The organism is Hymenobacter sp. 5317J-9 (assembly GCF_022921075.1).
Lineage (GTDB): Bacteria > Bacteroidota > Bacteroidia > Cytophagales > Hymenobacteraceae > Hymenobacter.
Map to the genome: position 1 here is coordinate 57,672 of NZ_CP095050.1, position 57,671 is coordinate 115,342.

The window sequence follows — 57,671 nt, forward strand, 5'->3', positions numbered from 1 at the left end:
CAACACCTTCCTGAACCTGGCCGTGGGCATTGCCCAGGTGCTGCCCGGCGGCCAGCAGACGGAGGTGCGGGGCAACTTCTTCGGCGCCTGCGAAAAGGGCTACGCCCTGCTCAGCGGCGCCGGCAACAGCTACGCCAGCTGCAACACCTTCGCGCGGGGCGTGCCGGCCAGCACGCGGGGCGGCGTGAGCTACGGGATTTACAACGAAAGCGCCTCGACGGTAACGCTGAGCAATCCCTCACCAACGCCTGGCAACTCCACCAGCCCACTTCTCAAGAATTTATTTGATGATGCCGGTTCTGGCAGCACTGGTTTCTATGCGCTGTACAATGCGAACACCGGCGCTTCTTTGGACTACCTGACTTTTAAGGATTATAGCGCACAAATTTCTTCCTTGGTTAACGCGCCCCAAGTTCAGTTAACCGCTGCAAATGCGACTCCCAATTATCAAGGAACGCAAGGGATGCAGTGCGCTCCATCAGGGCCTAATGGATTGCAGCGTACCGCAAATGGCAATTCCCAGCCGACTGTAGTGCAACCTGCAATGGCGCAAAACGCACCAAACCCTGCGCGCGGCTTTACCACTATTACTTATCAACTCCCCAAGGCACCCCAACGTGCCGAGTTGGTTGTCCGTCATGCACTCGACGGGCGCATAGTTGAGAAAAAACTGCTGGTTCATAACACAGTCCAGCTTTTGCTCGACGTTCGTGCTTACCAGAGCGGCACGTACTTCTATACGTTGGTTGTTGATGGGCGCCCTGTGGCAACCCATCGATTGGTAGTGGAATAGTTGGTTCTTATACCATGAGATTTCATGTGTTAGTCATTCTAGGGGTAGCCCTTAGCATGACCACAAGCGCCCAACCCACGCAAGTTTGGCAACGCGTGTTTGGCGAAGCACCCTCGGTCCAAATTGCGGTGACACAGCTAGCACAGCCGCGTTTAAATAAGGTAGTGGGGGTTGGAAGCAGGTACGTGCGGGCAAACGGCACCGCGCCTTTTTACAATACAGTCAGCGTCTGGATTTTCAACAACCAGGGCGACACCCTGAGCAGTAAGCACTATCCGTTGCTGAGTGGCTCGTACGCCAATTGTTTGTCCCTGGCAGGCGGCGATTTGTTGTTGACGGGCTACGCCGATTCAACCTCGGCAGCGAACGTAAGCAACACGAGCCCATTTTATGTACGGGCGGATTCAACGGGTGCTTGGCGGGGCCTGCCTCATTACCTGCCCGAATATCGCTACGTCAACACGCCTGCCTCTCTACTTCCCTTGCCGGCGGGCGGGGCGCTTTGGGCGCACACTGTAAACTTATTCGGCTTCGTGCCGGGCCAGTTTACGGGCCTGGGCGGGGCACAGGTGGTACGACTCGATTCCATTCAGCGCCCAGTATGGCGCCGCCAGTACCCCGGCAACACCCCTAACGCCAATACCGTGAACGTAGCGGCGATGGCCGCGCTTCGCGACGGGTCTTATGTGCTCATCGGCACAAAGGGCCGGGCCTGGCAGGCGCCGTACCCGCCGGGGCAGATTGTGGTGGTGAGCGGCTGGGTACAACGGCTAAAAGCCAACGGTGACACCGTTCGCCTGGCCAACGAGTACTTCGGCAGCATCACCGAGCAGTACCTGCCCAACGACGTGCAGGCCACGCCCGACGGCGGGTACGTGGTGGCCGGCATCGTGTACGCCAATAAGTACCTGCCCGTGTTCAACAGCGACCCCACGGCCACCGGCTACCTGGCCAAGTTCGACAGCTTGGGCGCCCTGCAGTGGGAGCAGCGCCTGACGGGCCAAAACGCGCGGTACCCCGGCGCCAGCCTTAGCCGGGTGCAGGTGCTGGCCAACGGGCACTACCTGCTCACCGGCTTCCGCAGCCGCCCGGCCCTCAACGACCCCAACCAAAGCTTCGTGGCCGAGTACGCCGCCACCGGCACGGGCGCCACGGCCCTGTGGGAGCTGCCGCTGGCCACTTACGCCGCCCTGCAGCAAACGGCCCTGCAGGCCGACGGTACGCTCACGCTGGCCGGGCAGCGCACCATTGCCCACACCGCGGGCGGCGTCACCACGCAGGACGAGGCCGGCCTGCTCACGCGCCTGCGCGGGCTGGGCACCCCCTACGTGCCCGCCTTCTGCCAGCGCCCGCCCGTGCCCAACGCGGGCTACGCGCTTAGCCCCGCCGGCGACACGTTGCGCCTGGCCGACTTCTCGGCCCCCGGCCCGCGCTTGGCCACGCTCGAGCGCTGGCGCTGGCACTTCCCCGACGGCTCCTTCTACGAGGGGCGCACCCCGCCCCCGCGCCGCTTCGCGCCGGTGCCGGGCCCGGGCGCGGCCGTCCGGCTCACCGTCACCAACAACCTGGGCTGCTCGGCCACCCAGGTGTTGTACCCCTGGGGCCGGCCCACCGCCGCCCAGCAGGCCCGCGCCTTCGCCGCCGGCTGCAGCGTGTGGCCCAACCCGGCCGCGGGCGGGCAGGCCACGCTGGCCCTGGCTGGGCTGCCGCCGCGCGCCGCGGCCAGCGTGCAGGTGCTCGACGCGCTGGGCCGCGCCGTGGGGCCGCCCCGGACGGTGGCCCTCGCGCCCGACGGCACGGCCGCCCTGCGCCTGGACCTGGCCGGCCGCCCCCCGGCCTCTACGCCGTGCATGTGCGCGTGGCCGGCGCCGCCTTCGCCAAAAAACTCGTGCTGGAATAGGCGCGGCGGCCGAAGCCAAGCCCGGCCTTATATTGAGCCACTGCACTGATTTCATTCACCTTCACCCCCTACCACATGCTGTACGCCGACAAATACGAAAACCATTTTCTCAACATCGAAACCAGCCGGGGACGGCTGGCGGAGTTTGCCCGCTACACGGCCACGGCCTTGGATGCGCCCGGCACCCCCGCCGCGCTGGCGGCGCTGGCGCCCGCCTTGGGGGCGGCGCTCACGGCCTTCGACGGGGGCCTGAGCAACCGCACGGCCGGCAGCGGCAGCACCCAAAGCGGCACCCGCACCGAAGACGCGGTGTGGCGGCAGGTGCAGGCCCTGGTGCAGGAGCTGGACGTGACCAAGGTGAAGCCCGCCTATTTCGGGCAGCCGGCCGAGCTGCTGGCCGTGTACCCGGACAAGCTCTCGGGCCTGACCCAAGCCCCCAAAACCAAGCGCCTGGCCCGTTTCCGGGCCTACGTGGAAGCCCTGGAAGCCCGCGCCAAGAAGCTGGGCGCCGACGGCGGCGCCCGGGCCCGGGCCCTGCTCACGCAGTACGGCGCCGCCACGGCCGGCAAGCAGACGGCCCAGAAAGCCGTGCGCGACAGCATTGCTACCCTCGGCCCCGACGCCGAAGCCCTGTGCGCTGCCCTGTGGGAGGTACACACCGGCGCCCTGTGGGCCCACCGGGCGGCCCCCGCGCAGGCCGCGGCCTACTTCGACTACGCCCTGCTGGCCACGCCTGCCCGCAAGGCCAAGGCCGCCCAAGCGGCTAAGGCAGCCCCGGCAGCGTAGCCACCCGCCGCTGCCGGGGCGCTGCCCAAGGCCTTCGGGGCCCTTCCGAACGCAACCAGAGGGCACCCGAAGGCCTGCAGGGCTTTGCCGGTCACGTTCGGAAGGGCCACGAAGGCCTTGGGGGCCTTTCCGAACGTAGCCGGAAAGCCTCTCATGGCCTTCGGGGGCTTTCCGGCTGCGTTCGGAAAGGCCCCCAAGCCCGTGCTCCGCCGGGGGCCAGCCTTCGTGCCGTTCCTTTGCGGCTCAACTCCCGCGCCCATGCCCGCCACGCTATACCTCCTCCCCACGCCCCTGGCCGAAAACACGGCGACCCAGGTGCTGCCCCCGCAGGTGGCCAGCGCCGTCGCGTCCCTCCCCTACTTCCTGGTGGAGAATGCCCGCACGGCCCGCCGCTTTGTGAAAAGCGTGGCCCCGCAGCGCGTGATTGAGGACATCCGCTTCACCGTCATCGACAAGGATAGCACCGACGCTGAGGTGCGCGCCGCCCTGGTGCCGCTGGTGAAAGAGGGAATTGACGGCGGCATCCTGAGCGAAGCCGGCTGCCCCGGCATTGCCGACCCCGGCGCGGCGCTGGTGCGCGAGGCCCACCGGCTGGGCCTGCGGGTGGTGCCGCTGGTGGGGCCGTCATCGCTGCTGCTGGCCCTCATGGCCTCGGGGCTGAACGGGCAGCAGTTTGCCTTTCACGGGTACTTGCCCATTGAGAAGGCGCCGCGTGTGGCTGCCATCAAGGCGCTGGAGAAAGAGGCGCAGCAGCGGCAACAGTCGCAGCTGTTTATTGAGACGCCCTACCGCAACGGGGCGCTATTCGCCGACCTGCTGGCCCACCTGCAGCCCGGCACGCGCCTATGCGTGGCGGCCGATGTGACGGGCGCCGGGGAGTTTGTGAAGACGCTGACGGTGGGCGACTGGCGCCGGCTGCCGGCACCGGAGCTGCACAAGATTCCGACGGTGTTTGTGCTGGGAGTGTAGCGCGTGTATATCAGAACGTCATGCTGAGCGCAGTCGAAGCATCTCGCGTGCAATAGTAATCCAGTTACTTGCGCGGTAGAGATGCTTCGACTCCGCTCAGCATGACGTTCCGTTGTGCTTGCCGACTGCTACGAGGCCCGCACCACGTAGCGCAGCTCGCTCTCGGGCACGGCTTCGGGCACGATGGGCAGGACAGTCTCGCCGTGCTGGCTCATGTCGAGGCCGTCGGCTTCGTGGCGGGCATTTACCCGAATGGGAATGAGCAGGTTGGTGAACTTATAGAGCAGGTAGGAACCGCCGAAGGTGAACACCGAAATGAACGCCAGCGCGCCCAGATGGCGCAGCAGCAGCGTCCACTCGCCGGTGGTGGCCAGACCGCCGTTTTTGGCAAACACGGCCGTGAGAATCATACCCACTATGCCGCCCACGCCGTGGCAGGGAAACACGTCCAGGGTATCGTCCAGGGTGGTTTTGTTCTTCAAGTCAACGGCGCCCGCGCTGATGGCTGCCGCCACCACGCCGATAAACAGCGCCGGCCCGTAGCTCACGTAGCCCGCCGCCGGCGTAATGGCCACCAGGCCTACCACGGCGCCAATGGCCGCGCCTGCCGCCGAGGGCCGCTGCCCGCGCACGGCTTCAATCATCATCCAGGTGAGCATGGCGGCGGCCGAAGCCAGGTGCGTGGTCATGAAGGCCTGCACCGCCGTGGCATCGGCCTTCAGCGCCGAACCGGCATTGAACCCAAACCAGCCGAACCACAGCAGGCCCGTGCCGATGAGGATGAACGGCACGTTGGGCGGCACGTGGGTGTGGCCTTCGAGGTGGGTGCGGCGGCGGCCCAGGGCCAGCGCACCCGCCAGCGCCGCAAAGCCGGCCGAGATGTGCACCACCGTGCCCCCGGCGAAATCAAGCACACCCCATTTGAACAGGAAGCCGTCGGGGTGCCAGGTCCAGTGGGCCAGCGGGCAGTAGATGCACAAGCTGAACAGGCACATAAACAGCAAGTAGCCCCAGAAACGAATGCGCTCAGCAAAAGCCCCGCTGATAAGGGCCGGCGTGATGATGGCAAACTTCAACTGAAACGCTGCAAACAGTACCAACGGCAGGTTGGAGGCCAGACGCGGGTGCGGGGCCGTACCCACGTTGTTGAACATGAAAAAGGTGAGCGGATTGCCAATCACGCCCCCGATGCTGTCTCCAAACGCCAGCGAAAAGCCCACCACGTACCACAGTATCGAAATGACACCCAGCGCAATGAAGCTCTGCAGCATGGTGGAAATGACGTTGCGCTTGCTCACCATGCCCCCGTAGAAAAACGCCAGCCCCGGCGTCATCAGCAGCACGAGGCCGGAGGCGGAAAGCATCCAAGCGAGGTCGGCGGGGTTGAAGGCATCGGGCTTGGCCTCGGGGTGGCTTTGGGGCAGGAAAGCCGCCACCCCCGCCAACAAAAGAATAAAGCCGAGGCAGGCAGTGGCCAGGTATTGCTTGCGAGTCATAAGAGGTTGCAGTTTGAAGGCTACCTCACGAAGTTAAGCAAGCTTTTTGCAAATACTCCTTAGTTTTTTAGGTCGTTTTCTTTTTAAACATCTAAACTGCTCGATTTGTCCCCTCAAATAATATGGGCATTTCGATAATAAATGCAGTGCGCTGGTTTTTCTGCGTAATAAGTTGAAACCGGAATCCATGCGCCAACAGAATGTCGCGTACCAAGGTCAGGCCGATGCCCTGGCCGTCGCGCTTGGTGCTGAAGAAGGGCGTGAACAGGCGCTGGCTGATTTCGGGCGTGAGGCCCGGCCCGTCGTTTTCAATGATGATGCCGGGCGGCTGCGCCGTGGTGCGCACCCAGATGTTGCCGTCGTGACCGATGGCTTCGAGGGCATTTTTGGCAATGTTGAGCAAGGCCTGCTCCAGCTGCTGGGCATCGACGCGCAGCACCAGCGGCGTTTCCGGCATCTCCAGGTGCCAGCGGATGCGGCGCTCTTCGCTTTGCGGCTGCAGCAGCCGGCAAATGCCGCGGAGCAGGGCGTGCACGTCGGCCGGCTGCAGCACGGGGGCCGGCAGCCGCACCAGCCGGGCGAAGTTGGCAATGAAGTTGGCCAGCTGCGTGTTGCGGGCAATGCTGACGTCCAACGCCTGCGCGAAATCGGGCTGGTCGGCGGGGTCGAGTTGCGGGCGGTAGTGCCCGAAGCTGTGCAGAATGGAGTTGATGGCGCCGATGGAGTTGTTGATTTCGTGCGACATCATCCGAATCAGCTTGCCGTACGACTGCTTTTCCTGCTGAATCAACTCCTGGGTCAACTCCTCGAGCAGGATGAAGCGGCGCGTAAAGCCCCGGTCGAAGAAGTGCGCGGCGTGCGCCCGGTAGGTTTGCAGGCCGGAAAGGCGCAGGCTTTGCGGCTGCTCCTCGGTTAGGTCGGCCAGGGCCGGGCCCCAGGCGCCGGGCAACTCGGCAGGCAGCCGGCCCAGCAAGGCGTCGGCCGGCTGGCCCAGAAATCGCTCGGCAGCGGTGTTCGCGCTTTCAATTCGGCGTTCAAAATCCAGAATGAGTACCCCGGCCGGCGAGGCTTCAATGAGCCGCTCGAGCAGGAAGCTTTTCTCGTGCTGGCTCACCCGCTCCTGCCGCAGCTCGTCAATCATGCGGTTGTACACGTCGATGAGCTGGTCCATCTCGCGTTGCCCCACCGGCACAAACTTCATCGAGAAATCCTTGGCCTGAATGGCCGCCGTGCCCGCCGCAATGAGCTGAAACGGCCGCACAAAGCCGCGGTAGAGCTGCACCGTCAGCACAATGCTCACCAGCAGCAGCACCTCGGCGGCCACAAACAGCGTGGGGTTGGTAGTGCGCAGCTGGGCCGCCAGCGCAATGAGCACGGCGTGAATGATGGTGACAAATAGCAGGAATTTGGTGCGAAGCGTCATTTGCGACGGGAAAAAGAATGTCATGCAGCGCGCAAAAAACGTCATGCTGAGCGCAGCCGAAGCACCTCGCGTGTGTCAGTAATCCAATCGTTGAAAAAGGATTAGTGGTGGCACGCGAGATGCTTCGACTGCGCTCAGCATGACGTTCTTTTAAGTTCTTAAGCCAACAAGTAGTAGTTACTCATCAAACGGAATGGCGTGCTTTTCCAGCCTTCTGTACAAGGCGCCCCGGCTCAGGCCCAGGGCCTTGGCCACGCGGCTGATGTTGCCGTCGTAGTGGGCCAGGCTCTGGCGAATCATCTGGGCTTCCAGCTCGTCCAGGGTCATGGTGCCGGGGGTGGGCAGTTCGCCGGGCGCGGGCGCGCGGGCGGGCAGGCGCTGGGCATTGGCCTGGAAGTCTTCGGGGCCCAGCTCGTCTTTGCCGCTCACGAGCACGGCGCGCTCCACCAGGTTTTTCAGCTCGCGAATGTTGCCGGGCAGGGGCTGCTCGCGCAGCCAGTGCATGGCGCGGGCGCCCACTTTTAGGGCCGGGCGGTGGTAGGTGGCGCGCAGCTGGTCCACGAAGTGCTGGGCCAAGAGCGGAATGTCCTGGGCGCGCTCGCGCAAGGCGGGCAGGCGCACGGTAATCAGGTTGATGCGGTAGAACAGGTCTTCGCGGAAGCGGCCTTGCTGCACCATCTCGGCCAGGTTGCGGTTGGTGGCGGCAATGACGCGGATGTCGAGCCGGCGCGGCTTGCTGTCGCCCAGCACCTCGTAGGTGCGGTCCTGCAACACACGCAGGAGCTTCACTTGACTGGCCAGCTCCAGCTCGCCTATCTCGTCCAGGAAAATGGTGCCGCCATTGGCCAGCTCGAAGCGGCCCACCCGGTCGGCCTTGGCGTCGGTGAAGGCGCCGCGGCGGTGGCCAAACATCTCGCTTTCAAACAAGCTGCTCGAAATGCCACCCAGGTTCACCTTCACGAAGGGCTGGTTTTTGCGCTGGCTGTTGCGGTGAATGGCTTCGGCAATGAGCTCTTTTCCGGTGCCGCTTTCGCCCTCAATGAGCACCGAGGCGTCGGTAGGTGCCACTTGGCCCACGTTGCGCAGCACGTGCAGCAGCTGCGCATCCTGCCCGATGATGTCGGCGAAGCGGTACTGGCGGTCGAGCTGGCGGCGGCTGGCGCTGGGGCTGTCCGAGTCGGCCGGATGCGCATCGTGCAGGCTAAGCACCGTCCGAATGGTTTGGAGCAGGGCGTCGTTGTGCCAAGGCTTGGTCACGAACTCCGCCGCGCCGGCCTTCATGCCCTCCACCGCCAGGCTGATGGAGCCCCAGCCGGTGATGAGGATGACGGGCACTTGCGGGGTCACGCTTTTCACGTCGCGCAGCAGGGCCAGGCCGTCGTCGCCGGTGGTGGCCATCGAGAAGTTCATGTCCATCAGCACCAGTGTAGGCGGGGCATCGCGCACCACGGCCAGGGCTTCGGCCGGCGTGGCCACGGCCTGGGCGGGATAACCTGCCTGCTTCAGTAGCAGCTTGAGCGAAGTGCGGACGGCGAGGTCGTCGTCGACAATGAGAAACATGGTGCAGAAAGAAAGGTGAGATAACAAACTAACGTAGAACGTCATGCTGAGCTTGTCGAAGCATCTCTACCGCGAAGAGTAATCCTTGCGTGAAATAGAGATGCCTCGACAAGCTCAGCATGACGGCTGCCCTTCGGCCCGGACAATGCGCAGCTACCGCCCCTTCACGCTGCCGCCGCTGCTGGTGTGCTTGGTGACCTGAGGCGAGCCGGCGTAGCGCACGTCGCCGCCGCTCGAGGCATCGGCCGTAAGCTTGTCCTGCACGGCCACGTTGATGGTGCCGCCGCTCGAGGCCCTGGCCTCGCAGGTGGCGGCTTGCACGTCCTGCCCCTTGAACACGCCGCCGCTGGAGGCACGCACGCTCAGGCTTTGCACCTTGCCGCCCACGCTGGCCACGCCGCCGCTGCTCACCTGGGCCTGCACGTCTCCACCCGTCAGGGTGGGCGCGGTAAAGATGGCGCCCGACGACACATCGAGCTTGAAGCTGTTCACGGCGTAGTCGTTTTTCATCGTCACCTGCGAGCCGCTGCTGGCCTCCACGCCGGTGAGGGGGGCGCCCACGATGCTCACGCGCAGGTTGCGCGGACGGTTGTCTTTGCTCCATGCCTCGTTCAGCTTGTGCTCAAAACTTACCTTCAGCACGCCGTCGCGCACTTCGGTTTTGAGGCGGTCCAGGTATTCGGGCGTGTCGGCGCTGGCTTCCACGCGCTGCGTGCTGCCCGAGGCAAGGGTAACCTGTACCCCATCGGATACATCCAAAGCGTGGAACGCGCCCACGACGCGGATTTCCGGAGCGGTTTGGGCCAGGGCGGGCACCAGGGCCAGCAGCCACAGCAGGGCGAGAGTCGAGAAGGTTTTCATGCAAAAAAAGGAAATAAGTGAGGGTTGAGGATGGCTTTCGATATCCAGATGCACACCGGCCGGGCCGGGTTGCCCGGATACCGGCGCGGACCGGGCTTCGTTACCGCCGGGCAGCAAAATACTGCTGCCCGCCGCCGCTACTCCTCGCGCAGGGCCACCGCCGGCTGAATGCCCGCCGCCAGCCGGCTGGGCTGCCACGCGCACAGCGCCGTGATGCCATACACGGCGCCGGCCGCCGCCCCAATGGCCAGCAGGTAGGGCTGCGTCGGCAAATCGAAGGCGTGCAGCAGCGGGAACTGCGCCGCCAGCAGCGTCCCCAACACCACACCGAAGGTGGTGACCACCATCATCTCGCCCAGAAACTGCCAGCCAATGCCCGCGCCGGTGGCGCCCATGGCTCGCCGCAGCCCAATTTCGGCCCGGCGCTGGCTGATGTTGTACCACAGCACCCCAAACAGGCCCAGTGCCACGTTGATAATCAGAAACAAACCCATGAGGCACAGCCCCACCACCGGCACCAGCGTGAATAGGCGGCGGTGCTGGCGGTCGTCTTCCATCACGCGCACTTCGGTGGTCCACTGGCGTGTGACGCCGGCCACGGTGCGGGCTATTTTTTCCTGCAGCGCGCCGCCCTGGCCGGGGGCCACGCGCACCAGCACGGCCGCCGTTTCCCAGTGCGTGGTGTCGTAGGGAATAAGGCGTTTCCAAACCGACGGAATGGCAGCCGAGAAGTCGCTTTCCATCCGCACGTTGTCGGCCACGCCCACCACCTGGAATTCGTCTTCGGGCTTGGTTTCCTTGCCGGCCCCGGCGTAGGTAAAGATTTTGCCCAGCGCCGGCTCGTCGCCAAACAGGAATTCGCGCAGGTCCTGGCTGATAACCACGGGGCGATGGTTGGTGCCGTCGTCCGCCGGCTGGAACCAGCGCCCCTCGCGCAGGTGCAGCTTCATGGCCTCGCCGTAGTGGTCGTCGGCGTCGTAGGTGTTGGCATAGAACGGCGTCTTGCGGCCTTTGTAGGTAAAATCCGAGTTGTTGGTGTTGAAGGTGAAGGGCAGGTTGTTGCTGGTGAGGGCCACGGTTTGCACACCGGGCAGGGCTTTCACCTGGCGCAGCACGTCGTCTAGCTCAGCGCGGGGCATCTTTTGATTTTGGCCGGCGCGCACCAGCAGCCGCCACACCTGCGCCGACTCGAAGCCGAGTGGGGCAAGGTAGTTTTTGCTCACGGTGATGAGCACCGCCCCCACCCCAAACAGCACCACGAAGGAGAAAAAGACTTCGGAAATCAACAGCAGGTTGGCCCGCTTGCGGTTCCATATGAGGGTGAAGAGATGGCGAAGCATGAGAGTTATTATTGAAGATGGGGGATTCCGCCTGTCATCCTGAGCAAAGCGAAGGACCTTATTGCAGATGAACAGCGCACAGTAATCCTAAATAATGCGAACGTGATAAGGTCCTTCGCTTTGCTCAGGATGACAGATGCATCCCATTGCTTTTACTTCTGTTCGCCCCCGCCGCGCAGGGCGGCCACGGGGTTGAGGCGCGACATTTTCCAAGCCGGGTACACGCCGCTCATCAGGCCGAAGAGCAGGGTGAGCAGCATGCCCCAGCCAAACACGCTCCAGCTCAACGAGAAGTGGGCGTAGGCCACGGGGTGCGCCTCGTTCACGAGGGCCAGGGCGCCGGCGGCCAGGCCCAGGCCCAGCAGCCCGCCCACCAGGGCCAGCACCAGGTTCTCGACCAGAAACTGCCCCACCAAATCGGGGCCGGCCGCCCCGAAGGCCTTGCGCACCCCAATCTCGCCCGAGCGTTCCAGAATGCGCGTCACGTTCAGGTTCACCAGGTTCAGCACCGGCAGCAGCATAAACAGCAGCGCCAAGCCGCCCACCAGCGCATAAAATTTGGTGAGGTTATCACTACTCAGCTGGCTGTCGTGGGCCAAAAACGCCCGGGTAAAGCCCGGCAGAATGGGGTCGGCGTAGGAATAAATGGCCTTCACGTCCTTGGGACGCGGAATCTCCACCCGCTTCATAATCTGTTGGTACTCGGTGCTCACGGCCGGCACGGCTGCCGCCGAGGGTGCCAGCAGCACCACCAGGAACTCGCCTTCCAAGCGGCTGTCCTTGGTGTACTGCGGGTTCAAGGTGTACGGCACCCACACGTCGGCGTAGGCGTATATCTGAGCGGCCGACACGTTGCGCACCACGCCGGCCACGCGGTAGCGCTTCAGGTCGATTTCGATGGCGCGTCCCACCACGTCGGTGGTGCCGAAGTAGGCGCGGGCCGTGGCCTCGTTGATGATGCAAACGTGCTGGGCCTGCGCCACCTCGGCCCCGGTGAAAGCCCGCCCGCCCAGAAAATCATAGTCCATGATTTGCCAGAAGCTGCCGTCGGTGTAGGCCAGGTCCAGCGGCAGCAGTTTGCTCTTGGTGAAAGCCGTGGCATTGGCCGAGACGGTGGTGACGCCCACCTTCTCGGGCGTTTTCATCTTGCGCACGTAGTCGTCCACGAAGTGCGCGCTCACGGGGTTGGCCATCCAGCCGTGCCCGTCCGTCATCTCGTGGCGCATGGTATTCACAAACAGCATCCGGTCGATGCGCTTCAAGGGCGCAGCCGCTCCCACCGTGTGGTCGAAAATGGCCATCACCACCAGCAGAATCATCAGCGTGAAGCTCACGCCGAACAGGCTGATGAAGGCAAAGAACTTGCGGCGCATCAGCACCTTCCAAGCAATTTTGAGGTAAGAGAGAAGCATGATTTCAGTTATCAGTTAACAGTGAGCAATGAACAGTTGGGGCAGTTGACGCGAGCTGTTTAATTACTCACTGTTAACTGATAACTGTTCACTGAATCAGCCCACCTGGCTGCCGTCGAAGAAGCGCACCACGCGCTGGGTTTTCAGGGCCTGCTGCTCGTCGTGGGTCACCATCACAATGGTCACGCCGTCCTGCCGGTTGAGGCCCAGCAGCAGGTCCATGATTTCCTCGCCCATCACCGAGTCGAGGTTGCCGGTGGGCTCGTCGGCCAGAATGATTTCGGGGCCGCCGGCCAGGGCCCGGGCAATGGCCACCCGCTGCCGCTGCCCGCCCGAAAGCTGACCCGGAAAATGCCCCGTGCGGGCGCTCAGACCCACTTTATCGAGGGCATCGAGGGCGCGCTGACGGCGCTCCTTGCCGCCCAGGCCCTTGCGGTAGAGCAACGGCACTTCCACGTTGTCGACCACCGAGAGGTCATTTATTAGGTGGTAGCTCTGAAATACGAAGCCGATTTTCAGGTTGCGCAGGTTGGCCAGCTCGCGGTCGGAGTACGACTGCACAGTGCGGCCGTCCACCTCAATCGTGCCGCGGGTGGGCTCGTCGAGCAAGCCCATCAGGCTGAGCAACGTCGATTTACCGCAGCCGCTGGGCCCCATCACCGACACAAACTCGCCGCGGTTGATGGTGAGGTTGACCTGGTTCAGCGCCACCGTCTCGATGGTTTTGGTTTGGTACACCTTCTCGATGTTGGTAAGGCGAAGCACCGGCGTGGCGGCCGCGTGCCCGTTCAGCGGCTGCGAGCGGGTTTCGGGAGAGGTGGCGAGCAGATTTTCCATGAGAAAAAAGGTGAGAAAAGCGCGTGGAATAAATTAAAGTATCAGCGGGCCGCCACGATGGGCGTCTGGCGCTCAAAGTCATAGAGCGTGAGGGCGCGCAACCGGAAGTGCGCCACCCAGCACGAGCGCAGGGCAAAAATGTAGTCGCGCTTGGCGCCGTCCTTGGCGTTGGACGCGAGGCTCAAATCGGTGAGGCTGATGCGGCCCAGCAGGTAAGTGGCGCGGGCAATGTCGTAGCGCCGCTGGGCAATGGAATCGGCCCGGCCGGCCAGGCGCAGCTGCTGGGCCAGCGCCGCAAACTGGCTGGCTTGGGTCAGCACCGTTTGCTCAAAGGTGCGCTCTTCCTGGGCCACGGTGTGCGTCACCTGGTTGCGGGTCAGCTCGGCAGTTTTGATGATGGAGCGCTGCCGGCCCCAGTCCACCAGCGGCATCGAAAACGACAGGGCTACCTGCTGCTGGTTTTGCAGGTTGAGGTAGGTAGCACCGAGGGTGGCGGCCTGGTTCACGTAGCCGGTATTGGCCGTGAGCGTGGCCCGGAAGCCCGTGGTGCCGCGGGCCTGCGCCACGTCGCGCTCGGCCTGCAGCAGCCGGCGGCGGAAGGCCAGCGTGGCGCTGCGATTCTGGCGGGCCTGCTCTAGGGCAAGCGTAGGCGCCACGGCGGGCTGCGGCGCGGGGGCTGGCACCGCCAGCGCGGGCGCCTCGGCCAAGCCGGTATAGCCTTGCAGTTCCACGGTGGCATTTTCGGCGCCGAGCTGGGCCTGAGTCTGGGCCTGTTGGGCGTTCAGCAGGTTCAGCTCCATCTGCAACAGGTCGCTCTGCGAGAGGCGGCCCAGTTGGTACCGCTCCTGCCCAATGCGCAGCAGCTCGGCCGTGGCCTGGGCGTTTTGGCGGGCCACTTCGGCATTCACCTGTTGCAGCAGCACGTCGAAATACAGCTCTGTGACGCGCTGGGCAATGGTTTCGCGCTCCTCCACGTACTGGCGCTGGCTTTCCTGGTAGCGCAGCGGCTCGATGCGGCGCGCCCAGCGCAGGGCGTTGAACTGACCCAGCGGCTGCGTGAGGCCCAGCGTGAAGGGCTGGTTGTTGTAGCGCCGCAGTTGGCCGTTGAAATCGTCGAACCGCTGCACCACCGAGCCCACAAATACCTGCCCGCCGGTGAGGCCAATGTTCTGGCTCAGCGTCAGCCCCAAATCGGAATTATTGATGCGCACCGACTGAAAGCTGGTCGTGCCATCGGGCTGCACCACCGGCGCAATGGCCCGGCTGAAATTGGGCAATGTGCCCTGCAGGCCCAGCTGGGGCCGGTAATTGGCCTGGTAGCCGCGCCAGGCCCAGTAGCTGGTTTCGCGCGTGGTCAGGGCCTGCTGACCCACTGCCGACTGATTCAGCGCCAGGGCAATAATCTGGTCGAGCGTGAGGTTGCCGGCCGCCGGTAGTGCCGCCTGCTGGGCGCCCGCCGGCCGCCCCAACAACGCCACCATCCCGAGTAAGAAGAAGAAAGCTCGTTTCATCGTCTTAGTCTTTAAGCGTTAGCTCCGGCGTGTCGAGATGGTCCTTCATATCCGACACCACCACTTCTTCCCCGGCCTGTAAGCCACTCACCACCTGCACGAAGTCGAAGTTGCTGTCGCCGAATCGCACCGTGCGGCGCACCGCCCGGCCGTCTTTCAGCACAAACGCTGGCTGCTCTTTGCCGCCCTGGTAGAAGGGTCCGTTTTTCACGCGCAGCACGCCGTGGTGGGCCCGCGTTACCACAAATACGTCGGCGCGCAGGTTGGCGCGCAGGGCCGGGTGGTGCGGGTTGTCGAGCTGGGCATAAAAGGTCACCACGCCCTTTTCCACGCTCGGGCTGATGGTGGCCACGGTGCCGCGCAGGTCGGTGTTGTTGGCGCGCACCACCACGGGGTCGCCTTGGTGCAGGTCTTCCGCGTAGCTGTCCGAAATGGTGGCCCGCACGCGGAAGCTGCTCAGGTCGGCCACACGGGCCAGCGGGTCGCCGGCCTGCACCGTGGTGCCGATGTTCTCATTCACCCAAGTCAGCACGCCGGGCTGCTGGCTGCTGATGTCGGCTTGCCGCAGCTTGGTGGCCAGCTCCGCAATGCTGCGCTGCTGCATCGACACGGTGTAGCCCAGCTCGCGCACGTCGGCGGCGTTGGAGCGTTGCTGGGTCTGTATCTGGCGAGCCAGGCGCTGGGCTTCCAGCTGGGCCACGGTGAGGTTCAGCTCGGCCTGGCGCACGTTTTCGGCGGTGCCGCCGCCTATTTTCAGCAGCTGCTGCTCGTCGCGCAGGGCCGATTGCAGGCTACGCACTTTCACGGCCTGCACCTCGGCTTGGGTGCGCAGGTCGTTCAGGCTGCGCTCCAAGGTGAGCTGCAGCTGCGAGTTCTTGTTTTGGTTGCGCAGCTGCTCGTCGTCGAGCTTGGCCAGCGAAGAGTTGGCCAGTTCTTTATCCAGCTCCAGAATGGTTTCGCCGGGCTTCACCTTGGCGCCCACCGCCACCACCACCCGCCGGATGGTGCTCTGAATGGGACTGGTGAGCACCGCTTCCCGCCCCGGAATAATGGTGCCCGCGGCCGTGAGCGAGGCTTCCACGTCGCCGATTTCTACCGTGGCGGTCAGCAAATCGGTGCGGCGCAAGCTGGGCTTCAGCACCGACCGGAAGGCCAGCACCGCCAGCAGGGCCACCACGGCTACCCCCGCCCCAGCAGCCAGCGGCGGCGCTGCCGTTGGATTTGAATTGAAGGGGCAATGGCTCTGTCCATTTTCGTGCAGAAGTAAAGGTGTTTCCCCTTAGCATTGCCAAGCCCCGTGCCATTGTTTCAAAACTTTATTTATCAAATACTTAACTTACTTATCCCATTCATTACCAATAAAAAAAGATGTCCATTTCTGAACACCTCGCTTCTAAGCGGACACCGAACGACGTAGAGACGCGACACTTCGCGTCTCGGCGTTGAACGATTCGAGAACGGCGCGGACGCCGAGACGCGAAGTGTCGCGTCTCTACATCGCTCAGGATAGCACTTGGTACACCGCAAACGCGGCCACGTAGGCCAGGCCCGTCATGTACAGCAGCTGGGCCAGCGGCCAGCGCCAATTCTTGGTTTCGCGGTACGTCACGGCCAGCGTGCTCATGCACTGCATGGCAAACACGTAGAACACCAGCAGCGAAAACGCCCGGGCCGTGGTGAAAAAAGGCTGGCCATTGGCGTCCTTCTCGGCCTGCAGCTTCTGCTGTAGCGTGCCCATGTCGGCATCCTGCCCCACGCTATAGATGGTAGAAATGGTGCCCACAAATACTTCCCGCGCCGCAAATGACGTGAGCAGGGCAATGCCAATTTTCCAATCGTAGCCTAGCGGCCGGATGGCCGGCTCAATGAGATGGCCGAAGGTGCCGGCGTACGAATTTTCGAGGCGGGCCGAGGCCACCCGGCGGGCCAACTCTTCTTTGTATTCGGGGTGCTCCTGGTTGTAGCGGGCCATGGCCTGCGGCGAGCTGAACCCGATATTTTGCCGCACCATGAGCTGCGACACGGCCTCCTCCTGCCGGTTGCCAGGGCCGTAGCTGGCCAGCACCCACAGCAGCACCGAGATAGCCACAATCACCCGGCCGGCTTGCAGCACAAAGGCCTGCACTTTCTGGTAGATGGTCAGCCCCACGTTCTTCCAGCGCGGCCACTGGTACACCGGAAACTCCATGATGAAGTAGCTCCGCTCCCGCGCTTTCAGCACCTTTTTCAGCACCCAGGCCGACGCCAGCGCCGAGAACAGGCCCAGCAAATACAGCGACATCAGGGCCACGCCGCGCAGGTTGAAGATGCCCCAGGCGGCCTCATCGGGCACCACCAGCGCCACCAGCACCGTGTACACCGGAATGCGCGCCGAACACGACATCAGCGGCGTCACGAAGATGGTTATCATCCGGTCTTTCCAGCTCTCAATGGTGCGCGCTCCCATGATGGCCGGCACCGCGCACGCCAGCCCCGAAATCAGCGGCACCACGCTTTTGCCGCTTAGGCCGAACGGCCGCATCAGCTTGTCCATCAGGAAGGTGACGCGGGCCATGTAGCCCGTTTCCTCCAACACAGCCAGGAAGCCAAACAACAGCGCAATCTGCGGAATGAAGATGAGTACGCCGCCCAGGCCCGCCAGCACGCCCTCGGTCAGCAGCCGAATAAGCGGCCCGTGAAAGTTCTCCTGAATGGTCGCGCTCAGGGCCGAAATGCCTTGGTCAATCCAGTCCATCGGATACTGCGCCCAGGCAAAAATGGCCTGAAACAACAGGAACAGAATGGCCAGAAAAATCAGGTAGCCGCCCACGCGGTGGGTCAGCACCCGGTCGATGCGGTTGCTGACGGGCTCGCGAGTTTCGGTGCGCGTCACGGTCACCGTCTCCAGCAGGATTTCGTTGATGCGCGCGTAGCGGGCAATGGTTTCGGCTGCTTGCTGCGCGGTGGCATCGAAGCCGTACTTCTGCGTCAGTTCCTGCAGATAGGCTTTGTCATCGGCACTCAGGAAACCGATTTGGCGGAATTGCTGGGCGTAGTGCAGCGCCAGGTAGTCGTTGTGCAGGTCGAAGTAGTAGCGAATCTGGCGCACCAGCGGCAGCAGCTTTTCGTCGGGCTGCCAGCAGCGCACGGGCGGCGCGTCGAGCCGTTGGGCCATCACAATCTTGAGGGCGGCTACCCCGATGCCCTTGCGGGCGTTCATCGGAATAATGGGCACGCCCAGCTCCCGCTCCAGCGCGGGCAGGTCGATGTTGACGCCGTGGCGCTCGGCCACGTCCATCATGTTGAGGGCCAACACGGCGGGCAGGCCCAGGTCGCCCAGCTGGGTAAACAGCAGCAAGCTGCGGCGCAGGTTGTTGGCGTCCACCGTCACCACCACAAAATCGGGGTAGCTGGCCGACGTCCTATCGTAGAGCAGGTCGGTAATCACCTTCTCATCCAGGCTCTTTGGGTAGAGCGAGTAGGTGCCGGGCAGGTCCACAATCTCGGCCCGCTGGGTAGCGGTCAGCTGCGCAAAGCCCGACTTGCGGTCCACCGTCACGCCGGGGAAATTGCCTACTTTCTGGTTAAGGCCGGTGAGCTGATTGAACAGCGACGTCTTGCCGCTGTTCGGATTGCCGATGAGGGCGATGCGCATGGGCCGCGCGCCGGCGGCCGGGCCGGTGTGCAGGCCGACGGCTTCCGCCGTCGAAGGATTGCTCAACATCGCCGCCATACGCCGCGCCCTATTCTTTCAGCAAAATGGTGGCGGCCTCATTGGCCCGCACCGACAGTGTATACTCCTGGTCGCCCAGCACCAGCATCAGCGGGTCGCCCAAGGGGGCGCGGCCACTCAGCCGCACTTTCACGCCGGGCACGCACCCCATTTCCAGCAGTTTAAGTGCCATCTCGGGGTCTTCCAGGCAGCAAATGGTGCCGGTTTCGCCCAGGCGCAGGTCTTTGGCGGTGCGCCGGGTAGCGGCGCTGGCGGCAACCTGTTGCGGTGAACGACGGAATAATGCCACGGGTGGGAGAAGCGTGAAAGCTTATTTAGAAAGAATACAAACAAAGGTACGCAGGCAAAAGCTTTCCGAACGCCATCATTTTTTTACCACCATTTTGGCCCTTGGCAATAGTGCAATTTTACGAGTGGCAGGGGCCCGCTTTGCTGCAATGGTTGTATGTCCTAATAATTTCTAATAACTTTCCGCTCTCTAATTTGTAATTTTGTTCGGTCTACCTAGCATGTTATGTATAAACGCCTACTTTTTATAGCACTATTTTTATCCGGTGCCGCAACCATGGGCCGGGCGCAGCAGGTTCAGATTAAGGGCGTAATCGTTGACAAAGACACCAAAGAGCCGTTGCCTTTTACTTCCATTGGCCTCAAAAATGAGCAAATCGGGGCCCTTAGCAACGAGCATGGTGTATTCATTGTGCCCGCTCCCACCCAGAACACCGCCGACTCGCTGATAGTGGTGGCCTTGGGCTACGCCCGCCGGGCCGTGCTGGTGAAGCGTGGCGTTCCCCTCGCCAACCTCACCATCGAAGTGCCCAAGCGGGCCGTGGAGCTGGGCAACGTGACGGTGAAGGGCGGCAAGGTGAAAAACCTGGGCCTCGGCGCCAAAGCCAGCAACCCCGGCGAAGGCATGATTCAGGGCCTGCCCGGCAGCCAGTACGCCTTCTTCGTCAAAAACGACAAGAAAAAGAAGCTGGGCAACGTGCGCACCGTGTCGTTCTACATCGGCGAGAACGGCTTCCCGCGCGAGCCCTTCCGCGTGCGCCTCTACAAGGCCGACGGCAACTACAACGCCCCCAACACCGACCTGCTCACCGAAAACGTGGTGGTCTCGGCCCCGCAGGGCGGGCAGTGGTACACCGTCGACCTCACTCCTTATAATATCATCGCGCCGGAAGAAGGCTTCTTCGTGGCCATGGAATGGGTGGTAAGCGGCGACAAGTTCTTCGCCACCAACTTCATGGACGACTACACGCCCTACGGCCAGATTATGCGTCCCACCTTCGAGTTCAAGGAAAGCCGCACCTGGAACTACTCCATCGGCAAGGGCTGGAGCCTCATCACCGCCTCCAACGGCCAGGGCCTGCGCTACAACGCCATGATTAAGGCCGAGGTGGACATGATTAAATGACGTGCTGATTTTTTGATGTGCTGATGTGTGCCGAATAGCGCATGCATGCCGCGTAAACAGAAAGGCCCTGCTGTGAAGCCGGGCCTTTTACTATTCAGCTATTCAGCAAAGAGGATGCACGAGCAGCATATCAGCACATCAACGAATCATTTTTTCACTCCCAGCCCCACAATCCACTCCCGAATCACGTCGAGGGCCACGGGCGAAAACATGGGTTTCATTTCGCCGTTCATCAAGGTCCATTCTGTTTTGGGGGGCTGAAACAGATGGTTCACGCCGGCCAGGCGCTTCGATACGGTGGCGCGGTTCACGCTTTTCAGCTCCTTCTCCAAGGCGGTGAGGTGCAGGTCGGCGGGGGCTTCCTGGTCGTCGGTTCCGCTAAGCAGCAGCACCGGGCAGGCCACCTGGTCAAGCTCGGCAATGGGGTCGTAGGACAGGAAAAAGTGGCGCCAGGGCGTGAGGAGCTTCACGGCTTGCACTTGGGCTTCCTTGGGGTCGAGGTCGGGGTGGTCCTGACGCAGCATGTTGGCCACAATGGACTTGGCCTGGGGTTCGTTGGTTTGCCGAATGATATCGTACATGGTGCGCTGCCGCTCATAAGCAGCCTGAATCTTGGCCGGGTCGACCTTTTGCGCGCGCTGCTCGGTCACCTGCTGCTGCAGCAGCGTCTGCTCGCCGGTGAGGCCGTAGCCCGCCAGCGACACCACAAACGCCGGAGGCAGCGGTGCGCCGGCGGCCATCAGGGCCACGTCGGCGCCTTCGCCGTGCCCAATGGCGCCGATGCGGCTGATGTTTACTTCCAGGCGCGAGCGCAGGAAGTTGATGGCGGCCTGCACGTCGCTCACCAGCATGGCCGTGGTGGCCGTGGCCGTGCTGCCGCCCGATTTGCCCACGCCGCGGTCGTCGTAACGCAGCACGGCAATGCCGCGACGCGTGAGGTAGTCGGCCAGCGAGCCCATCATGTGGTAGTCGCCAAAAGTGCCGTCGCGGTCCTGCGCGCCCACGTCGCTCACCAGCACCACGGCCGGGAAAGGGCCCTGCCCGGCAGGCACGGTGAGCATGCCGCTCAAGCTAAGGCGCGACACCGGGTTGCTGAACGTCACTTCCTCTTCGCGGTAGGGTGGCGCCAGGCGGGTGCTGGGGCCGTTGAGCGTGGGCATGGGCGAGTGCTTCAGCAGCACCGCCGACTTCACAGTGCCCTGCGTCCAAGTGCCGTTGAGCTCATTCTTCTCGCGGTCGAAACGGGCGGCGTAGCGGCTGCCGGCGCCGGGCATGGCCAGCAGCACCGAGTCGCCGCGCACGGTGACTTCGGTGGGCACGCGGGTCATTTTCTGGGCCGGCACGTCGAGGGCCGCGAAATATTTGCCGCCCGCCAGCGGCACCACGCTGATGGTGAGGTCTAACTGCCCGCCCAGCACGGTCAGCTTGCCTTTCCACAATCCGGCAAGAGGGATGTTGTCGCCCGTCGGAACGGCGGCGCGGGCCTGCGCGGCACACGGCACGGCCAGCCACAACAAAGCCCAAAAAAAGTACCTGTTCATCTCAAATAATACGAATCCATTTATGGCACCCTAAAGGTACGCAAGCTGTTCGCGCATTCAGAAAAAATCGGCCGTACTCTTCCGCAATCCCTTGTCTATCAAGCACCGAAAATCAACCGTATTTTTCAGAAAAGGTATTTACGGATGTTCCGGTGCTGCTCCAGCCCATTTGGGGGCACTGTTCAGTGCCAGCTGCCACCCAAAAGGCCCGAACGCGCGGGCGTTCGGGCCTTTTCTGTTAGCAACGCCAAGGGCGGAGCGGGCTGTTTTATTTGGTACGCACCGCAATTTCGACGCGGCGGTTTTCCCGGCGGCCTTCCGGCGTGGCGTTGGTAGCGGCGGGCATGGCTTCGCCCATGGGCTCCACGCTCACGCGGCCGGCGTCGATGCCGCCTTGGCTCACGAGGTAGCTTTTCACGGCTTCGGCGCGCTTCTCGCTCAGGTCCTTGTTGTAGTCTTTGTCGCCGCGCGAGTCGGCAAAGCCCATCACGCGCACCTGGCTGCTGGCGTAGCGCTGGCCAATGGAGCCGGTAATCTGCTTCAGGGTTTCGGCCGCGCTGGGCTTGATGTCGGCCTTGTCGGTGTCGAACAGCACGGTTTCGTCCACGCTATACACGTTGTAGGTGCTGTCGCCGCGCACGGTCACGCCCGGCGCAGTAACTTCCTTGAACTTGACGTCGGCCAGCTTGGCTTTAGGTCCCAGGCGTTGTCGGCGGAATTAGCGGCGCCGGCGGCCATGTCGGCGGCCGTTTGGCCGTCGCGGGCCATCACGGCGGTGTCCTGGCCGGCTTCGGCCAGCTGGTCCTTGGTTTCGGAATGCTTGGTTTCACAGCTGGCCAGCAGGGCGCCGGCTGCAAGCAACGAGAGAAGGCTTTTTTTCACGTTAGAAAGAAAAAGGTGAATGAATAAATGTTGGCCCCGATACGCAACAAACCGGTCCGTGTTCGTTTGGGAATTTTATCGGGAAAAATGCAACATCCAACCCAGCTATTTGGAACGTATTTTTAGGCCAATACGGGCCAATTTGCGGGCTTCGCTTGCTGATTTCAATTTGCATTCCCTAAATTCATTACTGCCTTCATTGACTATCAATGGCAATAGTATGGTCCGGAATTTGTAAATTTGCCAGTCGACATCCAACTATATTATTTTTGGCAATGATGAAACGCTTACCTTTTCTCGCTTTCTGGGTTCTGCTGCTATTGCCGGCGCTGAGCTGGGCGCAGGAAAACCGCATTACCGGTCGTGTCGTGGATGCCAAGACCAAAGACCCGGTGCCGTTTGCCTCCATTGGCCTGCGTGAGGAGGGCACCGGCGCCCTCACCAACGAATACGGATATTTCCAATTGGCCGGCCTGGAAAAAACCAGCCAGGATTCCCTCATCGTGATGACGCTGGGCTACGAGCGCAGCGCCATCTTCATCAAGCGCGGCGCCACCGAAGACCTCATCATCGAGCTCAAAAAGCGCGTGATTGAGCTGGGCAACGTGACGGTGAAGGGCGGCAAGGTGAAAAACCTGGAGCTGGGCTCGAAGTCGAACAACCCGGGCGAAGGCATGATTCAGGGCCTGCCCGGCAGCCAGTACGCTTTCTTCGTGAAGAACGACAAGCAGAAAAAGCTGGGCAACGTGCGCACCGTGTCGTTCTACATCGGCGAGAACGGCTTCCCGCGCGAGCCCTTCCGCGTGCGCCTCTACAAGGCCGACGGCAACTACAACGCCCCCAACACCGACCTGCTCACCGAAAACGTCGTCGTCTCGGCGTCGCGCGGCGGCGAGTGGTACACCATCGACCTGAGCACTTACAACATCCCGGCGCCGGAAGAAGGCTTCTTCGTGGCCATGGAGTGGATTGTGGGCGGCGACAAGTTCTACACCACCAACTTCATGGACAACTACACGCCTTACGGCCAGATTATGCGTCCCACCTTCGAATACAAGGAAAGCCGCACCTGGAGCTACACCATCGGCAAGGGCTGGAACCTGCTCACGCTGGCCAACGGCCAGGGCCGCCGCTACAACGCCATGATTAAGGCCGAAGTGGACATGATTAAGTAAAGACCACAGGGAAAGGCGCTGACGCTCAGCAGCCATCCTTAAGAGGTAACAAAAAGGCCCGGCTTCACAGCCGGGCCTTTTTGTTATCTAAACCTCATCAGTATTCTTTGTGGATGGTAAGCTGAGCTTGAATCGGGGTCGACGCAGGAGTGCATCAACCCCAATTCAAGCCTGTTACTTCTTCGTCTGGGCCACAATCCATTCGCGGATGGTTTCTTCGGCCTCGGGCGAGAAATTGGGCTGCGGCTGGCCGTTGATGACGGGCCACTTGCCTTGTTCGGGCTGGAAGAGGTGGTTGACGCCCTGCAGCTTCTTCACGGTCACGGCCTTGTTCTTGCCCAAGCCATTTTTCAGCGCGTTCAGGTTGGCGTCGGCGTTGATAGTCAGGTCGGACATGCCGTTGAGCAGCAACACCGGGCAGGTCACGGCGCTAAGTTTCTCGACGGGATTGAACGCGAGGAAGTAACGGTAGCGGGGCGAGGTCATCTCGGCCGCACTCGACTGGGCGGTGGCGTTGTCGATGGCGGCGTTGTTCTGCTTCAGCATGTTGGCCACAATGGCCTGGGCCTGGGCGTTGTCGGTGGTTTGGCGGATGATTTCCAGCATGGCCTGCTGGCGCTTGGTGGCGGCCTCAATCTGGGCCGTCTCCGTGCCAAGGGTGCGCAGGGTGGTGGCCTGCTGCTGCACCACGATGTCGCGGCCGGGCAGCCCGTAGGCGGCCAGCGTTACCACAAAGGCCGGGGGCAGGGGCTGCGCGGCGGCCAGCAGGGCCACGTTGCCGCCCTCGCCGTGGCCCACCAGGCCCAAGTGAGCCAAGTCGATTTCGGGGCGGGTGCGCAGGTAGTTGAGGCCGGCCTGGGCGTCGCTCACCAGGTCGGCGGTGGTGACGGCGGGCGTACCGCCCGACTTGCCCACGCCGCGGTCGTCGAAACGCAGCACGGCCACGCCGCGCCGGGTGAGGTAGTCGGCCAGCAGGCCCAGGGGCGCAAAGTCGCCCACGGTGCCGTCGCGGTCCTGCGGGCCGGCATCGGAGAGCAGCACCACGGCCGGGAAGGGCCCCGGGCCAGCCGGGATGGTGAGCATGCCGCTGAGGCGGGTGTTCACGCTCAGGTTGCTGAAGGTGGCTTCTTCTTCGCGGTAGGGCGGAGTAAGACGCACGTTTTTGGCGTTCATGGCGGGCAGGGCGCTAAAGGTCAGCGTCATGGGTACCTTAAAGCCGGGCTGTTGCCAGGTACCCACCATCTGCTTGCCATCGGCCGATACTTTGCCGATGAACCGGCTGTTGGCTTCCTCGGCAAACAGGCGCACGGTGTCGGCCTTCACTTCGGTTTTCACGGCCATGCGACTCACCTTCTGCAGGGGCACGTCGAGGGTGGCGAAGTATTCGCCGCCGGTGAGCTTCACAAATCGGAAGATGACTTCGAGCTGTCCACCGGGCACTTTCAGCTGGCCTTTCCAGAGGCCGTCGAGGGGCGGGATGTCGGCGACGGCTGCTGCCCGAGGCGCCACGCGCGCCGATGCCGGGGACGCCAGCGCAAGACAGATAAGGAATGCGCCCAGCAGGCGCACCATACGAAACGTATTGATGGTCATAGCTAAAAAAGAAGCGTCACAAAGGCCAATGGCACCCCAAAGTTATCAAGGTCACGGTACGCTACCTGTAAAGAAGCAAAATAAATACCTTGCCAGTATTGAGGCGTTGCGCCATTAACAGCAAAAATCCCTCGCTTCCGGGCGAAAACGAGGGATTTTTGATAAGAAAACCTGCACTTGGGCTATACCGGCACCGCCCCGCGGCGGAAGCGAGAGAACATGGCCACCTTCTTGGTAGTGGCGGCCTGTAGCACTGCCTGCGCTGCCATGCGGCCGGTTTCAGCGGCGCCGTTCATGTAGCCCTGGAAGTAGGCGCTGCAGTGCTCACCGGCAAAGAACAAGTTGCCCACCGGGCGGCCTTCGGCCCCGGCAATGGTGGTGTACTGGCCGGGGCGGTAGCAGGCATAGCTGCCGCGCGTGAGCGGGTTGCTGGGCCAGTGAAAACGCTCGACTTTGCCGTTGTACTGGGCCCGCGTGCCGGGCCAGGCGGCCTCCAGCGTGGGCAGGAAGCGGCTCACTTGTGACTGCGGCGTGCCAGTGCCCATGTCGACGCCCACCTGGCCGCCTACATATACGGTGTAGGCGCCGGCGGTGCCGGGCTGCAGCTGGCTGCCGTCCCAACCGCTTTGGGTGGCCTGGTCGGAGAAGATGTAGCCGGTGCAGCCGTTGGTGCGCCAAGGGCGGCTGTTGAAACCCAGGAACAGTTTGGCATTGGTGCCATAGCCCAGGTTGTTGATGGCATTCACCTTCCAGGATGGCAAGGGCAGGTTGAGGCTGACTTGGCGCAGCACGCTGAAGGGAATGGTCATCACCACGATGTCGGCCGTCACGGTGACGGTGGCTCCGCTGGCCTGCTGGAAAGTCAGTACGTACTCATCGGCAGGCTTGGCCAGGGCCACCAGCTTGTGCTGCAGCGTGATTTGGCCAGCCAGGCGCTGGGCCATGGCGTCGGTCAGGCGCTGGTTGCCGCCCTGAATCTTGTACCGCTCGTCGCTGATGCCGAAAATGTCGAACGTGCCCTTGCGGGTGTCGGGCGAAAAAAGCCAGAGGAAATTGATGGCCGTCTGCTGGGTGGCTTCGAGGCCGTATTCGGTCACGTAGGCCACTTCCAGCAGCGTGCGAATCATGCCCGTCATGCCAATCGAGTCAAAATACCCCGAGATAGACAGCTGGTCATAGGGGCCGGCCGCGCCGTAATTGTCGAACACGATGGTGTTGGGCATGGCCCGCACGTCGTCGGTGATGCGGGCCACATAGGGCTGGAAGGCCTGAATGACCTCCTGCAGCGAGCACCGGCGGCCATTGAAGAAGTAAGTATCCTTCTCCAGGGCCGTTTCGCTGGGCGATTCCACGTCGTAAAGCGGCAGGCCAAACTCCGTCACCAGGTTCAGCATGTCGACGTGGCCGCTGTCGATGAACTCGCCGCCCAGCTCCGTGGTGAGGCCGCTGCCCATCAGGTTTTTGGCGGTGAAGATGCGGCCGCCCGCTCGGGTGCTGGCATCGTAGAGGCTGGCCTGAACGCCGCCTTTCTGCAGCTTGAGGGCGCAGTTGAGGCCCGCCATGCCGGCGCCCACTACCACCACGCGGGCTGGGCCACCCTGGGCGTTGCTGCCCCGGAAGACCGTGAGGTCTGGAGCGGGCTCCGGGACCACGGTTTCGCAGGCGGCCAGCAGGCCGGTGGCGCCGGCCAGTGCGCCGAGCTTGGCGCTGTTGGCCAGGAACCGGCGGCGGCCCTGGTCCTCGGCCTGCGCGATGAGCTCGGGCACAGAGGGCGCGCCGGGCTGCTCGGCGGCCACGGCCAGCCCAAACGCTTTTTGCAGCGAACGCAGCAGGTCGGTGCGGGCCAGGCGCGACGATGAAGGAGTAGCGGTGTTTTTCATGCAGGAAAAATGAATGTTGGATGGGAAGAGAATTCAACCTGCAAGCAACGACCTAAAAACTTATTGCCCAAAGGCGTAAGTTGCTTTCAGGTAGAAGAAAGCTCCGTTGGCGCCCATCTGCACCATGTGGTGGGGCAGAATGTCGTGGTCATAGGGCGTGGTAGAGGGCGTGCCGTAGGTTTTGAGGTAGTAGGCCTGGTAGTCGGCCGCCGAGGCGAAGCCGTCGGGGGCGTGCCCGTTTTTGGCGGCCTGCAGCAGGTTGTCGGGCCGCACGTTGAACAGGTTCTGGGCACCGGCGGCCAGGGTCAGTCCTTTCATGGGCTTGTAGGTGAGGATAAGGTCGGTGACGGACTTAGGGCTGAACACCAAGTAGTAGCTTCCCTCTTCCAGCCCGTCGAAGTTGAAATCGTAGGACGCCACCTGGCCGAAGCGGGTGTAGCGGGTCGTGGCGCCCCATTTCACGCCCTCGTAGCCCACGCTGGCCAGCAGCTTGCTTTTGGGGCTGCCCGTGGTGATGAGCGACAGCTGGCGCTGGCCGATGAAGTTGTTGCCGGCAATTTCATCGTTCTGGATGCCCCGAAACAGCGTGGGCACGTTGAGGCTGCGCAGGGTAGTTTCGTTGAAGTTGGCGGCGGCGGTGACGTGCAGCGTACCGCGGCCCAAGGTGCGGCTGTAGCTGGCCACCAAGTCGAGGCCGCGGGTGCGGGTGTTCAGGGCGTTAGCGAAGAACTGCACGCTCGTGGTTTCGGCCTTGTCGAGGGCGTCGTCGAGCTGCGGCGCAATGCCGGCGCCAAACTCGTTGGTGAGCGAGATGCGGTCATCGATGTCAATCTGGTACGCGTCGGCCGTGAAAACCAGGTCTTTGGTGGGCGTGAGCACCAGGCCCAGGCTGGCGTTGCGCGACTTCTCGGCCGTGAGCTTGCTGATGCCGGCCACCTGCGCAATGTCGCTCTGGTTGTTGTAGATGCCCGAGTAGGTGGTGCCGCTGGCCGTGGGCAGCAGCGTGAGCTGCCTGTACAGCTGCTGGTGCTGCGAGGGCGCCCGGAAGCCAGTGTTGTAGGCCGCGCGCAGGGCCAGCCACGTGGTGGCCTGCAGGCGCGAGGTGGCTTTGTAGATGAGGGCCGAGCCAAAGTCGGAATACCGCTCGTAGCGCACAGCGGCGCCCACGGTCCAGTTTTTCAGCACGTCGGCTTCCACGTCCAGAAAGCCGGCCACGTTCTGGCGGCTGCCCGCAATGGCCGAGGTGGGGTCGAAGCCGATGAAGCCCTGCGAGCCCCCCGAGGCGCCCGGCTGGCCCGCCTGGTAGTCTTTCCAGGAGTTTTCGTCGCCGGCCACAATCTCAAAGTAGTCGTTGCGAAACTCGGTACCGAAAGCCACGTTGGTGCCGGCCAATACGTTGTCGAACAGGCGACTGGCCGTGGCGGTGGTCACGGCCTGGGTAAACTGCAGCCCGCCGGCCTCAAACGAGGTAGGCGACTTGGCGCCCAGCGAGGGGTTGAGGGTGTTGTCGAGGTCGTAGCGCATGCGGTTGGTGCCGAGGCTCTGGCTCAGGTCCAGGTCCCAGCGGCCCAGCTTGAGGTCGAGGCCCACCACGGCAGCCGCGTCCTGAATGCGGGTATTGATGTTGGGCTGGTAGCCCAGGCTGAAGCCCGGCTGCGTGCCCAGGTCGGCGGGGTTGGCGCTGGGCAGCACCCAGGGCGCCACGGCCTGGCCACGCCGGTAGTTGTAGGTACCGAAAGAATAAAAGCGCGCCTTCTCCGACAGCTCGATGCCGGCGTTGTACACGGCCCGGTAGTTAGTCATGATGGCGTCGCCGTTGCGCTGGCGGTAGTCCTTGGCCGTTTTCTTGTTGGCCAGCAGGAAGGAGTCTTCGCGGGCCCGAATGCGGGAGTACACGGGCCAGGAATTCAGGTCGCGGGCGTAGTCGGGGCTGGTGGTGTAGCCGCGGTAGTCCACTTCGCCGGTTACGTTCAGGAAGCCTTTGCTGCCCAGTTTCAGGCCTTTGTTGAGGCTCAGCGTGGTGTTGTAGCCAAAGCCCGACTGATGGATGCCGTTGTTGACCATGACGCTGCCGCCGTGGTTGTCGTTTTTCAGATTGAGGTTGATAACGCCCGCAATGGCGTCGGAGCCGTACTGGGCCGCCGCGCCGTCGCGCAGGATTTCCACCCGGTCCAGGGCGTTCGAAGAGATGGTGTTCAGGTCGGTGGTGGCGCTGCCGTAGGGCCGGCTGCCCAGCAGGTTGATGAGGGCCGACGTATGGCGCCGCTTGCCGTTCACGAGCACCAGCACTTGGTCGGAGCCCAGGCCGCGGAGCGTGGCGGCGTCCACGTGGTCGGCGCCGTCGGCCGAAGTTTCGCGCACCGAGTTGAACGACGGCACCGCGTAGTTGAGCAGCTGCGTGTTGTCGACGCGCGGAGCCGCCAGGGCCAGTTCGCGCATGTCAATCACGTCCACGGGCGCCACCGACTCCAGGGCCGTGCGGTCGAGGCGGCGCGTGCCTACCGCCACCACGTCGGGGGCCAGCACCAAAGTGAAGTTGGCCGGTGCGTCGGCCTTCAGAAACACGTTGTTGATGACTTGCGCGCGGAAGCCCGGCTGGCTGATTTGCAGCGCATACGGCCCGCCCGTGAGCAGAGTATTAATGCTAAATGCTCCCCGCGTATCGGTAGTGGCTACGCGCCGGATGCCCGTGGGCAGATGCAGCGCCGTAATCGACACGCCCGTGAGTGCCCCTCCCCTTTCGGTCTGAATTGTGCCGACAATGGTGGCTGTGCTGGTGGCTTCGCTTTGGGCCCAACTACGGGCTGGAGCGCCAGCACCGGCCGCCAAAGTCAGAAAACAAGAGAGTCGAAGTAAACGCATAGAAGGGAGCGTGAGAGGTTGGATTTATTATTCCAAAAATTAGAATCAGGTCTAATTTTTGGACACAAACTTCCCAAGCGCGCGACCGCACTTTCCCCTTTTTCGCCGAACAGCTGCTTATAATCCTTAAAGGCCTTTCTGCAGTCGATAAAACGACAGCTGAGTCAACAGCCTCCTATTTCGTGCACGCCAAATACTTCTGCTCATATGATAAATAGAACTATATATTTCGCTATTCACTCACAAACACACGCTTCACTCGCTCGCTCACGTTGGTGAGCAGCTCGTAGGGAATGGTGCCGATGCGGCCCGCCAACTCGGGCAGCGGCAGCCCCTCGCCAAATATCAGCGCCACGTCGCCGGCGCGTACCCCGGCTATGTGCGTCACGTCGACCATGCACATGTCCATGCACACCGAGCCCACCAGCGGCGCCCGCTGCCCCCGAATGAGCACCATACCCGCCCCATTGCCGAAACGCCGGTCGTAGCCATCGGCGTAGCCAATGGCCAGCGTGGCAATGCGCCGCTCAGTGTCGGCGGCGGTGCCGCGACGGCCGTAGCCCACGGTGTGGCCCGCGGGCAGCGTCTTGATTTGGGAGATGGTGGTGCGCAGCTGGCTAACGGGGCGCAGGGCGTCGGTGTCGCGGCCGCTGGCGTCCACGCCGTAAAGGCCGATGCCCAGGCGCACCATGTCGAAATGCGCCTCCGGAAAGCGCAGAATGCCGGCCGAGTTCAGCGCATGCTTGAGCACCGCGTGGCCCAAAGCTTCTTCTATGGCGGCGGCCATGCGGCGAAAGGTCGCCAGCTGTTCCTGCGTGAAACCGTCGTGCGCAGCTTCATCGGCGGCGGCCAGGTGGGTCATCACGCTGGCCACGGGCAGGCGGGCGGCGTGCTCGCGCAAGCGGGCCAGCAGGGCCGGCAGGTCGGCGTCGTCGAAGCCGAGGCGGCGCATGCCGGTGTCGAGCTTGAGGTGTATTTTGGGCACCGGCAGCGGGCTGACCAATAGAGTCTCACTCACGGAGGTATCAAACGCCATCAGAAACTCATCGAGCATCTCAAAGGAGTATATCTCGGGCTCCAGGCGGTACTGGCGTAGGGTGGCGAAGGAGTCCGGTGCTGGGTTCATCACCATGATGGGCAGGCTGATGCCGGCCTCGCGCAGGGCAATGCCTTCGTCGGCGTACGCCACGGCCAGGTAGTCGGCCCGCTGAAATTCGAGCAGGCTGGCCACTTCGTAGGAGCCCGCGCCGTAGGCGAAGGCCTTCACCATCACCATGAGCTTGGTGCCGGGCTGAAGCTGGCGCCGGTAGTGCTGCAGATTGTGGCTCAGCGCATCGAGGTTGACTTCCAACACTGTGCCGTGCTGCTGGGCCTGCAGGGCCGCCACAATTCGCTCAAAGCCGAAGCGGCGGGCGCCCTTCACCAGCACCACTTCGCGGGCAAAGGCGGCGGGGTCGAGTTGGGCAAGAAACGCCTCGGTGCTCTGGAAATACTCGGCCGCCAGGCCTTCCGGAAACACTCTTTGCTGCTGGCCGATGGCTTCGCCGATGCCGATGAGCCGCGTAACGCCCGCCGCGGGCAGCAGGGCGGCTACCTGGGCATACAGCTCCTCACCCGTGAGGCCCGACTCCAACACGTCGCTCAGAATGAGGGTGCGGCGCCCCGGTCGCGGCTGCCGGGCCAAGGCATTGAGGGCCAGCGAGAGGCCGGCCAGGTCGTTATTATAGGTATCGTCGAGCAGGTAGGAGTCGTGGCGGCCCAGCTTCATTTCCAGGCGCATGGCCACGGGGTGCAGGCGGGCCAGGCGGCGCTGGATTTCGGCTGGGTCCAGGCCGCGGTGCAGCAGCACGGCCAGGCAGTGCAGGGCATTTTCTACCGAGGGCTCGTCGGCGAAGGGCAGGGTGAACTCCGCGTCTCCCCCACCGGCCGCGGCGTGGGTTAGCCAGCGGGTGCGGCCGTCGGTGACGGGCTGCGCTTCGAAAAACAGGTCGGCCGTTTGGCCCGCCTGGCGCGTCCAGCTGAAACCGGGCAGCCCAAGGCGCGAAACGGCGGCCTGCACCAGCGGCTGGTCGGCGCAATAGAACAGGCGCTGGAAGCCGGGGCCCTCAAATAGCTTCAGCTTCTCCAGCAGCTTTTGTTCGTGGGAAGCAAAGCCGGCGTCGTGGGCCGTGCCGAGGGTGGTGAACAAGCCCTCGGTGGGCTGAATGATGCCGGCCAGCCGCGCCATCTCTCCCACTTCCGAAATGCCGGCTTCAAAGATGCCGAGCGTGTGCCGGCTGGGGTTCAGCTCCCACACGCTCAGCGGCACGCCCACTTGCGAGTTGTAGGAGCGCGGCGAGCGGCAGATGTCTTCGTCAGGGCTGAGCAATTGGGCCAGCCATTCTTTCACAATGGTTTTGCCATTGGAGCCGGTGATGGCCAGCACCGGGCCGCTGAAGCGGGCACGGTGAGCGGCGGCCAGGGCTTGTAGCGCCGCGAGCGGGCTGGCCACGGCCATGATACCGGCTTCGGGATAGGCCGCAAGGCCGCCCGGCAGGTCCTTTCCTTCTTCCACCACGAAGAGGCGCACGCCCTGGGCATAAAGGGCCGGCAGGTAGCGGTGGCCGTCGTGGCTGGGGCCGCGCAGAGCAAAAAACAGGGCACCGGCGGACAGGCCCACGCGCCGGCTGTCGAGCAGCAGGTGGCGCACCTCGGCGGCGGGGTCGGCGGGGGCTTGCAGCAGGTGGCCGGCGAGCAGCGCCGGCAGCGAGGAAAAGGGGAACACGGCGCAAAGGTCGGGCGCCCTGGCCAAAATCCCGGGCCGCGCGGTGGGCTATGCAACGGGCGCGCATCATCCGGCTTCATTGTCTTACCGCCCACCAACCAAGGCGCGGCGGGCCTGAGCCAAGTATTTATTATTTTAAGATAAACTTGCACCACACTCCCACTTCACACCTTTTACCTATGAGACAGTTTTTTATCCTGCCACGGAGCCTGCGCTGGGCGCCGGTGGCAGTATTGGTCCTCGGGGCCTGCAGCCCGAAGGCCACGTCGGTGGTGACGGAGCCGGCCGCGGCGCCCGCTCCTGTCGTGGCGGCCGTTCCCAGGCCCACGCCCGCCGGGCCGGCCTTCGAGATTCCGGTGGAGTACTACACCTTGCCCAACGGGCTGAAGGTGGTGCTCTCGCCCGACCACACGGCGCCCACGGCCACGGTGGCGGCTTACTACGGCGTGGGCTTCCGCACCGAGCCGCGCGACCGCACGGGCTTTGCGCATTTGTTTGAGCACCTGATGTTTCAGGGCTCGCAGAACCTGGGCAAGAACGAGTTCATCGGACTGATTCAGAAGAACGGCGGGGCGCTGAACGGCTCGACGCGCTTCGACTTCACCAACTACTTCGAGGTGGTGCCGGCGCACAAGCTGGAAACCATCCTGTGGGCCGAGGCCGACCGCATGCGCGGCCTGGCCATCACCCAAACCAACCTGACCAACCAGCAGGGCGTGGTGAAAAACGAGGTACGCGTGAACGTGCTCAACCAGCCGTACGGCGGCTTTCCGTGGATAGACATGCCCATGAAAGCCAACAAGAACTGGAACAACGCCCACAACTTCTACGGCGACATGAGTGACCTCGACGCCGCCAACCTGGCCGACACGAAGTCGTTTTTCAAGACCTATTACGCGCCCAACAACGCCGTGCTGGCCGTGGTGGGCGACTTCGACCCTGCCGAGGCCAAGGCCTGGGTGCAGAAGTATTATGCCGCCATTCCCAGCGCGCCGCAGCCGCCCAAGCCCGACATTGCGGAGCCGCGCCAAGAGCAGGAGCAGCGCTTCTCGAAGGACGACAAGCTGGCCACCAAGCCCGCCCTGGCCTTCGGCTACCACATGCCGGAGCGCAACACGCCTGAGTACTACGCCATGATAATGCTCGACCAGATTCTGCTGCAGGGCAACGACAGCCGCCTCTACCAAGCCCTGGTGCAGAAGCGCGGCTACACCGACAACGTGAGCGGCGGCATCAACTACCTCGGCAACCAGTTCAACTACAACGGACCCATGCTCTGGATGGGCGACCTCGTGTTTGACCCCGCCGTGCAGGCCGACTCGGTAGTGCGCGTGCTGGACCAGGAAATCGACAAGCTGAACCGCACCGGCATCGACCAGGCCACGCTGGACTTGGCGCTGGTGAAAATCCGCTCGGCATTTTACGACCAGGTGAGCGGCTCCGACAACTTCGGGCGGGCCGATTTGCTGGCCGCGTTTGCCTTGTTTGATAATGACCCCAGCCGCATCAACCGCCTGGAGGGCGAGTTCCGCAAGGTGACGCCCGACCTGATGCAAAAGACCATTCGCGAGTACCTGCGGCCCACCAACCGCACCATCATCACCGTCAACCCGCTGGCCAAAAGCTAGTTTACCTGCTACAGCACTATGAAAAAGCTAGTTATGGGGCTGCTCAGCGCGGCCCTGGTGGGTGCCGGAGCGCCGCACGCGCAGGCCCAGAAAGCCCCCGCTCCTACCAAAAAGACGGCCACCAAGCCGGTGGTTCACTCCAAAGGCGCGGCCCGGGCCGTGGCAGCGGCCAAAGCCAAGGCGGCTGTCAAACAAGCGCCGCCGGCCGGTGGCCAGCCCCGCGACTTTGCCCTGCCGGCCAAGGAAGATTTCACGCTCGACAACGGCTTGCGGGCCCGCCTGGTGCCTTTTGGCCAGGTGCCGAAGGTGACCATGATGGTGGCCGTGCAAGCGGGCAACGTGCACGAAGGGCCGAACGAAATTGCCGTGGCCGACCTTCTCGGCAAGCTGATGCAGGAAGGCACCCCTACCATGACGGCCACGCAGCTAGCCGAGCGGGTGGCGCGCATGGGCGGCTCGCTCAGCCTGTCGGTAGGGCTCGACCAAACCACGCTCTATGCGTCCTGCCTGAGCGAGTACGCGCCCGAGCTGGCCACCCTCATGGCCGATGTGGTGCAACACCCGGCTTTCCCGGCCAGCGAGCTGGCCCGGCTCAAAGCCGACATGAAGCGGCAGACGGCCCTTTCGCGGGCCCAGCCCGGCGTGCAGGCCCGCATGAAGTTCAACACGGCCATCTACGGCGACCACCCCTATGGCCGTGGGCTGCCCACCGATGCCCAGATTGACGCCCTGACGCTGGAGCAGGTGCAGAACTTCTACAAAACGCAGTACGGGGCCCAGCGCACCAGCGTGTACGCGGCCGGGCGCTTCGATGCGCCGGCCTTGCGCCAAGCCATCACCACGGCATGGGCCGGGTTCCCGCAGGGCCCCGCGCCCAAGATTGAGGTGGCCAAGCCCCTGACCAAAGGCGACCTGCTGACCCAGGACCGGCCCAACGCCCCGCAGTCGACCATTGTGGTGGGCCTGCCCGTGGTGGACCCCAGCCACCCCGACTACATCCGCATGCGCGTGATGAACTCGCTGCTGGGCGGCTCCTTCGGCTCGCGCATCACGCGCAACATTCGGGAAGACAAGGGCTACACTTACTCGCCCTACAGCTCCTTGGCCACCCGCTACCGCGCCAGCACCTGGAGCGAAACCGCCGACGTGACGACTTCTGAAACCGGCAACTCGCTCAAGGAAATCATGAACGAAGTGGAGCGCCTGCAGAAAGAAGCGCCCTCCGTGGATGAGCTAAAAGGCATTCAGAACTACGAGGGCGGCATGTTTGTGCTGCGCAACTCCACGCCGGCCGGCATCATTGGCCAGCTCAACACGCTGGACCTGCACGGCTTGCCCGAAACCTACCTCACCGAACAGGTGAAAAACATCAACGCCGTGACGCCGCAGCAAGTGAGCGACATTGCGAAGAAATACATCCGCCCCGAGGCCATGACCATTGTGGTGGTGGGCGACAAGAAGGTGGTGGAGCCGCAGCTGCAAAAATTCCAGGCCGAGCGCAAGAAGCCACTGTAGCGTTCGGCACAACATTTTGATGAGCCATTTGCTGAGCGGCTAGCCAAGTTGCAAAGCGAATGGCTCTTTTTTTGCACGCGTATCCGAGCATTTGGGGCGAACTTTAGTTCTCCTTTCTTTCCACCGGTTTCGCGGCCACCATTCCTTACCATGAAAAATTCTACCCGCAGGGGAATACTTTTTGCTTTTACCGCCGGCGTCCTGCTCACCGCTTGCAGCAAAGACAACACGCCCCCGGCCGACCTGACCCCGTATTACGAGCTCGACAACCGGGTGATATACCCTACCGGTGGCGCTTCGGTCGCCACCTTCAACCCCAGCAGCATTCAGGGCACGGCGGTGCTCACGCCGCAGGCGCTGGTGCTGGACCTGGGAGTTTCGGCAACCAAGCTGCACATGGAAGTAGACCGGGCCCAGCTCAAGCTCCGCGACAGCCCCTTGCGCGGGGCCGACTGGGTGGGCAGCTACGCCTGGCGCAGCTTCGACCGCCCCACCGACCCCGTGTTTGTGCATTACACTTTCCGTTTCGACGGCGCGACGTCGGTATATCCGCTATCCGAAACCACGCCGCAGCTTCGAGGCAGCCTCGACATCACGGCTTTTGATGCCAAGCGCCACCTCATCAGCGGCCGCTACTCGGTGGAGGCACCCAATCAGCTCACCCCATTAGCTGGCTCCATGTTCCCGCTCATCACGCTCCGGGTGTCGGGCAAGTTCGACAACTTGAAAGTGCAGATGTAGCGCCTCGACCCAATACCGAAAAGCCGCTTTGTTAAATCGAAGCGGCTTTTTTGTGGATGACATAGTCCATTTGAAGCCTTTCGAAATTGAAAGAAGCGCTTCTTTTCCCAGGCGCTTGCTATACATAAAGCTAATTACAAACCCTTGGATGAATAACCCCAGATTATCTTTACTCCATGAATCTGCAGCAGCTCACGTACCTGGTGGCCCTGGACACGCACCGCCAGTTTGGCCTCGCCGCTGACAAAAGCTGCGTGAGCCAACCCGCCCTGAGCGTGCAGGTGCAGAAGCTGGAAGAAGAGTTGGGCGTGCTGCTATTCGACCGCGGCCCGCGCGGGGCCGAGCCCACGGCCGTGGGGGTGAAAGTCATTGCCCAGGCCCGCCAAGTGCTGCGCGAAGCCCAGCTGCTACGCGAGCTGGTGCAGGCCGAAAAGGGCGAAGTGGTGGGCGACCTGCGCCTGGGCGTCATCCCCACGGTGGCGCCGTACCTGGTGCCGCGTTTTCTGGTGGGCCTCACCGCGGCTTACCCGCAGCTGCGGGTGCGGGTGGAAGAATTGCGCTCCGAAGAAATCATGCAGCAGCTCAAGGAGCACCGCCTCGACGTGGGCCTGCTCGTGACGCCGCTCGATGACCGGCAGCTGCGCGAGTTGCCGCTGCTGGAGGAGCCGTTTTTGCTGCTGGCGTCGGCAACGCACCCGCTGGCGGCCCAGGCCACCGTGCAGCCTGCCGACCTGCAGCAGCCCGGCCTGTGGCTGATGCAGCAGGGCCACTGCTTCCGCAACCAGGTGCTGAACGTGTGCGGCCCAGCCTCCTCCTCGGGCGCCGTTACGTACGAGAGCGGCTCAATTGAAACGCTGATGGAACTTGTTCGGCGGCATCATGGCTATACACTGGTGCCGGAGCTGGCGGTGTTGGATGAGGTGGGTCACAACCCGTTACTCAAACGCTTTGCCGAGCCGGCGCCGGTGCGCGAAGTGAGCCTGGTGGTGCACCACGGCTTTGTGCGCACCCCGCTGCTCACGGCCCTGCTCGACCTTATTCTGGCCAGCGTGCCCAGCCGGTTGCACGCGGGCGAGGCCGGCGCCAAAGTGCGCTGGCGCTGAAGGCAACCCCGGCCGCCCTACTCGCGCCCATCGGGCGTTATTACCAGCCGGGAATCCTCGGCATGCACCATGCTTTTTCATCGCAGGCCGTATACTCCTCCTTTTATCCGTTTTTTTATCCCGCTCTCTTACGCCCCTTTGTCTTTAATCCGGTGGCTGGTGCTATGCGGCGGCCTGCTGCTAGCCAGCCGGCCGTTGCTGCGTGCCGCCCAAACGCCGGCCACCGACAGCTTGCGGCGCGTGTATGAGCGCACGCCCGCCGACTCGAGCCGGGTGCTGGCCCTGCTGAAGCTGGCCTACACCTACCGCGCCTCCAAGCCCGACTCGACCATGGTCCTGGCTCAGCAAGCCTGGCAGCTGGCGCGCCGCTACAATTTTGATAAAGGCCGCGGCCGCGCCCAGGGCATGATGGGCATTGTGCTGCGCGAGCGCGGCGAGCTGCCCAAAGCCTTTGCCAACCAAACCATTGCCCTGCAGCTCAGCCGCGACACCCGCGATTTGGAGGGCGAAGCCGCCAGCCTCAATGCCTTGGGCAACATTAGTTTCGACCTGCGGCAGTACCGGCAGGCCATTCGTTACTATGAGCTGTCGCAGGTCTTGTTTCAGCGCACGCGCCAACCGGCGTGGGTGGCCGGCGCCCTCACCAATCAGGGCAGTTGTTACGAGCGCCTGAATGTGGTGGACTCGGCCCTGCTGCGCCAGCGCCAGGCCCAGGACCTGCTAGCCCGGTTTCCGCGCCCCAAGCTGGCCGAGGCGCTAGCCCTGCGCAACATGGGCCGCGTGCAGGCCCGACTCGGCAACTATGCCGAGGCCCTGAGCTACTACCGTCGCTCGCTGCGCGAAACCGCCCTGACCAACGACCTGCGCAACCGCTCGGTGGCGTACTACCGCATGGCCGACCTCTACCACACGCTGCACCAGCCCGATTCGAGCCTGCTGTATGCCCGCCGGGCGCTGCAAACCGCGCAGCAGGTGTCATACCGCATCACCGTGCTCGATGCGGGCAACCTGCTGGCCCGCCTCTACCAGGCGCGCAATAATCTCGACAGTGCCTACCGCTACCAGGGCCTGGCCATTGCGGCCCACGACAGCCTGTTTGGGCCCGACAAGTTCCGGCAGTTGCAGCTGCTGGCCTTTAATGAGCAGCAGCGCCAGCTGCAGCAGCGGGCCGAGCACAAGCTGCAAACGGCCAGCTACCAGCGCATGGCCCTGCTGGCGGCGCTGGGCTTTTGCGCGCTGATTGCCGCGTCGTTGTGGCGCACCAACTACCACCAGCGCCGCGCCAACCGCCTGCTGAACGAGCGCAACGCCGAGATTGAAGCCCAGCGCAATGCCCTGGACTTGGCCCTGACGGAACTGCGCACCATGCAGGACCAGCTGGTGGCGGCCGAGAAATGGTCGTTTGTGGGCGAGCTTTCGGCCGGCATTGCCCACGAGTTGCAAAACCCGCTGGCCTTCATGCGCAACTTTGCGGCCGTGAGCGAGGCCTTGCTCGACGAGGGCCCGGCCCTGCCCAGCGCCGACCAGCCCAGCGGCTTAGAGCAAAAAATCATGGCCGGGCTGAAGCAGAACCTACGCGAAATCAGCCAGCACGGCCAGCGGGCCTCGTCCATCATCACCAACATGCTGGCCCACGCCCGCACCGGCAGCAGCCCACTGGAGCCCACCGACCTCAACGCCCTGCTGACCGACAGCCTGCGCCTGGCCGGCCTGAGCACGCCGGGGCCGGCCGGGGCCGCAGCAGTGCGGCTCGACGTGGAGCTGGCCCCCGCCCTGGGTCCGGTGCCGGCCGTGCCGGAAGAGCTGGGGCGGGCTTTTTTAAATCTGTTTACCAATGCTTTGCACGCCGTGCGCTACCGCCAGGCCAACGAGCCCGATTACCAGCCGGTGGTGCGCGTGCACACCCGCCGGGCCGAGGGGGCGGTGGAAATCCGGGTGCGCGACAACGGCATCGGCATGTCGGCGGAGGTGGCGGCGCAGGTGTTTCAGCCCTTCTTCACCACCAAGCCCATGGGCGAGGGCACGGGCCTGGGCTTGTCGCTGAGCTACGACATCATCACGAAGGGCCACGGCGGCACGCTCACGGTGGAAAGCGAGGAAGGCGAGTTCACCGAATTTACGGTGCGGCTGCCGGCCTAACTTTGCCGCGGCCGTTTGCCGCTCTTCCGCATGAATTTTTCCCGAGTCTTCCTGGGCCTGAGCCTGGCCGCGGCGCTGGCCGGCTGCGCCCGCCGGCCCACCAAGCTGCCCATTTACGACGTGGTCATCAACCACGTCACCCTCGTGGACGTGGCCACGGGCCAGCTCACGCCCAACCAAGTGGTGGCCATCTCGCGGGGCAAAATTGTGGAAGTGCAAACGGCCGACAAGGACAGCTACGCCGCCAAGCAGTACGTGAACGGCAACGGCCGCTACCTCATTCCGGGCCTGTGGGACATGCACGTGCACTTTCGGGGCGGCGACAGTCTGGCGGCGGCCAACAAGAAAAGCCTGGCCCTGTTTCTGGCCCACGGCGTAACCACCGTGCGCGACTGCGGCGGCGACCTCACGCCCAGCGTGCTGCAGTGGCGGGCCGACATGGACGCGGGCCGCTACGCCGGGCCGCGCATTTTCACCTCGGGCCCTAAGATTGACGGCCCCAAGGCCTACTGGCCGGGCTCGCTGGAAGTGGAAACGCCGGCCCAGATTAATAAGGCGCTCGATTCGCTGCAGCGGCTGCGGGTTGATTTTGTGAAGATTTACGACAGCAAAATTTCGGGCGAAGCCTACCTCAACACCATTAGGCAGGCGCAGCGGCGGGGGATGAAAACCAGCGGCCACATGCCCTATTCCGTGAAACTGGGCGACGCCGTGAAGCGCGGCCTCGACGCCACGGAACATTTATACTACGTGTTCAAGGCCTGCTCCAGCAAGGAAGATAGCCTCACGGCGCTGGTGCGCGCCAGCCTAAACACGCCCAAGCCGCTGGGCCTGTTTGCGGTGCTGCCGGCCGTGTACGACACCTACAGCCCCGCGGCGGCGGCGCGCATCTTCAAGCTGATGGCCAAGCACAAGACGGCCGCCGTGCCCACGCTGCACATTGGCAAAACGCTAACCGAGCTGCCCGAAAACGACCACGCCCGCGACACCCTGCTCGCCTACATCGACCCCAAGATTCAGGCCACGTACGCGCGCCGGCTCAATAGCGCCAAGCAGCAGCCGCTGGCGACCCAGCAGTTCAGCCGCAAGCTGGAAACCAAGTTTATGAGTCTGGTGCCGCAGATGCAGGCAGCCGGCGTGCCCCTGCTGGCCGGCTCCGACAGCGGGCCCTTCAACTCCTTCATCTACCCCGGCGCATCGTTGCAGGACGAGGTGATACTGCTGGTGCAGGCGGGCCTGACGCCGCTGCAGGCTCTGCAGGCAGCTACCGTCAACGGCGCCCGGTTTATGGGCGTGGCCGACCGCACGGCCGCCATTGCCGTGGGCAAAGACGCCGACCTGGTGCTGCTGACGGCCAACCCACTCGAAAACATCGCCAATATCCGGCACATCGACGCGGTGATATCGCGCGGCCGGGCCTACCCCGCGGCGGCACTTACGAACATGCTACGCGCCATCCGAAACCGCTGACGCAAGCCAGTCGAAGCATAGCATTCGAACATAAATTAATTTAAGATTAAAAAGATAAAGTAGGGAATCCAAAAAGAGTAAGAGGCACGTACTGAAAAGGCGGGCCGAGGCACGGGCCCAGGTAATGCCTTCCGTATCGTTTCATTTTTACTCTTTCTCCCATGTCCAAACCCTTACTTTCATCGCCGGCCGCACGCCGGCGGTTTCGTCGTCTATTGGGTACTGCCACCGGCTTCGCGCTGGCATTGGCCGCCCCGGCGGCAGTTCAAGCCCAAACCGTGTACGGCCTGGGCACCCTCACGGCTTCGGTGGGTCCGTTCACGAGTGGCCAGCAAGGGCTGGTGACCATCGACGCGGGCACCGGCTTCGCGCCCTTCATCAATACGCCCATCACGGGCGTGACGGCGGGCCAGACGCTGGTGGGCATCGACTTCCGCCCCAACGGTGGGCAGTTGTACGCCTTGGGCTACGACCCGGCTACCACCACGGTGCAGGTGTACACCCTCAGCCCGGCCACGAGCGTGGCCACGCCGGTGGGCGCCGCCATCACCCTGAACCTGGGCACGGCTACCGACCGCATTGGCTTCGATTTTAACCCGACGGTGGACCGCATCCGGGTGGTGAGCACCAACGACGCGGACGTGCGCCTGAACCCCATCGACGGCACGCTGGCGGGCACCGACGGTGCCCTGAACTACGCGGGCGGCAGCCCGGCCAACCCCGGCGTGGGGTCGGTGGCCTACACCAACTCGTTTTTGGGCAGCACCAGCACCACGCTCTACGACTACGACGAGCTGAACCTCACGGCCGGCACCAACATCCTGTCCATTCAAAATCCGCCGAACAGCGGGACCCTGACGGCGCCGCAGCCAGTGACGTTCAACGGCTTTCCCACGGGCGTGGTGCGGGCCATCGACATCGACATCTATTACAACCCGGACACGCAGCAGAACCAGGCATTTCTGTCGGAAGTGAACAACAGCGGCGGCACCAATTTCTACTCGCTTGACCTGAGCACGGGCGCAGCCACGCGGCGCGGCAACACCGTGCCCGCCGGCACGCCGTTTGAAATCCGCGACATTGCTGCCGCACCAGCCGCCGCCCTCACGGGCCAGCTGGCCTACGGCGTCACGGCGCAGGGCGTGTTCGTCAGCTTCGATACCAATAACCCGTCCATCATCCGCAGCGCGGCGCCGGTGACGGGCCTGGCCGCGGGCCAGACGCTGGTGGGCACCGACTTCCGGCCCAACACCGGCCAGCTTTTTGGGCTGGGCTATGATTTTACGGCCGCCGCGGGTTCGCCCAGCGCCAACCTGTACACCATCGACCGGACGACGGGTGTGGCCACGCAGGTGCCGGGCAGTACCGCCATTGCCCTGGACCTGGGCGACGCCACCAACAGCATCGGGTTTGACTTCAATCCGACGGTGGACCGCATCCGGGTGGTGAGCACCAACGACCGCAACTACCGCCTCAACCCCAACAACGGCGCCATTGCGGCCCCCGACGGCAACATTGCCTACGCGGCCGGCAACCCCAACGCCGGCACCAACCCTGCGGTGGGCACCGGTGCCTACGTCAACTCCTTCGTGGGTGCCACCGCTACCGCCCTGTATACCCTGGACCACGCGCTGGGCCTCATCAACTTCCAGAACCCGCCGAACAACGGCACGCAGGACCTGTCGCGCACGCTGACCGGGGTGAACGGCGCCGGCGCGGGTGGGGCCATCAATGCGCAGAACGACTTCGATATTTATTTCGATGGCACGGCGAACGTTGGGTACCTGACCGCCATTCCCAACGCTCAGACCGCCAGCCGCCTGTATCGCCTGGCGCCTTTCAGCACCACGGCTACCACCGACCAGGCTGCTACCGACCTGGGCGCCATTGGCGCGGGGCTGGTGCTGCGCGACATCTCGGTGCTGCTCGCCCCGAACTCGACGCCCAACGCTACCGCGGCCCTCACGGGCCGGCTGCTGTACGCGGTGGCCAACGGCAACCTGATTTCGTTTGACTCGGGCAACCCGGGCGTTATCCGCACAGCGGTGAACATCACGGGCCTGCCGGCCGATGGCTCGCAGGTGCTGGCCGGGACCGATTTCCGGCCGTTGGACGGCACGCTGTTCGCGCTGGGCTACAACGCGGCCACCAGCCAGGGCCAGATTTACACCCTCAACCTGACGACCGGAGCACTGACGGCGGTGGGTGGCTTGAATGCCATGACCCTGGGTGCCGCTTCGGGCATTGGCTTTGACTTCAACCCGGTGGCTGACCGCATCCGCATCGTGGGCGCCAACGGCAATAACTACCGCCTCAATCCCGCCGACGGCGTGCTGGCAACGGTGAACGACGGCCCCACGGGGCGCGCTTTGTCGGGCACGGCCTACACCAACAACGACAACAACGCCAACACCGGCACCACGCAGTACGGCTACGACCAGACCACGAACGAAGTGGTGATATTCAGCAATCCCAATGCGGGCACCAACGCCACGCTGGGTAGTTCCACCATCACCGTAAACCCTGCCAGTGGGGTTGATTTCGACATTTATTCCGACCTGACCAACGCGGCCGCGCCAGTTAACACGGCCTTTGCCGTAGCGGCGCCGGGCGCCACCACGGCCGATGTCCTGTACAGCGTAAGCCTGACCAGCGGCGCCTTCACGTCGTTGGGCCAAATCGGTAACGGCAGCAACCTCTCGGGCCTGGCCGCCTTCCTCACGCCTGGCCCCGTCATCGCGGCAGGCCTGACCTGGACCGGCGCCGTGAGCACCGACTGGGGCACGGCCGGCAACTGGAGCCCCGCCCAAGTACCCACCGCCGCCGACAACGTGACCATTCCGGACGTAACCAACGCCCCCGTGGTGACCGGCAACCAACTGGCCAACGCCGTGACCCTGAACACGGGCGCCACCCTCACCCTGGCCGATGGCTCGGTGCTGGCCGTGAGCGGCAACATCACGAACAACTCGGCTACCATCGTCTCCTCGGGGGCAAGCGTGAGCGGCCGTGTGCAATTGGCCGGCGCCGCGGCGCAAACCATCAGCGGCACGCTCACCACCTTTCCGAACCTGACGGTGGGCTCGGCGGGCGCCTCCCTGGGCGGCCCGGTGGCCATCCGGCGCGGCCTGGTGCTGAATGGCACCTTCACTACCGCCAGCCAGACGCTGACGCTGCTCTCGGACGCCACGGGCACCGCTTACGTGGTGAACAACGGCAGTGCCACCGTCTCGGGGCCGGCCACGGTGCAGCGCTACATCACGCCCACTAACCCGGGCCTGGGCTACCGCCACTATTCGGCGCCGGTAAGCAACTCGACCGTGGCTGACCTGGCCACGACTGGTTTCTCGCCCACGGTGAACTCCAACTACAACGGCAGCCCCGCGCCGGGCGGCGTGACGCCCTTCCCCACGGTATTCTCTTACGACCAGACGCGCACGGCTCTCACCAACCCCATGCCGGAGTTCGACCGTGGGTTCCAGTCGCCGGCCGCGCTGAACGAGGCCCTGGAAGTGGGCCGCGGCTACACCGTGAACCTGCCCGGCACGTCGCTGGTCGACTTCGTGGGCACCCTCAACAACGGCAGCGTGTCGCGCACCGGACTTGGCCGGGGCGCGCAGGCCACGGCTGGCTACCATTTGCTGGGCAATCCTTACCCGGGCGCCATCGACTACAACACCGTGCTGACGGCCTCGACGGGGATTGAAAATGCGCTGTATGTCTTCAAGAGCAGCGGCCAGTACACGGGCAGCTACGCCAGCTTTGTGAACGGCCAAAGCACCAACAGCGGCACCAACATCCTGCCGGTGGCCCAGGGCTTCTTCGTGCGGGCCGCAGCGGGCCAGACGGGCACCGTAAACTTCACCAACGCCGCTCGCCTCAACGCCCCCGACAACACGCCCTTCCAGCGCGGCACCGCGAGCACCCGCCCGCAGCTGGTCCTCACCTTGCGCAGTGCCACCGCCGCCAACCAGACGGCCATGTACTTTGAGCAAGGCGCCACCGCCGGCTTCGACACGGGTTTCGATGCCCACTACTTGCCGGCCACCAATGGCCTGCTGCTGGCCACCGAGGCCGGCGCGGAGGCCTTGGCCATCAACGGCATGCCGGCCCTGACCGGCGCCGACGTGCTGCTGCCCCTGCAGGTGGCCGCCGCCACGGCCGGCACTTACTCCCTGGAAGTAGACCAACTGGCCAACCTGCCCGCTGGCTACCGCGCCTACCTGCGCGACGCCCTCACCGGCACCTACACCGACCTAGCCACCACGCCATCGGTGAGCCTGCCGCTGGCCGCCAACGCCGCGGCCGGCGGGCGCTTCGCCGTGCTCTTCACCACGCAGGCCCGCGTGCTGGCCACGGCCCCGGCCGCGCTGGCCCAGCTGGCCAACGTGTACCCCAACCCGGCCCACGGCTCGGCCACGCTGCTGCTGCCGGTGGCCCTGCGCGGCCAGCAAGCCACGCCGGTAGCCGTGGTGGACAACCTGGGCCGCACGGTGCTCACCCGCACCCTGGCCGCCGGCACCGCCGACGCGCTGGAGCTGCCCCTGAGCGGCCTGGCCGCCGGGGTGTATTCGGTGCAGGCCCGCACGGCCGCCGGCCTCGTGGTGAAGCGCCTCGTGGTAGAATAACAGCTTGAATGGCCTGACCGCCGGCCCCGGGTGCTGCTGTAGCTCCGGGGCCGGTGTGGGCCGGGTTTCCATCTCATCGCAACTCATTTCTTCTTTCCCATGAAAATTCTGACCCCGGCGCTTCGCCTCGTTCTTTCTGCCGCGGGCGTGTGCCTGCTGGCCGGTGCCTTCACGCCGGTTTTGGCCCAGGGCCCCGGCTCGGGCGGCCCCACGCCCGGCACGCCGGCCGCCGAAGTGCCCATCGATGGCGGCGCCTCGCTGCTGCTGGCCGGCGGCGCGGCCTACGGCCTCAAGCGCCTGCGCGACCGCAAACGCCCCAGCGCCGAATAGCGCCTGACTGCATTCGGCAGCAAAACGCCTGCCTGGCCCACGCGTGTGGGGCCGGGCAGGCGTTTTTGTTGGCGCGAAGGACGAAGCTTAGGCGCAGCGGTGCTCCTCAAGCAGGACTTTGATGTCGTTGAGACGGCGGGACACCTGGCTCAGCAATTCGGCGGGCACGGGCACCTGCACGCCGTGGCGGGTGAAGAGGTAGCGCACCAGCGCCGTGAGCTCGCGCAGCTCCTCCTGCAGCTGAGCGCGCAGGGCCTCCCATTGCTCCAGGCCCGCCGTGGGATGGGCCAGGCACACCACGCGCACGGCAATGGCCTGGCTGACCAGGGCCGCCAGCTGCTCCAGCAGCTGCTGCTCGGCCGCGCTCAGGGTGCGGGGCTGGCGGTCGATGATGCACAGCGTGCCCAGGGGCGGCTGGTTGGGCAGGCGCAGCAGCGCCCCAGCGTAGAAGCGCAAGTCGTTTTCCTCGGCGGCACGCACGGCCTCGGGCGTGAGGGCGGCGGTTTCCAGCAGCAAGTCGTGGTAGACCACGGCGCGGGCTTGCTGCACCGCCGTGGAGCACAGGGCCTCCACGCGGGCTTGCCGGTCGTGGCCGGGCATGCCGTGGTTGGCAGGGTAGTACACGTCGTCCTCCTCCACCACCGCAATGAGCGAGATGGGCAAGCTGAATACCTGAGCCGTGAGGGCCACAAACTCTTCAAACACGGGCTCAATGAGGGTGGGCAGCACCTCGTGGGCGCGCAGGCTGCGGAGCCGTTCGGGCTCGTCTTCGGGCAACAAGGCGGCGGGGGTGGCGGACATGGACGGGCGGTGCGGGGTGAGGCAACAAACATAACCGGTTAGCCAGCAAATATTCCCGGCGTTTGGCGGAAGCCTCTGGGGCCATGTGGTTAAAAACCAAACCCCACCCGGAAGCCGGTGCCCAGCCGCTCGCCGCTTTGCAGGGCGGTGTAGAAGTCGACCCGCAATACCTTCAGGATGTGCTCGATGCCCACGCCTACTTCCACGTAGTGGCCGGCCTGGCGGGTGTTGAGGTAGTTGAGCGAGGCCACTTCCTGCCATTTCAGCTTGCGCAGCAGCGGCACGTAGTTGAGGAAGAAGCCGTTGAAGTGGTGGTCGTAGTGGGCTTCCAGGTAGGCGTTGTTGGTGCTGAAGCGGTAATAGTCCAGCAGCTGGAAATAGCTGAAGTTGCCGGTGAGCAGGGTTTGGTTGCCGGAGAAGTGGCGGTAGTCAATGAACGTCATGCCCTCCTGCTTGCCCACAAAGCCACCCACATTTATCCGGAAGTTGCTGGTGCCCAGCAGGCCCAGCGGCACGGCGTCGCGCACGCCGGCCTGCAGCAGCAGGTAGCGCACGTCGGCACCCAGCACGCCGGGCAGGGCGGCGCGCCCCTGCACGTTGAAGGTGGGCCACTTCGAGCCGAGGTTTAACTTGCCATCGGGGCGGTTGATGTAGCGCTGGCCGGGCTTATAGTCGAGCGACAGCCCCACCGTGAGGATGCGGCTGCGGCCAAACCGGGTGTCGGCCAGCTCGTCGCTCAGCGGGATGTTGGGCGTGAAAGCCCGGCCCGGCACGTCGTGGATGAGGCGGTCGGTGGTGTTGGCCAGCTCGTGGCGGTCGAAGTAGCCGGCCGTGGCGCGCAGGTTCAGGCCGTTCACCGGCTCGGTGAGGTAGGTAAATTCGGCGCCGTCGCGGCGGTAGAGCTTGGCGTAGTTGCGGTTGAGGTACAGCGTGTAGAAGGTGTTGATGGCCGGCGTGAGCTGCGAGTTCTTGTCGAAGTTCTCGACGGTTCGGCCCGCTACCACGCTGATTTGCTTTAGCTTGGCGGGGTGCAGTTGCCAGGTGGCGCTGAGGCTGGGGTTGAGTTGCTCGCTGCTGAAGCCGTAGCGCAGCGTGGGCGTGAGGGTGAAATAGCGCCGGTCGTCGGTGCGCTGGCTGAAGGTGGCCTGGGCGTTGAGCACAATGCCTTCCACTGTGTTGTACTGGAAAATCTGGGCCACGGGCTGCACCGACACCGACTGCTTTTTGTAGGTGTTCTGGTAGGTGTAGCCGCCTATCACCAGGCTCATGGGCTCAAACTCGTTGCGTTTCTTGTCCAGCGAGTCCTGGTAGGGGCGCGAGCGGCGGATGATTTCCGTGCTGTCTTTCACGTGGTAATCCTTCTGCTCCTCGGCCGTGAGCGGCACCGGCCGGATGGCGTCCCAGTAGGCCGAGTCGCGCTCGTTCACGCCTTTCTCGATGCGCTGCACCTCGCCCCGGCCCATGCTGGCGAAGGGGTCGTTTTTGAGGGAATCGCGCTGGGCCTGCTTCACCTTCTTGCGCACCTGGGCGTTGAGGCCGCGCAGGTCGGGCTTGCGCTTGCGAATTTGGGCGGCGGTTTCCTGGCCCACGGGCGCGTCGGGCTTCTCGGCCACCACGGGCGGGGCGGCCTTGGGCTCGGGCGGGGCCGGGTAGGTGGGCACCACGTTGGCGTAGTTGGAAAGCACGGCCGTGATGTAGCCCGAGCCCTTGAATCCCAGTCCCGACAGGTTGGCGCGCACCTGCTGCGACTGGATGAGCCAGACGTTGGGGTTGCCCGGCGCGGGTGCGTATTGCTGGTTGATGGTCAGGTTGTCGACGTAGTCAATCTGGGCGTCCTGGTCCAGGCTCAAATCGACGGAGTGAATGCGCCAGGAGCCGTCCACGATGTAGATGTAGCCCGAGAACACGGGGTCGGTGCGCCGACGCGGTATCACCCGAATTTTGTGCACCACCTCGCCGCCGCGGGGCGTGCTGCCCACCAGCTCGTACTTGTAGAACAGCATGGCGTTGGCGGCGATGGGCGACACAAACCCGCGCTCCGAAAACGCCGGCTTTATCAGGTTCTCATAAAAACCCAGGTTGCGCCCCGCGCTGGCCCGGTTGAAGCTCAGCCCGCGCGAGTCGCCGCTCACCCGGCTCGACAGCATGCGCTCCTTCACCACGTTGGGCTGCGTGAAGCTGAAATCGGACAGGCTCTCGGACAAGTAGAAGATGCCTTTTTTGATGTCGGGCCCCAGCTTGAACAGGCCCATGATTTTGGCCGGCGTGTCGTCTATCCGGCCCAGGGCTTTGATGTAGATGCGGGCCCGGTAGGCGGCTACTTCGCGTCGGTGGTAGGCCCGCCACTGCTGCGCCTGCTGAATGATGGCGTAGGCCGGGTCGCGGTCCGAGGATTTCACCAGCACCTCGCCCAGGTTGTAGGCCTCGGCCTGCAGGGTCACGTTCACGGTCAGCAGCGAGTCGCCGCCCGGCACGCGCACCGGCTGCACCTGCGGCCGGTAGCCCACGTACTGAAACACCAGCTCGTAGCGCCCCGCCGCGAGGCGCAGCTGGTATTCGCCCTGCTCGTTGGCGCCGGTGCTGGTGGCCGAGCCGCGCACCGCCACGTTGGCAAACGCCAGCCCCTGCTGGTTGGCTCCGCGCACCGTGCCTTTGATGACGCCGGCCTGAGACGGTGCGGACAAAACACTTAGCACCAAGGCCAGGGGTAGCAAGCGCAGAAAAGCGGAGAACATACAGCAGCGAAAAGCAGAAAGCGTAGGCCCCCAAGGTACGGCCCCGCTTCAACTGATGCCAGCCGCGCGCCGAAGGTTGCTTGGCGGGGCAGTTGGCCCCGCCTCAAGCCACCGCCTCCTCAGCCGGCGCCGGCACGGCGGCAGCAAGCAGCTGCCGGCCCGTGTACCAGGCATTCAGCCCCACGCCCACCAGCACCAGCGCTATGCCCGCGTAAGCCAGCGGCCCGAAGCTTTCGCCGAACAGCCAATAGCCCAGCCCCAGTGCGTAGAGAATGCCGAGGTAATTGAGCGGCGCCACCCGGCTGAGGCGTTCCAGCTGGTAAGCCCGCGTCATGGCCACCTGGGCGGCCTGGGTGAAGGCCCCGCAGGCCAGCAGCCAGAGCCAGTCGGCTCCCTGCGGGGTGCGCCACTGAAACAGGCAGGCCACGGCCGTGAGCGGCAGCGAAATCAGGGGCAGGTAGAACACGATAACCACCGGGTGCTCGCGCCCGCGCAAGGTGCGGATGGCGTTGTAGCTCAGGCCCGATATCAGGGCGCTCAGCAGGCCCACCGCCAGATACGGCCAGGCGCTGCCCGCCGTGGCATTGGCCGCCGTCGGGCTGCCCTGCCCCACCAGCAGCACCCCGCCAAAGCTCAGCCCGAAAAACAGCCATTGCCAGGGCCGCACGGGCTCGCGCACCAGCCAGATGCCCAGCACAGCCGTGCAGATGGGAGCCAGGTACTGCACCGTGACCGCCGTGGCCAGCGGCAGGTGCTGTAGCGAGGCGAAGTAGCACATGAGCGCCAGCGCGCCCGTGCTGCCCCGGCTGATAAGCAAGGCGCGGCTGTGGCCAAACGGCGCCACGCCCAACCGCCGCAACGCCACGTAGCTGGCCACGATGGAAAAGAGCGAGCGAAAGAAAATGATTTCAAGCGCCGGCAGGTGGTGCAGTTGCTTCACGCAGGCATTCATGCCCGCAAACAGCAAGGTGCTCAGCAGCATAAGCCGCACGCCGGGAGAAAATTTACTGGCCAATGAAACGACGGGAAGCGCGACGAGTGGGAAACGAACTTTGCGGAAGGATGTTAGGTAGAAACCTGCGGGCCCGGCCGAGAAGCCTCGCGCCGCTACCTGCTAACTGTTCATCGGTATTCATGTTCAAAAACCCCGACAAAGCGCCCAAGCAATACACGCCCGGCGAAGCCCTGCAAAAAATTGCCGCCTTTTGCGCCTACCAGGAACGCACCCAGAAAGAGGTGGAGCAGAAGCTGCGCTCCTACGGCCTCGACGAGGACGAAGCCGGCGAAATCATCATCCGCCTGGGCCGCGAAAAGCTGCTGGACGAAGAGCGTTTTGCCCAGGCCTTCGTGCGCGGCCACTACCGCCAGAAGAAGTGGGGCCGCCGCCGCATTATGCAGGAGCTCAAGCAGAAGGGCATCAGCGAGTACTGCATCAAGTCGGGCATGAAGGAGATTGACGGCGAGGAGTATTACCAGAACCTGGTTGAGATTATGGAGAAAAAGGACCGCCAGGAAAAAGAGAAGAACCCGCGCGTGCGCCGCATGAAAATCTCGCAGTACCTCACGGGCAAAGGCTACGAGCAAGACCTGATAAAAATTGCCCTCGACGAGCTGGGCAAGGCGCCGGAAGACGACGAATAAGGTTTTCTCTACAGGAAAACAGAACGTCATGCTGAGCGCAGCCGAAGCATCTCTACCGTGTAAGTAATCAATGCCAAATGCAACGAAGCGGTAGAGATGCTTCGGCTGCGCTCAGCATGACGTTCTGTTTTCTCGTCAGTTATCACGGCCCGCTACTGCTTCGGGCCCGCTTTGGGCAACACCATCTGCTGGCCTAGTATCACGCGGCGGCCGGTGAGGGTGCGCAGCATGGGCACGAGAATCTGCTCGGCGTTGCGCTGGGTTTGGGCCAGGATACCCGACTGCAGGGCGGCGTTGCGCACCTGGGCCTCGGCGTATTTGTAGCCTTCGTCCACCAGCTGCGCATCCTGAAAAAGGCCGTTTTCGGTGCTGAAGACGCGGCTTTGGTTGTGGTTGATTTGGAACGTGCACAGCTCCGGCGCGGGCAGGGCCACGCGCACCACCGAGTCGCCTTCGAGCACCACGTCCTGGGGCTTGAGCTTGCGCAGGTCGATGCAGCCCACGGCCTCGCCGCCCACCACCAGGGCCACTTTCGAGTCGGGCAAAAACCGGTAGGCCTTGCGCCGGTACTCCACCACGTCTTTGAAGCGGTAGCGCACCAGCTCCAGCCGGCCCAGTGCTTCCACCTGCGTCAGCACGGTGTTGTGCGTCACAGTAACCCGCGGCTCGTCGGCCGCCAGCGGGTTGAGGCCGGCCAGGGTGGGGCCCACTTTTTTCCAGAGAAACCAGCCCAGCGCCACCAGAAACAGCAGCGGCAGCAGGCGGCGAAACAGTCGGATAAGGTTCATATGTGGGTAAGTACGGCTGGGCTTCGGCGGCGTTGGGGCGGGCGGCGGCCTAGCTTTGCGGGCAATGCGCGCGTTTTCACTTTTTCAATTGCTGGGCCAGCGCCTGGAACGGCACCACCGGGCGCTGCTGGCGGCGCTGTGGGTGCTGGTGCAGCTGCGATTTCTGTGGCAGTTCCGCGGCCCCCACTTCGCCAACGACAGCGGCCGCTACCTCTCCTACGCCGCCAATATTGCCGAGCGGTTTTACTTCGAGCCCGGCCACAACCTGCGCTACGTGCTCTATCCCCTGTTCGAGAGCCTGTGGCTGCGGCTGGGCCTCGGTTGGTGGGGCATCGTGACCGGCCAGATAATTGTGTCGGCGCTGGCCACGCGGGCCGTGTACCGCGGCACTCGGCGGTTGGCCCAAGGCCGTTGGGGCGCGGCGGCGCTGGCCACCTTCCTGTTCATCGCCTGGCCCGACATTCAGCAGTTCAACGTCTTTTTGCTTACTGAGTCCTTATTTATCAGCCTAGTGGCGCTGTCATTTGGGGCTTTTACCCGACTGCAATTCGGCACAAGGCGCGACTGGCTCGGCTTCTTCGTCCTGCTCATACTCACGGCACTGGCCCGGCCCAACGGCTTCCTGGTGGCGCTGGCCGCCGGGCTAGCCGGCCTCGACGCCCTGCGCCGGCGCCCCGACCACCGGGCCTGGCGCGCCGTCCTGCTGGGCTTGGTACTGCTGTCGCCGCTGCTGTGGCGGGCCCTCAACCACCAGCTGGCCACCTACTACCTCATGGACACCTACCAGCGCGGCGAATTGATTTTCCGTTCCCCGCTGTGGGCCGTGCGCCAGGCCGCCCCCCTGCAAATGCCCCCGCCCGGCACTGGGCCGGCCATGCGGGTAATCTACTTCGCCGCCCACAACCCCCTGTACCTGGGGCGCCTGATGCTGGGCAAGCTGTTTGTATTTGTGAGCTACCTCAAGCCGCACTACTCACTGCCGCACCGGGTGCTGGGGGTGCTGGTGCTGTGGCCCGGCTACTGGCTGGCCGCTCGCGCCACCCGCCGGGCCAGCATCTGGCGCCCGGTGCGGGTGTTTCTGGCCGCGGTGTTCCTGCTGCAGGCGGCCATCATCACACTCACCGTTGATGATTGGGACGTGCGCTTTCTGGCGCCGGTGCTGACCGCCGTATTTGTGCTGGCCGCGCTGGAGCTGGAGCAGTTGTGGCGGGCTGTAGAGACGCGACACTTCGCGTCTCGGCATTAAGGACAACGCCGAAACGACACCTGAACGGCACAGTCCCCCTCGTTCAACGATGAGACGAGAGTACGCGTCTCTACAGTTTCCCGAACCGCTCTTCCCACCCGGCCCAGGCTTGCTGCCCGCCGGTGTGAATGGCGACCACCGTGCTGCCCGGGGCAAACTGCCCGCGCCCTATCATATCAAGCACGCCAAAGAGCAGCTTGCCGGTATAAACAGGGTCCAGCAGCACCCCGTGCTGCTCCCGAAACCTTCGGATGAATTCCAACAAACCAGCCGAGTACTTGGCGTAGCCACCGAAGTGGTAGCCGGTTTGCAGCGAATAATTCGTGAAACGCTGGCCGCTGGTCTGCTGCGTCAAACCATCAATTTCCGCTTGCAGAAAACCGCCGTTCTTCAGCGCGGCTACGCCAATGGCCTGCTGCTGCCCGGCTAGGCCCGTGAGCAGGCCCGCCAGCGTGCCGCCCGTGCCGCAGGACACGGCCAGCGCATCAAAGTCAGTGTGCGCCCTGATTTCGGCCACCAGCTCGGCGCAGCCGGGCAGGGCCAACGCATTCGTGCCGCCCTCAGGCAGCACGTAGGCCGGGCCGAACCGGCCCAGCAGCTCCGCGATGAATTGTGGCTCGGCCCGGCGGCGGTAGGTGCTGCGGTCGAGGTAATGCAGCTCCATGCCGTCGGCCGTGGCCCGGACCAGGGTTGGGTTGAGCGAGGCCGGGCCGCTGCCGGGCGCCGGCGCATCGCCCCGCACCAGCCCAATGGTGCGCAGCCCTAACAGGCGCCCGGCCGTGGCCACGGCCGCCAGGTGGTTGGAATAGGCGCCGCCGAACGTCAGCAGCGTGTGCTGGTCCTGCTCACGCGCCGCCCGCAGGTTGTATTTGAGCTTGCGGGCTTTGTTGCCGGGCAGGTCGGGGTGCACCAGGTCGTCGCGCCACAGCAGCAGGCGCACGCCGCGGGCTACGGTCACGGGGTCGCTTATTTCCTGCAGCAGTTGGCTCATGGTCGGTTTCCGATTGATTCAAATAAAAACGGCCATGCCGCGTGCGCAGCATGACCGTCTCTTTTTTAACTCATTAAGGCTACACCAGCGGGGCGGCGTATGCCGGGTCGGCCGCGTCGGGCTTGCGACGGGCCACGTACACGCCGGCCCCAATCAGCGCCAGCAGCAGCACGATGCTCGATACCAGCGACACCGTGTTGCCCACGGCGTAAGACTTGGGCTCAAACCTGAACTCGATGGTGTGGTTGCCGGCCGGCACCTGCAGGGCGCGCAGCACGTAGTCGACGCGGAAATGCGGCACCGGCTTGCCGTCGATGAAGGCCTGCCAGCCATCGGCGTAATAGATTTCGGAGAATACCACCACGCCGTCGTGGGTGGCGTTGGCGCGGTATTTCAGCTCGTCGGGGCTGTAGCCGGCCAGGGCAATGGTCGAGCCGGTGATGTCGTAGCTGGCCGCTTTTTGCTGCGGGAATTTGCTGGCGTCCACCACGGCCTCAGTAGCGGGGCTGAGGGTGCTGAGGGCCGCCATTTCCTCGTCGGGGCTGTTCACGGTTTTCACGCTGCTCACAAACCAGGCGTTGCCCAGGGCGCCGGGGTTGCGCTGCACCGGCTGCTTGGGGTCGCCGGTGATGAGGTAGCGGGTGTTCAGCATGTTGAGCACCTGCTGGTTGTTGTTCGAAATCTGGCGCTCAATCAAATCCTGGTAGCGGCGCAGCTTGGCGCCGTGGTAGCCCCCGATGCTCTTGTGGAAGTACGACGTCTGGGCTTCGTTGAAGGGGTTCTGCACGTTGAGCACGCGGTAGCTCAGGTCGGTGTCGCGCAGGATGAGCTGGTCGGCCGGCGTGGGCTGAAACTCTTCGGCGATGGTTTCGCGCTGAAACTTGTTCTCGCCGAGGTAGCGCTTGTCCACGCCCCACAGGTCGAGCAGCACCAGGGCCACCATCACCAGGGCCGCCGGCATCATGGCCAGCTTGCCTTTCAGGTAGAAATACAGCACGCCCAGCGCCGCCCCAATGAAGAGCAGGCCGCGCCACACGTCGTTGCGCAGCAGGTCGGCGCGGTCGGCGCGCAGGGCCGTGAGCAGCTGCGGCGTGAAGCCCTGCTTGGTGAGCTCGCCGTCGATGGGCGCGGCAAAATCGAAGCTGAAGCTGGCCAGGTAAGCCAGCACGCAGATGCCGGCCGTGATGGCGCCGGCATACAACACTTTCGGCAGCAGCGCCGCCGTTTCCGGAGCTACTGCGGCGGCCGTGCCGGGCGCCGCCGCGGGCACCACGGCGCGCGGCCGCAACACCCGGCTCAAGGCCAGCGCGCCCAGAATGGGCATGGCCAGCTGCGCAATTACCAGCGCCATGCTCACGGCCCGGAACTTGTTGTAGCCCGGCAGAATGTCGAAAATCAGGTAGTTAAACGTCTCAAAGTTCTTGCCCCAGGCCAGCAGAATGGACAGCACCGTGCCGGCCAGCAGCCAGTAGCGCGTGCGCTTCTCCACCACAAACAAGCCCAGAATGAACAGGAAACACACCACCGCGCCCATGTACACCGGGCCGGCCGTGTAGCTCTGCTGCCCCCAGTAGGTCGGCATCGCGCCCAGGTATTCGGCCGGCAGCCCGGCGCGGCCGAGGTTGGAATCGGTGCCGAGCGGCATGGAGCTGGCCCCGCCGTAGAAATTGGGAATCAGCAGGGTAATGGTTTCGCCCACACCGTAGCTGTACTGAAAAGCGTAGTCGCGGTCGACGCCCGTGCCACCGTCTTCGGCGGCAGCGGCCGGCGCCTGGCCGGGGGCCGTGGGGGCGGGCGTTTTCAGCTCGCTCGGGCCGCGGTTGCTGTATTTGCTGTACTCGGCGGTGGTGTAGAGGCGGCCGAAGCTCACGCCCACGGCCAGCGCCGCGCCCACCGCCAGCAGCGCGGTGCGCTTCAGGAAATCGGGCAAACGGCCTTCGCGGAAAGCGGCCACGGCTTCGATGACCGCGAAAATGGCCACCAGCAGCAGCAGGTAGTAGGTGATTTGCAGGTGGTTGACGTGCACGTTCAGCGTGAGGGCCACCGCAAACAGGGCGGCGCCCAGCCACTTATTGCGGCGGTACGTGACTAGGATGCCGCCCAGCACCAGCGGCGCGTAGGCCAGGGCCAGGCTCTTGGTGTTGTGGCCGGCGGCCAGGATGGCCAGGTTGTAGCTCGAAAAGCCCAGCGCCACGGCGCCCGCCACGGCTACCAGCGGCCGCACGCCCAGCGCCACCAGCAGAATGTAGCCGCAGAGCAGCGCCAGAAACAGGTTGGCCACCACGGCGGGCAGGCCCAGCGTCAGGGCCGTTTGCAGGTAGCCCGACCAGTCGCCCGGAAAGTGCAGGCTGACCAGGTAGGTGGGCATGCCCGAAAACATGGAATTCGTCCACAGAGCTTCCTTGCCCATGGTTTTGGCGTACTGCTGGGCCTCGTGGGCACCGCCCTGAAACTGGGTGATGTCGTGCTGGGCCAGGGTCTTGCCCTCGAACACAATGGGCGAGAAGTACACGCAGGCCAGCAGGGCGAAAAACATCACCGCCAGCACATGCGGCAAAGCCCGCTGCCACCACGGCGCGGACGAAACAGAAGAAGCAGAAGCAACAGCAGCCATCAGGGCAAATTTGAGGAAACACAAAAACGTGCCCGAAGGTACAGCACAACCCCGCGAAGGCCGCTCGCGCGAGGTTTCGCAAGGTGAAAAGAGGTTTCGCGAGGTTGACGTTGAATCAAACCTCGCGAAACCTCTTTTCACCTTGCGAAACCTCACGCGCCTACTTTACTTCCTCAAAGTCAACGTATTCGCCGCCCTTGAACTCATTCGGCTTTTGCTTGGCGGCCGCGGGCGGCACGTAATCGACGTGAATCTGGCCGGGCTCCCGGTCCTGGCGCGGCGCGGCCTGCGGCGGCACCACGAAGCCGCCATTACGCATCTGCTTGCGCACAAAACTGTTCAGCGCCCAGCGCAGCACGATGGGCAGCACGTAGCGCACCGCGAAAAAAATGACAATGAAAATGAGCCAGAAGCGCATAATAGCTGAGGATGGTGAGGCCGTCGCAAAGTACGGGCACCGCTGGCTGACGCGCCAGCTCTGCCTTTGCTTTATCCCAACGCCCGGGCGGCGGCTAACGTTTCCGCAGCGCCTGCGCCACGGCCCCGGCCACCAGGCCACCCACGGTGTACCAGGCCACGGTCATGGCTTG

Annotated in this window: 42 protein-coding genes (2 of these 42 cut by a window edge); 16 read left to right on the forward strand and 26 right to left on the reverse strand. The window is 64.0% G+C overall.

All coding sequences use genetic code 11. The features are described from left to right. From MUN81_RS00245 to MUN81_RS00260, 4 genes are all read left to right on the forward strand, one after another. Positions 1-793: the 3' portion of a T9SS type A sorting domain-containing protein gene (locus tag MUN81_RS00245; protein ID WP_245114413.1), read on the forward strand. Its footprint begins 695 nt before the window's first position; 793 of the gene's 1,488 nt are visible here — the last part of the coding sequence; its start codon lies off the left edge, out of view; the stop codon is at positions 791-793. A gap of 533 nt (positions 794-1,326) precedes the next feature. After that, positions 1,327-2,742 (forward strand): hypothetical protein, encoded by a 1,416-nt coding sequence (locus tag MUN81_RS00250; protein ID WP_245114414.1) that lies wholly within the window; start codon positions 1,327-1,329, stop codon positions 2,740-2,742. 26 nt (positions 2,743-2,768) lie between these two features. Next, positions 2,769-3,479 (forward strand): hypothetical protein, encoded by a 711-nt coding sequence (locus MUN81_RS00255; protein ID WP_245114415.1) that lies wholly within the window; start codon positions 2,769-2,771, stop codon positions 3,477-3,479. Between the two features lie 258 nt (positions 3,480-3,737). Then, the gene (locus tag MUN81_RS00260) at positions 3,738-4,448 is read left to right on the forward strand and encodes an SAM-dependent methyltransferase (RefSeq protein WP_245114416.1); all 711 of its coding nucleotides are present in this window, start codon (positions 3,738-3,740) and stop codon (positions 4,446-4,448) included. 128 nt (positions 4,449-4,576) lie between these two features. Here the strand turns inward: MUN81_RS00260 and MUN81_RS00265 are convergent, their stop codons facing one another. From MUN81_RS00265 to MUN81_RS00315, 11 genes are all read right to left on the reverse strand, one after another. Continuing rightward, the gene (locus MUN81_RS00265) at positions 4,577-5,944 is read right to left on the reverse strand and encodes an ammonium transporter (protein ID WP_245114417.1); all 1,368 of its coding nucleotides are present in this window, start codon (positions 5,942-5,944) and stop codon (positions 4,577-4,579) included. 91 nt (positions 5,945-6,035) lie between these two features. Beyond that, positions 6,036-7,367, reverse strand: coding sequence for an ATP-binding protein (locus tag MUN81_RS00270; protein WP_245114418.1), 1,332 nt, complete (start codon positions 7,365-7,367; stop codon positions 6,036-6,038). A 177-nt stretch (positions 7,368-7,544) separates the two neighbouring features. Next, the gene (locus MUN81_RS00275; protein ID WP_245114419.1) at positions 7,545-8,927 is read right to left on the reverse strand and encodes a sigma-54 dependent transcriptional regulator; all 1,383 of its coding nucleotides are present in this window, start codon (positions 8,925-8,927) and stop codon (positions 7,545-7,547) included. 153 nt (positions 8,928-9,080) lie between these two features. Further along, positions 9,081-9,788 (reverse strand): head GIN domain-containing protein, encoded by a 708-nt coding sequence (locus tag MUN81_RS00280; protein WP_245114420.1) that lies wholly within the window; start codon positions 9,786-9,788, stop codon positions 9,081-9,083. A 137-nt stretch (positions 9,789-9,925) separates the two neighbouring features. Further along, positions 9,926-11,128, reverse strand: coding sequence for an ABC transporter permease (locus tag MUN81_RS00285; protein ID WP_245114421.1), 1,203 nt, complete (start codon positions 11,126-11,128; stop codon positions 9,926-9,928). Between the two features lie 152 nt (positions 11,129-11,280). Then, a complete protein-coding gene (locus MUN81_RS00290; protein ID WP_245114422.1) occupies positions 11,281-12,540 on the reverse strand; it encodes an ABC transporter permease in 1,260 nt (419 codons plus the stop codon). A gap of 96 nt (positions 12,541-12,636) precedes the next feature. Further along, positions 12,637-13,305 (reverse strand): ABC transporter ATP-binding protein, encoded by a 669-nt coding sequence (locus tag MUN81_RS00295; RefSeq protein ID WP_245117434.1) that lies wholly within the window; start codon positions 13,303-13,305, stop codon positions 12,637-12,639. A 113-nt stretch (positions 13,306-13,418) separates the two neighbouring features. After that, complete coding sequence (locus tag MUN81_RS00300) at positions 13,419-14,888, reverse strand: TolC family protein (RefSeq protein WP_245114423.1); 1,470 nt, start codon at positions 14,886-14,888, stop codon at positions 13,419-13,421. Positions 14,889-14,892: 4 nt separating this feature from the next. Then, positions 14,893-16,065: an HlyD family efflux transporter periplasmic adaptor subunit gene (locus MUN81_RS00305; RefSeq protein WP_245114424.1), complete on the reverse strand. Its 1,173-nt coding sequence runs from the start codon at positions 16,063-16,065 to the stop codon at positions 14,893-14,895. A gap of 324 nt (positions 16,066-16,389) precedes the next feature. Next, positions 16,390-18,591: a ferrous iron transport protein B gene (gene feoB / locus MUN81_RS00310; RefSeq protein ID WP_348533154.1), complete on the reverse strand. Its 2,202-nt coding sequence runs from the start codon at positions 18,589-18,591 to the stop codon at positions 16,390-16,392. A 19-nt stretch (positions 18,592-18,610) separates the two neighbouring features. Beyond that, a complete protein-coding gene (locus tag MUN81_RS00315; RefSeq protein ID WP_245114425.1) occupies positions 18,611-18,889 on the reverse strand; it encodes a FeoA family protein in 279 nt (92 codons plus the stop codon). A gap of 276 nt (positions 18,890-19,165) precedes the next feature. Here MUN81_RS00315 and MUN81_RS00320 point away from each other — a divergent pair, with 276 nt between their 5' ends. Continuing rightward, entirely contained in the window at positions 19,166-20,014 is an 849-nt protein-coding gene (locus tag MUN81_RS00320; RefSeq protein WP_245114426.1) for a carboxypeptidase-like regulatory domain-containing protein, read from the forward strand. A 146-nt stretch (positions 20,015-20,160) separates the two neighbouring features. Here MUN81_RS00320 and MUN81_RS00325 read toward each other — a convergent pair whose 3' ends face one another. The 3 genes from MUN81_RS00325 to MUN81_RS00335 all read right to left on the reverse strand — a co-directional run bounded on the left by MUN81_RS00325 (position 20,161) and on the right by MUN81_RS00335 (position 22,437). After that, positions 20,161-21,555 (reverse strand): alpha/beta hydrolase, encoded by a 1,395-nt coding sequence (locus tag MUN81_RS00325; protein ID WP_245114427.1) that lies wholly within the window; start codon positions 21,553-21,555, stop codon positions 20,161-20,163. A 268-nt stretch (positions 21,556-21,823) separates the two neighbouring features. Then, positions 21,824-22,201, reverse strand: a complete 378-nt coding sequence (locus MUN81_RS00330) for an OmpA family protein (protein WP_245114428.1) — start codon at positions 22,199-22,201, stop codon at positions 21,824-21,826. Continuing rightward, the gene (locus MUN81_RS00335) at positions 22,198-22,437 is read right to left on the reverse strand and encodes a hypothetical protein (RefSeq protein WP_245114429.1); all 240 of its coding nucleotides are present in this window, start codon (positions 22,435-22,437) and stop codon (positions 22,198-22,200) included. The genes MUN81_RS00330 and MUN81_RS00335 overlap by 4 nt, the downstream gene beginning before the upstream one ends. A gap of 275 nt (positions 22,438-22,712) precedes the next feature. On the opposite strand from MUN81_RS00335, the gene MUN81_RS00340 reads away from it, so the two are divergent. Next, positions 22,713-23,612, forward strand: coding sequence for a carboxypeptidase-like regulatory domain-containing protein (locus tag MUN81_RS00340; RefSeq protein WP_190926616.1), 900 nt, complete (start codon positions 22,713-22,715; stop codon positions 23,610-23,612). A 174-nt stretch (positions 23,613-23,786) separates the two neighbouring features. Here the strand turns inward: MUN81_RS00340 and MUN81_RS00345 are convergent, their stop codons facing one another. From MUN81_RS00345 to MUN81_RS00360, 4 genes are all read right to left on the reverse strand, one after another. After that, entirely contained in the window at positions 23,787-25,205 is a 1,419-nt protein-coding gene (locus MUN81_RS00345) for an alpha/beta fold hydrolase (RefSeq protein WP_245114430.1), read from the reverse strand. 182 nt (positions 25,206-25,387) lie between these two features. Continuing rightward, the gene (locus MUN81_RS00350; RefSeq protein ID WP_245114431.1) at positions 25,388-27,085 is read right to left on the reverse strand and encodes an NAD(P)/FAD-dependent oxidoreductase; all 1,698 of its coding nucleotides are present in this window, start codon (positions 27,083-27,085) and stop codon (positions 25,388-25,390) included. A 60-nt stretch (positions 27,086-27,145) separates the two neighbouring features. Further along, on the reverse strand, positions 27,146-29,947 hold the full coding sequence (locus tag MUN81_RS00355; RefSeq protein ID WP_245114432.1) for a TonB-dependent receptor: 2,802 nt from the start codon (positions 29,945-29,947) through the stop codon (positions 27,146-27,148). A 232-nt stretch (positions 29,948-30,179) separates the two neighbouring features. Then, complete coding sequence (locus tag MUN81_RS00360; RefSeq protein ID WP_245114433.1) at positions 30,180-32,711, reverse strand: bifunctional UDP-N-acetylmuramoyl-tripeptide:D-alanyl-D-alanine ligase/alanine racemase; 2,532 nt, start codon at positions 32,709-32,711, stop codon at positions 30,180-30,182. A gap of 179 nt (positions 32,712-32,890) precedes the next feature. Here MUN81_RS00360 and MUN81_RS00365 point away from each other — a divergent pair, with 179 nt between their 5' ends. The 8 genes from MUN81_RS00365 to MUN81_RS00400 all read left to right on the forward strand — a co-directional run bounded on the left by MUN81_RS00365 (position 32,891) and on the right by MUN81_RS00400 (position 46,265). Continuing rightward, positions 32,891-34,339 carry a pitrilysin family protein gene (locus tag MUN81_RS00365; RefSeq protein ID WP_245114434.1) on the forward strand — a complete coding sequence of 483 codons (1,449 nt, stop codon included), beginning with the start codon at positions 32,891-32,893 and terminating at the stop codon, positions 34,337-34,339. Positions 34,340-34,357: 18 nt separating this feature from the next. After that, positions 34,358-35,854: a pitrilysin family protein gene (locus MUN81_RS00370; RefSeq protein ID WP_245114435.1), complete on the forward strand. Its 1,497-nt coding sequence runs from the start codon at positions 34,358-34,360 to the stop codon at positions 35,852-35,854. Positions 35,855-36,004: 150 nt separating this feature from the next. Beyond that, the gene (locus MUN81_RS00375; protein ID WP_245114436.1) at positions 36,005-36,595 is read left to right on the forward strand and encodes a hypothetical protein; all 591 of its coding nucleotides are present in this window, start codon (positions 36,005-36,007) and stop codon (positions 36,593-36,595) included. 176 nt (positions 36,596-36,771) lie between these two features. After that, positions 36,772-37,698, forward strand: coding sequence for a hydrogen peroxide-inducible genes activator (locus MUN81_RS00380; protein WP_245114437.1), 927 nt, complete (start codon positions 36,772-36,774; stop codon positions 37,696-37,698). Positions 37,699-37,836: 138 nt separating this feature from the next. After that, positions 37,837-39,837, forward strand: a complete 2,001-nt coding sequence (locus MUN81_RS00385; RefSeq protein ID WP_245114438.1) for an ATP-binding protein — start codon at positions 37,837-37,839, stop codon at positions 39,835-39,837. A 30-nt stretch (positions 39,838-39,867) separates the two neighbouring features. Further along, positions 39,868-41,307 carry an amidohydrolase family protein gene (locus MUN81_RS00390; protein ID WP_245114439.1) on the forward strand — a complete coding sequence of 480 codons (1,440 nt, stop codon included), beginning with the start codon at positions 39,868-39,870 and terminating at the stop codon, positions 41,305-41,307. Between the two features lie 161 nt (positions 41,308-41,468). Next, complete coding sequence (locus MUN81_RS00395) at positions 41,469-45,935, forward strand: DUF4394 domain-containing protein (protein ID WP_245114440.1); 4,467 nt, start codon at positions 41,469-41,471, stop codon at positions 45,933-45,935. 99 nt (positions 45,936-46,034) lie between these two features. Then, complete coding sequence (locus MUN81_RS00400; protein ID WP_245114441.1) at positions 46,035-46,265, forward strand: hypothetical protein; 231 nt, start codon at positions 46,035-46,037, stop codon at positions 46,263-46,265. Between the two features lie 87 nt (positions 46,266-46,352). Here the strand turns inward: MUN81_RS00400 and MUN81_RS00405 are convergent, their stop codons facing one another. From MUN81_RS00405 to MUN81_RS00415, 3 genes are all read right to left on the reverse strand, one after another. After that, positions 46,353-47,066 (reverse strand): GAF domain-containing protein, encoded by a 714-nt coding sequence (locus MUN81_RS00405; RefSeq protein ID WP_245114442.1) that lies wholly within the window; start codon positions 47,064-47,066, stop codon positions 46,353-46,355. Positions 47,067-47,155: 89 nt separating this feature from the next. Further along, the gene (locus MUN81_RS00410) at positions 47,156-49,801 is read right to left on the reverse strand and encodes a DUF5686 and carboxypeptidase regulatory-like domain-containing protein (protein WP_245114443.1); all 2,646 of its coding nucleotides are present in this window, start codon (positions 49,799-49,801) and stop codon (positions 47,156-47,158) included. A 103-nt stretch (positions 49,802-49,904) separates the two neighbouring features. Next, on the reverse strand, positions 49,905-50,792 hold the full coding sequence (locus MUN81_RS00415) for a DMT family transporter (protein ID WP_348533180.1): 888 nt from the start codon (positions 50,790-50,792) through the stop codon (positions 49,905-49,907). Positions 50,793-50,935: 143 nt separating this feature from the next. On the opposite strand from MUN81_RS00415, the gene MUN81_RS00420 reads away from it, so the two are divergent. After that, a complete protein-coding gene (locus tag MUN81_RS00420; RefSeq protein WP_245114445.1) occupies positions 50,936-51,442 on the forward strand; it encodes a regulatory protein RecX in 507 nt (168 codons plus the stop codon). 152 nt (positions 51,443-51,594) lie between these two features. On the opposite strand, the gene MUN81_RS00425 is transcribed toward MUN81_RS00420, so the two are convergent. After that, positions 51,595-52,230 (reverse strand): DUF4230 domain-containing protein, encoded by a 636-nt coding sequence (locus tag MUN81_RS00425; protein ID WP_245114446.1) that lies wholly within the window; start codon positions 52,228-52,230, stop codon positions 51,595-51,597. 64 nt (positions 52,231-52,294) lie between these two features. Here MUN81_RS00425 and MUN81_RS00430 point away from each other — a divergent pair, with 64 nt between their 5' ends. After that, positions 52,295-53,476: a hypothetical protein gene (locus MUN81_RS00430; RefSeq protein WP_245114447.1), complete on the forward strand. Its 1,182-nt coding sequence runs from the start codon at positions 52,295-52,297 to the stop codon at positions 53,474-53,476. Between the two features lie 70 nt (positions 53,477-53,546). Here MUN81_RS00430 and MUN81_RS00435 read toward each other — a convergent pair whose 3' ends face one another. The 4 genes from MUN81_RS00435 to MUN81_RS00450 form a co-directional block, all read right to left on the reverse strand. Beyond that, a complete protein-coding gene (locus MUN81_RS00435; protein WP_245114448.1) occupies positions 53,547-54,467 on the reverse strand; it encodes a pyridoxal-phosphate dependent enzyme in 921 nt (306 codons plus the stop codon). 79 nt (positions 54,468-54,546) lie between these two features. Next, positions 54,547-57,081 carry a YfhO family protein gene (locus tag MUN81_RS00440; RefSeq protein ID WP_245114449.1) on the reverse strand — a complete coding sequence of 845 codons (2,535 nt, stop codon included), beginning with the start codon at positions 57,079-57,081 and terminating at the stop codon, positions 54,547-54,549. Between the two features lie 160 nt (positions 57,082-57,241). Then, entirely contained in the window at positions 57,242-57,499 is a 258-nt protein-coding gene (locus tag MUN81_RS00445; RefSeq protein WP_245114450.1) for a DUF4834 family protein, read from the reverse strand. A 94-nt stretch (positions 57,500-57,593) separates the two neighbouring features. After that, on the reverse strand, positions 57,594-57,671 hold the 3' portion of the coding sequence (locus MUN81_RS00450) for a hypothetical protein (RefSeq protein ID WP_245114451.1). Its footprint extends 360 nt past the window's final position; 78 of the gene's 438 nt are visible here — the last part of the coding sequence; the start codon falls outside the window, past its right edge; its stop codon occupies positions 57,594-57,596.

Excerpts from the sequence above, each read along its gene's own strand:
- MUN81_RS00255 (WP_245114415.1), top strand. The coding sequence starts at position 2,769 with ATGCTGTACGCCGACAAATACGAAAACCATTTTCTCAACATCGAAACC.
- MUN81_RS00260 (WP_245114416.1), top strand. The coding sequence starts at position 3,738 with ATGCCCGCCACGCTATACCTCCTCCCCACGCCCCTGGCCGAAAACACG.
- MUN81_RS00265 (WP_245114417.1), bottom strand. The coding sequence starts at position 5,944 with ATGACTCGCAAGCAATACCTGGCCACTGCCTGCCTCGGCTTTATTCTT.
- MUN81_RS00270 (WP_245114418.1), bottom strand. The coding sequence starts at position 7,367 with ATGACGCTTCGCACCAAATTCCTGCTATTTGTCACCATCATTCACGCC.
- MUN81_RS00275 (WP_245114419.1), bottom strand. The coding sequence starts at position 8,927 with ATGTTTCTCATTGTCGACGACGACCTCGCCGTCCGCACTTCGCTCAAG.
- MUN81_RS00280 (WP_245114420.1), bottom strand. The coding sequence starts at position 9,788 with ATGAAAACCTTCTCGACTCTCGCCCTGCTGTGGCTGCTGGCCCTGGTG.
- MUN81_RS00285 (WP_245114421.1), bottom strand. The coding sequence starts at position 11,128 with ATGCTTCGCCATCTCTTCACCCTCATATGGAACCGCAAGCGGGCCAAC.
- MUN81_RS00290 (WP_245114422.1), bottom strand. The coding sequence starts at position 12,540 with ATGCTTCTCTCTTACCTCAAAATTGCTTGGAAGGTGCTGATGCGCCGC.
- MUN81_RS00300 (WP_245114423.1), bottom strand. The coding sequence starts at position 14,888 with ATGAAACGAGCTTTCTTCTTCTTACTCGGGATGGTGGCGTTGTTGGGG.
- feoB (WP_348533154.1), bottom strand. The coding sequence starts at position 18,591 with ATGTTGAGCAATCCTTCGACGGCGGAAGCCGTCGGCCTGCACACCGGC.
- MUN81_RS00320 (WP_245114426.1), top strand. The coding sequence starts at position 19,166 with ATGGGCCGGGCGCAGCAGGTTCAGATTAAGGGCGTAATCGTTGACAAA.
- MUN81_RS00325 (WP_245114427.1), bottom strand. The coding sequence starts at position 21,555 with ATGAACAGGTACTTTTTTTGGGCTTTGTTGTGGCTGGCCGTGCCGTGT.
- MUN81_RS00340 (WP_190926616.1), top strand. The coding sequence starts at position 22,713 with ATGATGAAACGCTTACCTTTTCTCGCTTTCTGGGTTCTGCTGCTATTG.
- MUN81_RS00345 (WP_245114430.1), bottom strand. The coding sequence starts at position 25,205 with ATGACCATCAATACGTTTCGTATGGTGCGCCTGCTGGGCGCATTCCTT.
- MUN81_RS00350 (WP_245114431.1), bottom strand. The coding sequence starts at position 27,085 with ATGAAAAACACCGCTACTCCTTCATCGTCGCGCCTGGCCCGCACCGAC.
- MUN81_RS00355 (WP_245114432.1), bottom strand. The coding sequence starts at position 29,947 with ATGCGTTTACTTCGACTCTCTTGTTTTCTGACTTTGGCGGCCGGTGCT.
- MUN81_RS00365 (WP_245114434.1), top strand. The coding sequence starts at position 32,891 with ATGAGACAGTTTTTTATCCTGCCACGGAGCCTGCGCTGGGCGCCGGTG.
- MUN81_RS00370 (WP_245114435.1), top strand. The coding sequence starts at position 34,358 with ATGAAAAAGCTAGTTATGGGGCTGCTCAGCGCGGCCCTGGTGGGTGCC.
- MUN81_RS00375 (WP_245114436.1), top strand. The coding sequence starts at position 36,005 with ATGAAAAATTCTACCCGCAGGGGAATACTTTTTGCTTTTACCGCCGGC.
- MUN81_RS00380 (WP_245114437.1), top strand. The coding sequence starts at position 36,772 with ATGAATCTGCAGCAGCTCACGTACCTGGTGGCCCTGGACACGCACCGC.
- MUN81_RS00390 (WP_245114439.1), top strand. The coding sequence starts at position 39,868 with ATGAATTTTTCCCGAGTCTTCCTGGGCCTGAGCCTGGCCGCGGCGCTG.
- MUN81_RS00395 (WP_245114440.1), top strand. The coding sequence starts at position 41,469 with ATGTCCAAACCCTTACTTTCATCGCCGGCCGCACGCCGGCGGTTTCGT.
- MUN81_RS00400 (WP_245114441.1), top strand. The coding sequence starts at position 46,035 with ATGAAAATTCTGACCCCGGCGCTTCGCCTCGTTCTTTCTGCCGCGGGC.
- MUN81_RS00405 (WP_245114442.1), bottom strand. The coding sequence starts at position 47,066 with ATGTCCGCCACCCCCGCCGCCTTGTTGCCCGAAGACGAGCCCGAACGG.
- MUN81_RS00410 (WP_245114443.1), bottom strand. The coding sequence starts at position 49,801 with ATGTTCTCCGCTTTTCTGCGCTTGCTACCCCTGGCCTTGGTGCTAAGT.
- MUN81_RS00420 (WP_245114445.1), top strand. The coding sequence starts at position 50,936 with ATGTTCAAAAACCCCGACAAAGCGCCCAAGCAATACACGCCCGGCGAA.
- MUN81_RS00425 (WP_245114446.1), bottom strand. The coding sequence starts at position 52,230 with ATGAACCTTATCCGACTGTTTCGCCGCCTGCTGCCGCTGCTGTTTCTG.
- MUN81_RS00430 (WP_245114447.1), top strand. The coding sequence starts at position 52,295 with ATGCGCGCGTTTTCACTTTTTCAATTGCTGGGCCAGCGCCTGGAACGG.
- MUN81_RS00435 (WP_245114448.1), bottom strand. The coding sequence starts at position 54,467 with ATGAGCCAACTGCTGCAGGAAATAAGCGACCCCGTGACCGTAGCCCGC.
- MUN81_RS00440 (WP_245114449.1), bottom strand. The coding sequence starts at position 57,081 with ATGGCTGCTGTTGCTTCTGCTTCTTCTGTTTCGTCCGCGCCGTGGTGG.
- MUN81_RS00445 (WP_245114450.1), bottom strand. The coding sequence starts at position 57,499 with ATGCGCTTCTGGCTCATTTTCATTGTCATTTTTTTCGCGGTGCGCTAC.